The 57,457-nt window shown below is 64.5% G+C and carries 45 protein-coding genes and 1 pseudogene (2 of these 46 cut by a window edge); 24 read left to right on the top strand and 22 right to left on the bottom strand.

The genetic code is table 11. From position 1 onward, the window contains the following. A protein-coding gene (locus AC1RCO_RS06195) for a LysR family transcriptional regulator (RefSeq protein WP_492617518.1) crosses the window boundary here: on the bottom strand, positions 1 to 317 show its beginning. Its footprint begins 592 nt before the window's first position; 317 of the gene's 909 nt are visible here — the first part of the coding sequence; it begins with the start codon at positions 315 to 317; its stop codon lies beyond the left edge, outside the window. 128 nt (positions 318 to 445) lie between these two features. Between AC1RCO_RS06195 and AC1RCO_RS06190 the strand changes: the two genes are divergently transcribed. Then, the gene (locus tag AC1RCO_RS06190; RefSeq protein WP_492617517.1) at positions 446 to 1,984 is read left to right on the top strand and encodes an MFS transporter; all 1,539 of its coding nucleotides are present in this window, start codon (positions 446 to 448) and stop codon (positions 1,982 to 1,984) included. Here the strand turns inward: AC1RCO_RS06190 and AC1RCO_RS06185 are convergent, their stop codons facing one another. The 7 genes from AC1RCO_RS06185 to AC1RCO_RS06155 form a co-directional block, all read right to left on the bottom strand. Continuing rightward, complete coding sequence (locus tag AC1RCO_RS06185) at positions 1,985 to 3,238, bottom strand: ferredoxin reductase family protein (RefSeq protein ID WP_492617516.1); 1,254 nt, start codon at positions 3,236 to 3,238, stop codon at positions 1,985 to 1,987. Positions 3,239 to 3,724: 486 nt separating this feature from the next. After that, positions 3,725 to 4,807 (bottom strand): LLM class flavin-dependent oxidoreductase, encoded by a 1,083-nt coding sequence (locus AC1RCO_RS06180; RefSeq protein ID WP_492617515.1) that lies wholly within the window; start codon positions 4,805 to 4,807, stop codon positions 3,725 to 3,727. A gap of 36 nt (positions 4,808 to 4,843) precedes the next feature. After that, positions 4,844 to 7,423, bottom strand: a complete 2,580-nt coding sequence (locus tag AC1RCO_RS06175; protein ID WP_065364007.1) for a TonB-dependent receptor plug domain-containing protein — start codon at positions 7,421 to 7,423, stop codon at positions 4,844 to 4,846. A gap of 133 nt (positions 7,424 to 7,556) precedes the next feature. Beyond that, on the bottom strand, positions 7,557 to 9,140 hold the full coding sequence (locus AC1RCO_RS06170; protein ID WP_053151563.1) for an ABC transporter substrate-binding protein: 1,584 nt from the start codon (positions 9,138 to 9,140) through the stop codon (positions 7,557 to 7,559). Positions 9,141 to 9,144: 4 nt separating this feature from the next. After that, the gene (locus AC1RCO_RS06165; RefSeq protein ID WP_152686201.1) at positions 9,145 to 10,353 is read right to left on the bottom strand and encodes an LLM class flavin-dependent oxidoreductase; all 1,209 of its coding nucleotides are present in this window, start codon (positions 10,351 to 10,353) and stop codon (positions 9,145 to 9,147) included. A gap of 15 nt (positions 10,354 to 10,368) precedes the next feature. Then, positions 10,369 to 11,592, bottom strand: coding sequence for a lipase family protein (locus tag AC1RCO_RS06160; RefSeq protein ID WP_404672726.1), 1,224 nt, complete (start codon positions 11,590 to 11,592; stop codon positions 10,369 to 10,371). 22 nt (positions 11,593 to 11,614) lie between these two features. Then, positions 11,615 to 12,688: an ABC transporter substrate-binding protein gene (locus AC1RCO_RS06155; protein WP_123397391.1), complete on the bottom strand. Its 1,074-nt coding sequence runs from the start codon at positions 12,686 to 12,688 to the stop codon at positions 11,615 to 11,617. Between the two features lie 448 nt (positions 12,689 to 13,136). Between AC1RCO_RS06155 and AC1RCO_RS06150 the strand changes: the two genes are divergently transcribed. The 4 genes from AC1RCO_RS06150 to AC1RCO_RS06135 all read left to right on the top strand — a co-directional run bounded on the left by AC1RCO_RS06150 (position 13,137) and on the right by AC1RCO_RS06135 (position 17,515). Next, complete coding sequence (locus AC1RCO_RS06150) at positions 13,137 to 14,213, top strand: sigma-54 interaction domain-containing protein (RefSeq protein ID WP_011061215.1); 1,077 nt, start codon at positions 13,137 to 13,139, stop codon at positions 14,211 to 14,213. 152 nt (positions 14,214 to 14,365) lie between these two features. Beyond that, complete coding sequence (locus AC1RCO_RS06145; RefSeq protein ID WP_011061216.1) at positions 14,366 to 14,947, top strand: TetR/AcrR family transcriptional regulator; 582 nt, start codon at positions 14,366 to 14,368, stop codon at positions 14,945 to 14,947. Between the two features lie 148 nt (positions 14,948 to 15,095). Next, complete coding sequence (locus tag AC1RCO_RS06140) at positions 15,096 to 15,956, top strand: NAD(P)-dependent oxidoreductase (protein ID WP_342402098.1); 861 nt, start codon at positions 15,096 to 15,098, stop codon at positions 15,954 to 15,956. Between the two features lie 356 nt (positions 15,957 to 16,312). Then, entirely contained in the window at positions 16,313 to 17,515 is a 1,203-nt protein-coding gene (locus tag AC1RCO_RS06135) for an MFS transporter (RefSeq protein ID WP_065364012.1), read from the top strand. Here the strand turns inward: AC1RCO_RS06135 and AC1RCO_RS06130 are convergent. The 4 genes and pseudogenes from AC1RCO_RS06130 to AC1RCO_RS06115 form a co-directional block, all read right to left on the bottom strand. Next, a pseudogene (locus tag AC1RCO_RS06130) lies at positions 17,491 to 18,265 on the bottom strand (type 1 glutamine amidotransferase domain-containing protein). The gene AC1RCO_RS06135 and the pseudogene AC1RCO_RS06130 sit on opposite strands and share 25 nt — an antisense overlap. 92 nt (positions 18,266 to 18,357) lie before the next feature. Beyond that, positions 18,358 to 19,197 (bottom strand): metal-dependent hydrolase, encoded by an 840-nt coding sequence (locus AC1RCO_RS06125; protein WP_169891661.1) that lies wholly within the window; start codon positions 19,195 to 19,197, stop codon positions 18,358 to 18,360. A 39-nt stretch (positions 19,198 to 19,236) separates the two neighbouring features. Continuing rightward, positions 19,237 to 20,136: an SDR family NAD(P)-dependent oxidoreductase gene (locus AC1RCO_RS06120; RefSeq protein ID WP_011061221.1), complete on the bottom strand. Its 900-nt coding sequence runs from the start codon at positions 20,134 to 20,136 to the stop codon at positions 19,237 to 19,239. Next, positions 20,123 to 21,691: a flavin-containing monooxygenase gene (locus tag AC1RCO_RS06115; RefSeq protein ID WP_492617514.1), complete on the bottom strand. Its 1,569-nt coding sequence runs from the start codon at positions 21,689 to 21,691 to the stop codon at positions 20,123 to 20,125. Before AC1RCO_RS06115 ends, AC1RCO_RS06120 begins: the two co-directional genes overlap by 14 nt. Before the next feature lie 269 nt (positions 21,692 to 21,960). Between AC1RCO_RS06115 and AC1RCO_RS06110 the strand changes: the two genes are divergently transcribed. The 10 genes from AC1RCO_RS06110 (at position 21,961) to AC1RCO_RS06065 (ending at position 35,513) form a co-directional block, all read left to right on the top strand. Beyond that, a complete protein-coding gene (locus tag AC1RCO_RS06110) occupies positions 21,961 to 22,956 on the top strand; it encodes an alpha/beta fold hydrolase (protein WP_492617513.1) in 996 nt (331 codons plus the stop codon). 295 nt (positions 22,957 to 23,251) lie between these two features. After that, entirely contained in the window at positions 23,252 to 24,544 is a 1,293-nt protein-coding gene (locus tag AC1RCO_RS06105) for an alkane 1-monooxygenase (RefSeq protein ID WP_011061224.1), read from the top strand. 141 nt (positions 24,545 to 24,685) lie between these two features. After that, entirely contained in the window at positions 24,686 to 25,177 is a 492-nt protein-coding gene (gene praA / locus AC1RCO_RS06100) for an alkane oxidation protein activator PraA (protein ID WP_015635562.1), read from the top strand. Positions 25,178 to 25,309: 132 nt separating this feature from the next. After that, positions 25,310 to 25,816 carry an alkane oxidation protein activator PraB gene (gene praB / locus AC1RCO_RS06095; protein ID WP_011061226.1) on the top strand — a complete coding sequence of 169 codons (507 nt, stop codon included), beginning with the start codon at positions 25,310 to 25,312 and terminating at the stop codon, positions 25,814 to 25,816. A gap of 122 nt (positions 25,817 to 25,938) precedes the next feature. Then, positions 25,939 to 27,387 carry an outer membrane protein transport protein gene (locus tag AC1RCO_RS06090; protein ID WP_011061227.1) on the top strand — a complete coding sequence of 483 codons (1,449 nt, stop codon included), beginning with the start codon at positions 25,939 to 25,941 and terminating at the stop codon, positions 27,385 to 27,387. A 278-nt stretch (positions 27,388 to 27,665) separates the two neighbouring features. Further along, complete coding sequence (locus AC1RCO_RS06085) at positions 27,666 to 30,215, top strand: acyl-CoA dehydrogenase (protein WP_492617512.1); 2,550 nt, start codon at positions 27,666 to 27,668, stop codon at positions 30,213 to 30,215. A 30-nt stretch (positions 30,216 to 30,245) separates the two neighbouring features. After that, positions 30,246 to 31,598 carry a 3-oxoacyl-ACP reductase gene (locus AC1RCO_RS06080; RefSeq protein WP_103290234.1) on the top strand — a complete coding sequence of 451 codons (1,353 nt, stop codon included), beginning with the start codon at positions 30,246 to 30,248 and terminating at the stop codon, positions 31,596 to 31,598. A gap of 3 nt (positions 31,599 to 31,601) precedes the next feature. After that, positions 31,602 to 32,492, top strand: coding sequence for a MaoC family dehydratase (locus AC1RCO_RS06075; RefSeq protein ID WP_492617511.1), 891 nt, complete (start codon positions 31,602 to 31,604; stop codon positions 32,490 to 32,492). Further along, on the top strand, positions 32,492 to 33,790 hold the full coding sequence (locus AC1RCO_RS06070; protein ID WP_011061231.1) for an acetyl-CoA C-acetyltransferase: 1,299 nt from the start codon (positions 32,492 to 32,494) through the stop codon (positions 33,788 to 33,790). Before AC1RCO_RS06075 ends, AC1RCO_RS06070 begins: the two co-directional genes overlap by 1 nt. Positions 33,791 to 33,809: 19 nt before the next feature. Then, complete coding sequence (locus AC1RCO_RS06065; protein ID WP_015635569.1) at positions 33,810 to 35,513, top strand: long-chain-fatty-acid--CoA ligase; 1,704 nt, start codon at positions 33,810 to 33,812, stop codon at positions 35,511 to 35,513. Positions 35,514 to 35,594: 81 nt separating this feature from the next. On the opposite strand, the gene AC1RCO_RS06060 is transcribed toward AC1RCO_RS06065, so the two are convergent. The 4 genes from AC1RCO_RS06060 to AC1RCO_RS06045 are packed head-to-tail and all read right to left on the bottom strand — an operon-like array spanning position 35,595 to position 40,263. Further along, the gene (locus AC1RCO_RS06060) at positions 35,595 to 36,890 is read right to left on the bottom strand and encodes an efflux RND transporter periplasmic adaptor subunit (protein ID WP_065364018.1); all 1,296 of its coding nucleotides are present in this window, start codon (positions 36,888 to 36,890) and stop codon (positions 35,595 to 35,597) included. After that, on the bottom strand, positions 36,880 to 38,370 hold the full coding sequence (locus tag AC1RCO_RS06055) for a TolC family protein (RefSeq protein ID WP_011061234.1): 1,491 nt from the start codon (positions 38,368 to 38,370) through the stop codon (positions 36,880 to 36,882). Before AC1RCO_RS06055 ends, AC1RCO_RS06060 begins: the two co-directional genes overlap by 11 nt. Beyond that, the gene (locus AC1RCO_RS06050; RefSeq protein WP_053151586.1) at positions 38,363 to 39,562 is read right to left on the bottom strand and encodes an ABC transporter permease; all 1,200 of its coding nucleotides are present in this window, start codon (positions 39,560 to 39,562) and stop codon (positions 38,363 to 38,365) included. The genes AC1RCO_RS06055 and AC1RCO_RS06050 overlap by 8 nt, the downstream gene beginning before the upstream one ends. Further along, the gene (locus AC1RCO_RS06045) at positions 39,559 to 40,263 is read right to left on the bottom strand and encodes an ABC transporter ATP-binding protein (RefSeq protein ID WP_011061236.1); all 705 of its coding nucleotides are present in this window, start codon (positions 40,261 to 40,263) and stop codon (positions 39,559 to 39,561) included. The genes AC1RCO_RS06050 and AC1RCO_RS06045 overlap by 4 nt, the downstream gene beginning before the upstream one ends. 355 nt (positions 40,264 to 40,618) lie before the next feature. Between AC1RCO_RS06045 and AC1RCO_RS06040 the strand changes: the two genes are divergently transcribed. Further along, on the top strand, positions 40,619 to 41,362 hold the full coding sequence (locus tag AC1RCO_RS06040) for a TetR/AcrR family transcriptional regulator (RefSeq protein ID WP_011061237.1): 744 nt from the start codon (positions 40,619 to 40,621) through the stop codon (positions 41,360 to 41,362). A gap of 122 nt (positions 41,363 to 41,484) precedes the next feature. Further along, positions 41,485 to 42,432, top strand: coding sequence for an alpha/beta fold hydrolase (locus AC1RCO_RS06035; protein ID WP_065364020.1), 948 nt, complete (start codon positions 41,485 to 41,487; stop codon positions 42,430 to 42,432). A 118-nt stretch (positions 42,433 to 42,550) separates the two neighbouring features. Here AC1RCO_RS06035 and AC1RCO_RS06030 read toward each other — a convergent pair whose 3' ends face one another. The 3 genes from AC1RCO_RS06030 to AC1RCO_RS06020 are packed head-to-tail and all read right to left on the bottom strand — an operon-like array spanning position 42,551 to position 46,355. Then, complete coding sequence (locus AC1RCO_RS06030) at positions 42,551 to 43,864, bottom strand: NAD(P)/FAD-dependent oxidoreductase (protein WP_492617510.1); 1,314 nt, start codon at positions 43,862 to 43,864, stop codon at positions 42,551 to 42,553. Further along, the gene (locus tag AC1RCO_RS06025) at positions 43,861 to 44,949 is read right to left on the bottom strand and encodes a polyamine ABC transporter substrate-binding protein (protein WP_011061240.1); all 1,089 of its coding nucleotides are present in this window, start codon (positions 44,947 to 44,949) and stop codon (positions 43,861 to 43,863) included. Before AC1RCO_RS06025 ends, AC1RCO_RS06030 begins: the two co-directional genes overlap by 4 nt. A gap of 47 nt (positions 44,950 to 44,996) precedes the next feature. Beyond that, positions 44,997 to 46,355 (bottom strand): glutamine synthetase family protein, encoded by a 1,359-nt coding sequence (locus AC1RCO_RS06020; protein WP_011061241.1) that lies wholly within the window; start codon positions 46,353 to 46,355, stop codon positions 44,997 to 44,999. A 163-nt stretch (positions 46,356 to 46,518) separates the two neighbouring features. Here AC1RCO_RS06020 and AC1RCO_RS06015 point away from each other — a divergent pair, with 163 nt between their 5' ends. Next, positions 46,519 to 47,433 (top strand): helix-turn-helix domain-containing protein, encoded by a 915-nt coding sequence (locus AC1RCO_RS06015; protein WP_011061242.1) that lies wholly within the window; start codon positions 46,519 to 46,521, stop codon positions 47,431 to 47,433. Positions 47,434 to 47,463: 30 nt separating this feature from the next. On the opposite strand, the gene AC1RCO_RS06010 is transcribed toward AC1RCO_RS06015, so the two are convergent. Together AC1RCO_RS06010 and AC1RCO_RS06005 are read right to left on the bottom strand one after the other, a co-directional pair. Beyond that, positions 47,464 to 50,670 (bottom strand): ATP-binding protein, encoded by a 3,207-nt coding sequence (locus AC1RCO_RS06010; protein ID WP_401332754.1) that lies wholly within the window; start codon positions 50,668 to 50,670, stop codon positions 47,464 to 47,466. A gap of 10 nt (positions 50,671 to 50,680) precedes the next feature. Then, positions 50,681 to 51,307 (bottom strand): response regulator transcription factor, encoded by a 627-nt coding sequence (locus tag AC1RCO_RS06005; RefSeq protein WP_011061244.1) that lies wholly within the window; start codon positions 51,305 to 51,307, stop codon positions 50,681 to 50,683. A 435-nt stretch (positions 51,308 to 51,742) separates the two neighbouring features. Here AC1RCO_RS06005 and AC1RCO_RS06000 point away from each other — a divergent pair, with 435 nt between their 5' ends. The 3 genes from AC1RCO_RS06000 (at position 51,743) to AC1RCO_RS05990 (ending at position 54,039) form a co-directional block, all read left to right on the top strand. After that, a complete protein-coding gene (locus AC1RCO_RS06000) occupies positions 51,743 to 52,168 on the top strand; it encodes a response regulator transcription factor (protein ID WP_220224367.1) in 426 nt (141 codons plus the stop codon). A 222-nt stretch (positions 52,169 to 52,390) separates the two neighbouring features. After that, positions 52,391 to 53,125 (top strand): response regulator transcription factor, encoded by a 735-nt coding sequence (locus AC1RCO_RS05995; RefSeq protein WP_077934099.1) that lies wholly within the window; start codon positions 52,391 to 52,393, stop codon positions 53,123 to 53,125. A 164-nt stretch (positions 53,126 to 53,289) separates the two neighbouring features. After that, a complete protein-coding gene (locus AC1RCO_RS05990; RefSeq protein ID WP_065364023.1) occupies positions 53,290 to 54,039 on the top strand; it encodes an SDR family NAD(P)-dependent oxidoreductase in 750 nt (249 codons plus the stop codon). A 3-nt stretch (positions 54,040 to 54,042) separates the two neighbouring features. Here the strand turns inward: AC1RCO_RS05990 and AC1RCO_RS05985 are convergent, their stop codons facing one another. Then, positions 54,043 to 54,960: an AraC family transcriptional regulator gene (locus AC1RCO_RS05985; protein ID WP_492617509.1), complete on the bottom strand. Its 918-nt coding sequence runs from the start codon at positions 54,958 to 54,960 to the stop codon at positions 54,043 to 54,045. A 130-nt stretch (positions 54,961 to 55,090) separates the two neighbouring features. Between AC1RCO_RS05985 and AC1RCO_RS05980 the strand changes: the two genes are divergently transcribed. The 3 genes from AC1RCO_RS05980 to AC1RCO_RS05970 form a co-directional block, all read left to right on the top strand. Continuing rightward, positions 55,091 to 56,563, top strand: a complete 1,473-nt coding sequence (locus tag AC1RCO_RS05980) for an aldehyde dehydrogenase family protein (RefSeq protein WP_492617508.1) — start codon at positions 55,091 to 55,093, stop codon at positions 56,561 to 56,563. Between the two features lie 243 nt (positions 56,564 to 56,806). Continuing rightward, the gene (locus tag AC1RCO_RS05975) at positions 56,807 to 57,376 is read left to right on the top strand and encodes a fimbrial protein (RefSeq protein ID WP_370508237.1); all 570 of its coding nucleotides are present in this window, start codon (positions 56,807 to 56,809) and stop codon (positions 57,374 to 57,376) included. A gap of 22 nt (positions 57,377 to 57,398) precedes the next feature. Further along, on the top strand, positions 57,399 to 57,457 hold the 5' end (the start) of the coding sequence (locus AC1RCO_RS05970) for a fimbrial biogenesis chaperone (protein WP_309295698.1). Its footprint extends 691 nt past the window's final position; only the first 59 of its 750 coding nucleotides appear in the window; it begins with the start codon at positions 57,399 to 57,401; the stop codon falls past the right edge of the window.

Raw genomic sequence — 57,457 nt, 5'->3', positions numbered from 1 at the left:
AGCATCCGATAGCCGATGGCCGGCAGGCTGACCCGCAGCCGGCCTCGGGGCTTGTCGCTGATCCGCGCCAGTTCGGCCTCGGCCTCCTGGACTTCGGCGACGATGCGCTGGCCGCGCTCATAGAACAGCGCGCCTTCATCGGTCAGGCTGATGCGCCGGGTGCTGCGGTTCAGCAGGCGCACGCCAAGGCGCTGCTCCAGGCGCGCCAGGGCCTTGCCCACCGCCGAGGCAGACAGCCCCAGGCGCTCGCCGGCGCCCACCAGGCTGCCGCTCTGGACCACGCTGACAAACACCTGCAAGCCGTTTAGGTTGTCCATCGTTCACCTCGATTGCAGCGTTTTTGTCCGTAAAGAGCGGAAGAATGCCCTGTTTTTCAGTGATTGCGGCATACCTACCATGGATTTTTCTTAGCCCACCCCTGGTTGCCAGGGCTTGAGAGGTCCGTGTGAATCCCGAACTCGAATTACCCCTGGGGCAGGCCGCCCAAAGTCGCCGGCAGTCCGCCCATGGCGTGCTGGCCGCGGTGTGCCTGGCGGCCCTGATGCTGCCCCTGACCTTTGTCGGGGTAGCGGTGGCGACCCCGGCCATCGGCCATGAACTGGGGGGCAGCCCGCTGGCCCTGAGCTGGACAACCAATGCCTTCATGCTGACTTTTGGCAGCGTGCTGATGGCCGCCGGCACCCTGGCCGACGAATTTGGCCGCAAGCGCCTGTTCAGCCTCGGCGTGGCGCTGTTCGGCCTGAGCTCCCTGGCCCTGGTGTTCGTGCCTTCGCTGCTGTGGCTGAACCTCTTGCGCGGGGTCCAGGGGCTGGCCGGTGCCGCCGCCCTGGCCGGTGGTTCGGCGGCCCTGGCCCAGGCCTTCGACGGCCCGGCGCGAACCCGTGCCTTCAGCCTGCTGGGCACCACCTTTGGTGTCGGCCTGGCGTTTGGCCCGATCCTCGCCGGGGTCCTGGTGGAACAGGCCGGCTGGCGCGGGATCTTTGTCTCCGGGGCGCTGATCGGCGGCCTGTCCCTGGCCTTTGGCGTGCCGCGCATGCAAGAGTCCCGCGACCCCGACGCCCAGGGCGTGGACTGGCCCGGCACCCTGAGTTTCACCCTGGCGCTGGTGCTGCTGACCTGGGGCATCCTGCAGGCCCCGCAAAACGGCTGGAGCAGCCCTTGGGTTCTGCTGTTGCTGGCGGGGGTGCTGCTGGCACTGTGGCTGTTCATCGTCGTCGAGCGGCGTGCAGCGCGGCCGATGCTGGATCTGTCGCTGTTTCGCTATCCGCGTTTTGTCGGGGTGCAGGTGCTGCCCATCGCCACCTGCTATTGCTACGTGGTGCTGCTGATCCTGTTGCCGATCCGCTTTATCGGCGTCGAAGGCTACAGCGCCATCGATGCCGGGCTGCTGATGCTTGCCCTGTCGGCGCCGATGCTGGTGGTGCCGTTCGCCGCGGGCTGGCTCAGCCGCTGGTGCAGCGCCGGCAACCTGTCGAGCCTGGGCCTGTTGCTGGCTGCCGCCGGGCTGTGGTGGCTGAGCCGGATCGCTGCGGGCCAGGCGCCGGCCGATCGGATCTGGCCGCTGCTGCTGATCGGCCTCGGCAGCGGGCTGCCCTGGGGGCTGATGGACGGCTTGTCGGTGAGCGTGGTGCCCAAGGAGCGCGCGGGCATGGCCAGCGGCATCTTCAGCACCACCCGGGTGGCCGGCGAGGGCATTGCCCTGGCCCTGGTGGTGGCGCTGCTGGCGGGGCTGCTGCAGCACGCCCTGGCGGATCAGGCGCTGCCCGCCGAGACGTTGATGGGGGCTGCCCGGCAACTGGCCGGGGGTGACCTGCCCGGTACTCTGGCGGCCTTGCCGGCGCTGGGCCGGGAGGGGTTGCTGGCCCTGTACGGGCAGGCTTTCAGCCAGTTGTTGCAGGTGCTGACCCTGATGACCCTGCTGGCGGCGCTGGTGGTCTGGGTGACGCTGCGCGAGCCGCGCCAGCCAGGGCCGCCAGCGGCTTGATCAGCGGAACTCGAAGAATTCGTAGTGCAGGTTGCCTTGGGGAATCCGGCACTCGCTCATCAGTTCCCGAACCTGGCCCAGCAAGCCCTTGGGCCCGCAGAAGCTGACCTGGATCTGCTGCGGATCGGTTTCGGCCGCGGTGCGCTTGAGGGTCTGGGCCAGGGGCTCGGTGCCGCCGCAGTTGGCCACGAAGTTCACTCCACGGGCCTGGGCCATGCCCTGCAGGGTGTCGACACTGGGGAAGGCCCGGGACGGGTTGTAGCAGTACACCAGGGTGGCCTTGTCGAACTGCCCGGCAGCTTCATCCTGCAGCCAGGAAATAAATGGCGAGATGCCCACGCCACCGCCGATCCAGATTTCCCGGGCAGCCGCCTGCGGCCGCTTGAAACGCCCATAGGGCGCGTAGATGTCCGCTCGCATGCCGACCTTGACCTGGCGGCGCAGGCGTTGGGTGTAGTCCCCCAGGGCGCGGATCACGAATTCGATGCGCCCGTCATGGGCCTGGGCGCTGGCGATGGTGAACGGATGGGGTTCGCGCAGGCCTTTTTCCTGCATCGAGAGGAAGGCGAACTGCCCGGCCTTGAAAGGAAAGCCCCGGCCCTGGGGAATCAGCTCCAGGTGCAGGGAGTTCTTCTCCACCCGGACCGCCGTCACCTGGTACTCGCCGGCCTTGGCCACCAGGGGGTAGAGCAGCAGCTTGTACAGGGCGCCGAGCACGCCGAGGACGCAGAGCAGAGCCAGCCAGATACCCGAGGGCGAATCCAGGGTGATGGGCGATTTGAAGCTCAGCCAGTGCAGGATGACGATCAGGAACAGCGGGCCGGAGAGCTTGTGCCACCAGCGCCACTGGCTGTAGGGAATGTTGCGGTTCAGTGCCAGCAGCACGATCAGGCCCAGGGCCACGTAGCTCAGCTGGCGGACCAGGCGCGTCCAGTATTTGGACAGTTCGAGGATCGGCACGCTGTTCCATTCATCCAGGTTGGCCTTGAACACCAGGTGGTAGCTGGCGAATGCCAGGGCCCAGATGCCCAGCCATTTGTGCGCCTCGTAGACCCGGTCAAGGCCGCCGAACAGCCGTTCGACCCAGCCCCAGCGGCTGGCCAGCAGGCAGGACATCGCCATGTAGGCCAGGGCTGCGGTGCCCAGGACCATGCTCAGGGTGGCCGAGGTCAGCCAGGTGGCGGAAGGGATCTCCAGCAGCAGGGTGACCGTGGTGATCAGCAGGATGCCGACAAGTGTGTGCCAGGTTTTCAAAGTGCATGACTCCGGTGAGGAAATGCCGTCATGGCGCAGCAAAGGGCGCGATGCATAAAGTGGATATGACAGGTTCAAAGCCAAAGGCTGGGTGGAATGTTAACGCTTTGGCGAGTATTCGTGGTGATCTGGGTCATCGGCCTGGCGCCGATAAAGTGTTGAAAATGATCGACTATCACTCGCATTCCGATTCCCCGGCCACCGCTTGCGCAGGCGCTGGCAGGCGGCCAAGGGCCCCTGAACCGGGCAGTGCTCTTGCGGGCGCCTTCGCTGGCAAGCCAGCTCCTACAGGGTTGTGGGAAAGGTCAACGCGCTTGTAGGAACCGGCTTGCCGGCGAAAGGGCCCCTGAGCCGGGCGTCAGCCTCTTAACCGCCTTCGCTGGCAAGCCAGCTCCTACAGGGTTGTGGGAAAGGTCAACGCACTTGTAGGAGCCGGCTTGCCGGCGAAAGGGCCTCCAAGCCGGATGCCAGCCTCGTAAACGCCTTCTACAGGTGTTGCTTGCGGCGAGTGGCGGCTTCGCGGACGGCGGGGATGATCCAGCGCCCATAGTCGACGGTGTCGTAATAAGGGTCGTAGCCACGGTTGAGGAAGGTGGTCACGCCCAGGTCGACGTAGTCCAGCAGGGCCTGGGCCACGGTCTCCGGCGTGCCCACCAGGGCCGTGGTGTCGCCGTAGGCGCCAACGGCGCTGGCGGTGGGCATCCACAGGGCGCGGTCATGGCGGTCGCCGCGGGCTGCGGCCGCCAGCAGGCGTTCGGAGCCGGTGCCCTTGAGGCGCTTCTGCCAGGGGCTGCCGGCGGCGAACTGCGGGTTGGCGCGGATCTGCGCCAGGATCTGTTCGGCCCGTTGCCAGGCCAATTCCTCGGTGGCCCCCAGGATCAGCCGCACCGAGAGGCTGACCCGGGGCGCGGCCACCCCCGCGGCGCTGGCCGCGGCCTTGAGTTTGCCGATCTGTTCGGCTACCCCCTCCAGGGGCTCGCCCCACAGGGCGTAGAGGTCGGCGTGCTTGACCGCGATCTGGTAGGCGATGTCCGAGGAGCCGCCAAAAGAGATGGGGATGTGCGGCTGCTGCAGCGGCTTGACCGGGGAAAACGCGCCCTTGAGGTTGAAGTAGCGGCCTTCGAAGTCGAAGGGTTCTTCGGCGGTCCAGGTGCGGCGCACGATCTCCAGGTACTCGTCGGTGCGTCGATAGCGCTCGGTCTTGTCCAGCAGGGTGTCGCCTTCCTGGGGCTCGGCGGTGATGCCGGTAATGGCATGCAGGCGGATGCGCCCGCCGCCGGTGGTGTGGTCCAGGGTGGCGAAGGCCCGGGCCGCCACGGTGGGGGCGCTGAGGGCCGGGCGGTGGGCAATCATGAAGCCCAGGCGCTCGGTGTGGGCCGCGGCGTAGGCGGCAATCTGCAGGCTGTCGGCGCTGCCCGGGCCGCTGGCGATCAGCACTCGGTCAAAGCCCGCGTGTTCGTGGGCGCGCGCGTGCTCGCGGATGAATGCCAGGTCGAAGTCCGGGCTGCGCACGCCGCGGGTTTCGGACCATTGGCGGGGAAAGATCATGCCGACGAATTCAATGCTCATGGGGAGTGTCCTGAGGTCGCAGAAGAAGGAAAGTGCCTAGAAGCGGTAGTCCACCTGGGCCAGCACGGTGCGTCCGGGCATGGGCTGCAGGAAGGTATTGGTGGAGCCGGCCAGGCCGCTGACGAAGTTCAACTCGTTGGTCAGGTTGAGCACCCGCAGGGTGGTGCTCCACTGGGGCTGGCGGTAGTACAGGGCCAGGTCGAGGTTGTATTCGTCGGGGACCTTCACCGTTTTGCTCAGGTTCAGGTACCAGCTGCTGGTCCACCAGCCGGAGAGCTCGGCGCCAAAGCCCGAGTCGAAGCGGTAGTCGAGGTAGCCGCTGGCGGTGTACTCGGGGATCTGCACCGCGTCGAAGCGCCCGGAGGGCCGCTGGTTGAGGCTGTTGTTGTCGCCGAACACGGTGCCGTTGTCGGGGATGAACCCGGCGGAGGCGAAGCCGGCCTGGGAGGTGAATTCGTTGTAGGCGCTGAGCCGGGACAGGTTGAGGCCGCTGCGCAGGTGCGGGTCTGGCTGGTAGCGCAGGGTCGCCTCGGTGCCCTTGATGATCAGCCGGGCGATGTTGTTGTTGCTGTCCGGGGACTGGTCCCGGGCCTGCTTGAAGGTGGCCAGGGTCATGAACAGCTGGTCGGGGATGGCTTCGACCTTCAGCCCCAGTTCATGCAGCACGCTCAGGCTCTGGAACGCCAGGGGGTTGAGCTGGTTGGCGCCACTGCCGCTGCCCCAGCCCAGGCCGTTGGAGAAGAACCCGGTGTTGACCGCCAGGGAGCGGTCGAAGGTGTAGTACAGGGTGCTGTTCTCGGTGGGTTTGACGTAGGGGCTGACCTGGAACGCGAACAGCCGGTAATTGTGGCTGTCGCGCCGGTCGCTGCCACCTGCAAGGACGAAGGGGTTGTCGATCCGGGCGTCGATCCAGCTGCGGCTGGCACCGATGTTCAGGCCCACCCGCTCGCCCAGGCGCAGGTTGTGCTGGCTGAACAGGGTCTTGGTGGTCCAGGTGCTTTCGGCGGTGTAGGGCGCCAGGGATTCGGCGTACAGGCCGTGGCCGGCGGGGTACATGGCCGCCAGGTTGAGCCAGCCGTAGTAGTTGGAGTATTGCGGCACCCCGGGTTGGCCGATCCAGGCGCCGTTGCCGCCGGCCGGGTTGCTGCCGGTGAGCCCCAGCAGGTCGCCGGGGTTCTTGCCCGAAGGGTCCAGGGTCAGGTCGTAGGCGTTGATGGTGGAGCCGAAATGATTGTTGGCGGCGATCGACTGGTTGAACTCGCGGCGGTAGATCAGCCCGCTATTGCTGTCGTCCCGCAGGGCCAGGCCGCCGATCCGGGTTTCATTGCCCGAGCGCAGCTCGAAGCGGTTGTCCAGCAGGTTGTCCCGGGATTGCACCTGGAACGCCCCGACTGCGTCGGTGAGGTCCCGGGAGCGCTGGTAGAAGGTGCTGTTGGCCAGGGTCACGCTGGGGGACAGGTCGCCCTCGATGCGCAGTTGGGTGGTAAAGCGCCGTGAACTGCTCTGGTCTTCGCCGCGCTGGCCGGCCTGTGGCGACAGGGAAGTCAAGCCGTTGCCCGCCAGGCTCGGGTCGTAGACCCAGCCGCGCAGGGTGCCGGGGCTGGCCTGGGTGTTGGGCGAGGCCGCCTGGAAGCTGCCATCCACCACGCTGTACTGGCCCTGGGCGTTGCGCTGGCGCTGCACCCAGCCCAGGGTCGGGGCATTGGCGGCACCGGAGGCCAGCACCGGCGACCACAGGGTATTGCCGTTCTGGATGATCGGCGTGGCGCGGCCGGCATAGTACTGGCCGCTGTCCACCAGTTGCTGGGTGGCGCGGTTCCAGCCGTGGGTGATGTTGTAGTCGTAGTAGTTGTCGTAGCTGGCGTTCCAGTCCACCCGTAGGTTGTCGTTGCGCCAGGCCAGGGCCCCGTAGAAGGCATCGAAATTGTTGTCGACGTTGTCGTAGTAGTCCTGCTGGCGCTGCTGGGTGATGCTCACCCGGTAGGCCAACTGGTCGCTCAGGGGGCCGGTGTTGTCGAGGCTGAATTTGCGCGAGTCGCGGGACTGGCCGTCCGGCACCCAGGCACCGAGCTCGCCGCTCAGACGGGTCTTGAACCCGCTGAAATCGGGTTTCTTGCTCAGGTAGTTGACGTAGCCGCCGCTGCCGGACACCGAACCGTAGGTCACCGAAGAAGGCCCGGCGACGATGTCCGCGCCCTCGTAGGCGTTGAAGTTGGCCGGATGGCGCACGCCATAGGCGCGTTGGCCGTCCTGGAACACTTCCGAGCCCTGGGCACGGAACTGCGGGGCGATACCGGCGTTCTGTCCGCCACCGCGGGTGATGCCCGGGGCGTACTTGACCAGGTCGTCGGCGCTGCGGATCGGGTCGTTGGCCAGTTGTTCGGCGTTGACCTGGGTGACCGAGCGCGGGGTGTCCAGGACCTTGGTTTCGGTGCCGCCATACACCGAGGTCGGTGGCCGGGTGGGCAGGGCATCGTCATCGGCCTGGCTGCTGGCCTGGACGGTGACGGTTTGCAACTGGGTATCGGCGGCGAAGAGCGGCGGCGCCAGGGAAGAAAACACCGTTACGGCCAGGGCCGGGCCGAATGCGGGGCGAGCGAAGGCGTTGGAGGGCATGGCACATGAGCCTCATATTGAATCGCATGAATGTTCTGTAGGAGCCGGCTTGCCGGCGAAGAGGGCCTGGAGGCTCGCGGTGCTCTTGTGGGCGCTTTCGCTGGCAAGCCAGCTCCTACGGTCGGGCGGTGGGTCAGGCGCTGTTGTTGAGCCACAACCTTTCGAAACGCCAGGTGCTGAACAGCGACTGTTCTTCCCGGGCGCCGCCCACACGGGTGGAGACGCTGTCCAGCAGATCGGCGTAGCCCCAGATCAGCATGCCGCCCCGTTCGTACTGGATCTGCTGGGCCTGGTGCACCAGGGCCGTGCGTCGTTGCAGGTCGGGTTGGGCCATGGCCGCGAGAAACACCTCGCTGAACTGCGGGTCGTTGAAGTGGGTCTTGTTGGACACGGCAAAGGGCGCGTCGGTGTGGATGGCGCTGGCCAGGAACGGCGCGCCGATGCTGCCGCCGGTGCTCAGGGTCCAGTCGTTGCGTTGCGGGCCCTGGAATGTCGCCAGGTCCACCTGGCGGACCTTGAGGGTCACGCCAATGCGCTTGGCCTGTTCGGCCAGCACCAGGGCCGAGGTCAGGGCCGGCCCCGGGGTGGTCACCAGCTCCAGCTCGAGGTTTTCCTGGCCGGCCTCCTTGAGCAGTTGCGCCGCACGCTGCGGGTCGTGGGGGCGGGGCCCCAGGCTGTGGTTGAAGGTCGGGTCGCTGGGGGCATAGAGGTCGTTGGCCACCCGGCCCTGGCCGTTCAGGGCGCGGCGCACCAGCTCCTCGCGATCCGCCAGCAGGCGGAAAGCCTGGCGCACCCTGGGGTCGTTGAACGGCGGCTTGTCCAGGTTCATGTCGAAGGACAGCCAGTTGCCGGTCACCGATTTCAGCAGCCGCACCCGCGGGTCGCGCTGCAGGACTTGCAACTGTTCGGTGGGCATCACATTGGCCATGTCGATCTGCCCGGAACGCAGGGCCGCCAGGCGCGCCACCTGATCCTTGAAGTCGATGATCTCCAGTTCGTCGGCGTAGGGCTGGCCGTCCTTGTAGTAGTTGTCGAAGCGGGTGAACAGCGAGCGCTGGCCGGGGGTGAAGCTTTTCAGCTTGTAGGGGCCGGCACCCACCGGGTTGGTCACCGGGTGATAGTCCACCGGGACGATGCCACCGAAGTTGACCCAGGTTTCCGCCAGGGGCATGTAGCTGCGGCCCTCGCGAAAGCTCAGGCGCACAGTGCGCTCATCGAGCTTTTGCAGGTTGTCGCGATCGACCCAGTGCAGCAGCGCCGCGTAGGGCGAGGCCAGCTGCGGGTCGGTGAGGCGGCGGATGGAGAAGATCAGGTCATCGGCGTCGATGCTCTTGCCGTGGTGGAATTCCAGGCCCTGGCGCAGGCGCAGGGTCCAGCTGCTGGCATCGGCATTGGGTTCGGCGAACTCCGCCAGGGCCAGGCGTGGCTGCATCTGCTCGTCCCATTCCCAGAGTTTGCTGTACAGCGCGAAGCCTCGGACGATGCCGCTGCCGATGGGTTTGTGGGCGTCCAGGTTGCCGCTCTGGTTGCCGTCGAGAATCCCCAGGCGCAGGCGCCCGCCGTAGCGCGGCTGGTCGCTGGCGACCGTGCCCGGGGCGCTGGAATTGTCCGCGTCGCAGCCGGCCAGCAGGCTGCTGCCCAGCAGCAGGCCGCCGCCGAACAGCGCGCTGTGGCCGAGAAAACGACGGCGGCTCAAGCCCGAGTAGTCCTGGCTCATGGCGTCAGGCTCCTGCCGGGCCGTTGGCGCTGCGCAGCTCCAGCGGCGCTTGCGGCTGACGGCTCAGGGCCGCGCGCTCGCCGCGAAAGTGCGGCAGGATGTGCTCGCCCAGGCGGTAGGCTTCCTCCAGGTGCGGGTAGCCGGCGAGGAAGAACAGGTCGATACCGATGGCGTGGTACTCGCGGATCCGCGCCACCACGTTTTCGTAGCTGCCCACCAGGGCGCAGCCCGGCGGTATGCCGATGTAGCCGAAACCGGTCCAGACATTGGGGTGGATGAAGAAATCCTCGAAGCCCTGGGTCTCGTTCTTCTGTGCGAAGCCGTTCTCGTAGCTGAGCTTGCGCGCGGTGCGCAGCCCGGCATGGGCGGCCACGGCCTTGACCGCGCCCTTGGCGATGCCCTCGTCGAAGAAGCGCTTGGCCTCGGTGCGCGCCAGTTCCTCGGTTTCCCGGGTGATGACGTCGATCGACAGGCCGAAGCGGATATCGCTGCGGCCGTACTGCAAGGCGCGCTCACGAATATCGGCGATCAACGCGGCGATCTCGTCCGGGTGCTCGGCGCGCATCAGGTAGAAATCGGCATGCTTGGCGGCGAATTCCCGAGCGGCGATGGACGATCCCGCGGTGCAGATCAGCGGCAGATCGGCCTTCTTCAAGGGGCCGCGCAGGCCGCCGCCTTCGGCGCGGTAGAACTGGCCCTGGTAGTGGAAGTTCTCGTTGTGCCAGTAGCCCTTGACCACGTCCATGAACTCGGTGGCGCGGGCATAGCGCTCATCGTGGTCGCTGAAGTCGCCGACCTGGCGCTGAATGGCGTCCGAGCCGCCGTTGATGATGTTCCACACCAGGCGATTGCCGGTGGCGCGCTGGTAGGTGGCGGCCTGCTGCACCGCAACCCAGGGCGTGTAGTGATAGGGCTGGAAGGCGGTGACGAACTTCAGGGTGCGGGTTTCCCGGGCCAGCAGCGAGCACACGGTCCAGGGCTCTTCGCCGGAGGGCGCGTTGACCATCAGCGCGCCGCCGAAGCCGTTGATTTCCGCGGCCCGGGCGATCTGCCCCAGGTAGTCGATGTAGGTGAAGTGGTCGCCGACGCTGAAGCCTGAGACGGCACCGGTGCTGGGCCCGCCCCGGTGCCAGTCGCCGCGGTTGCGCGGGTCGCCGGGGAGGAACTGGGTTTCGCCGTGCAGGGGCAGGCGGGTGAAGAATTCGATGCTCATGGCTGGGCCTCCTGGCTATTGCACGCTGGGGTTGCAGACGGGGGTAATGGCTTGGCCGTTGATCACCTTGTGGGCGAACGGCACCGAGTCCTTGAGGGAGGCATTGACCGTTTCACTGTGGCCCAGGCTCTTGTACAAGTGGCCCTCGACCACCGAGCCGGCCTTGCAGGCGTCCTGCATCAGGGCCACCTGGGTGGCGGCGGCCGGGGTCTTGTCCTCGGCGCCGGTGCCGATGAACACCGGCTGGGCGGTTTTCAGGGTCGGGTAGGACACTTGTTTCTGCCAGGCCGCCAGTTGGCTGCCCTGATAGTCCTTCTTGGCGTTGGCCGGGGTCAGGCCGACCCCCACCACGTCGCTGACCAGGGACGCCAGGCAACTGGTACGGGCCTGTTCGAACAGCGGCAGGGCCTTGTCGGTGTAGAAGTCACGGGGGTTGATGCTGGGGTCGTACTGCTGGGCGGCCAGCAAGGTGTAGAAACCGTAGGCCAGGGAGGCATCGACCTTGTTCGGGTCCTGCTCGCCGACATTCTTCGCGCCGATGGTGTAGATCACCCCGGTGCCGATGCTGCCCTTGACCCCCAGGTCCGGTGCGTAGGTGGAAGCGTAGGCGGCCGAGGCGAAGGCGCCGGCACCGCCCTGGGACTGGCCGACGATCAGTACCTTGTTGGCCAGCCCGGGCACCCCGGCGACCACGGCTTTGGCGGCGTCGAGAATGCCGTAGGCGGCCATGCGGTTGTTCAGCAGCGGATGGCCGCCGGGCACGCCCAGGCCCTGGTAGTCGGTGGCGACAATGGCAAAGCCTTCGTCCAGCCAGCGGCTCAGGTACTGCACGTCACGGTAGGAACGGCCCTGCCAGGACGGCGCGCAGACATCCGCCACGCCCACCGTGCCATGGCCCCAGGAGGCCACCGGCCAGCCGCCGGCCGGGGCCTTGCCCTTGGGCAGGAACAAGGTGCCGGAGACCACCACCGGGGTCTTGCCGTCGATGCCGTCGGTGGAGCTATAGAGAATCCGTTGCGCGCTGGCAGCGTTGGGCAGGCTCAGGGTGGCTTCCAGGGGTTCGCTGCGCAGCAGCTTGCCCGGGGTCGGGGGGATCGCGTCCTGCCAGGTGTAGAAGGCCGAGACCCGGCCGTCGCCCTGCAACGGGTCGGGCTTGGGCGCGTAGGTCGGGCCGGCCAGGGCCGACAGGGAGAGCGCCAGGAGGCTCAGGCCAAAGGTGAATTTTGCGGACAGTTTCATCAAGAAGACTCGTGCTCAGGGTTCAGGGATGGGTGGCGACCTGGCCGCGCAGGGCGGGCCAGTAATCACTCAGGTGCAGATCGATCAGCGCCTGGTTGGTGAAACCGGTGGCCAGGGCCGGGGTGATGTCGTAGGGCGTGCGGATCAGCTGGTTGGCCAGGGCGTAGTCGCTCAGTGCCTGATAGTGGGCCTTGAGCTGCTGGTCGCTCTTGGGCGCCCAGCGCTCCTTCCAGGCCACCGGGTCGCCCTGGTCGTCGCGGCGCAGCACGCTCTCGGTGGTGCCGGCGCGGGAGGACAGTTGGTAGTAGGCGTCCTGGTTCTGCTCCTGGGAAATCCACCAGGCGGCCTTGACCCAGGCGGTGGCCAGCAGTTGGGTAACCTCCGGGTGCTGCTCGATGAAACTGTCGGTGCCCCAGAGGTCGGAGACCAGGCGCCAGTCATTGGCCCCTTGCTTGGTGGACCAGATGATCCGGCCCACGCCCTTGTCTTCCAGGGCATAGGCCTCGCTGAGCAGCACCGCGGCGTCGACCTTGCCGGCGGACACCGCCGCCGCACCGACCTGGGGGTTGAGGTTGGCGATCTTGAAGTCGTCGAGCTTCAGGCCCTTGCTGGCCAGGAAGTTGCTGAAGGCGAACTCCCAGGGCCGGCCGCGATGCAGGGCCAGGCGCTGGCCCTTGAGGTCCTCGATGCTCTTGGCCGTGGACTGGGTGGGCACCACCAGGTAGATATTGTTGCCGCTGCCGCCGGGCACGATCAGCTTGCCCGGCACGCCGCCGGCGCCGGCGATCACCGACGGCAGGTCGCCACGCACGGCGAAGTCGATGCTGTTGTTGCTGAAGCCCTCGTTGATCTGCGGCCCGGCGCCGGCGTGGGGCAGGGCGATCCACTGCAGCTTGATCCCGCGCTGGCTCAGTTGCTGTTCCAGCCAGCCATCCTCGATCACCCGCCCGGCGATGCCGCCGAACACCGGCTTGCCGCCCTGGGTGAAGGCGACGATGGCAATCTTCACCGACTCGGGGGCCGGGTTGGCCAGGGCCGTGACACTGATCAGCAGCCCGGCCATAACGGCCAGGGTATTGCGCCATAAACCTTGCATTGCACTCTCCCTCAAAAAATAAGCCCTCAGCCCCGCCAGCCCTGCGCCGGATATCGCGGTGTTTCCTGTAGGAGCCGGCTTGCCGGCGAAGGGGCCCTTGAACCTTGCCTCGCCCTTGCGGACGCCTTCGCTGGCAAGCCAGCTCCTACGAGGGGCGGTGGTGGGTACTGGTGTCGGAAGGGATAGAGCAGATTGCATGCCAGGGCCGCTACAAAGCGCTGCAGGCCTTGCCCGGCAAGGGCTTCAGGCAGATCGACAGGCCCTGGCCCAAGCCGCCGCTGCTGATCTGCGAACAGGCAGGTGCTGGCCGATTGCTGCTCCAGCAGCAGGTGGGGAGCACCCTTCAGATATATTCATAAAAGGAATATCTAAAGATTAATTAATAATTATTTAGTCTAAATATCTTCGTGCACTATTGAGCCCGCGCTTTTACTGCCAGGAATGCACCATGTCGCTGATCACTCATCCAAACGCCCGTGAATTGACCAAGTCGGTACGGGCCACCGTTCTGGTGTTCAAGGACCCGCGCTCCCAGGAATTGCTCAGTCGCATCGAGCGCCTGGCCCCCAGTGAGGCCAATACCCTGATCATTGGCGAGACCGGCACCGGCAAGGAACTGGTGGCGCGCCACATCCATCACCTGAGCCGCCGCGGGCGCGAGCCCTTTGTCGCGGTGAACTGCGGGGCCTTTGCCGAAACCCTGGTGGAAAGCGAACTCTTCGGCCATGAAAAAGGCGCCTTTACCGGCGCCACCACCCACAAGGCCGGCTGGTTCGAAGCGGCCAACGGCGGCACGCTGTTTCTCGACGAGATCGGCGACTTGCCGCTGAACATGCAGGTCAAGCTGCTGCGGGTGCTGCAGGAGCGAGAAGTGGTGCGCCTGGGTTCGCGCACGCCGATCCCGATCAATGTGCGGCTGGTGGCGGCCACCAACGTCAACCTCGCCGATGCGGTGGTGGCCGGGCATTTTCGTGAAGACCTGTTCTACCGCCTGCACGTGGCCACCATCCGCCTGCCGCCGCTGCGCGAGCGCCCGGGGGACATCCTGCCCCTGGCCGAATTCTTCCTTGAGGAACACTGCCAGCGCCTGGGCTACAACCGTGCATCGCTGACCGAAGAGGCTGAACGCAAGCTGCTGGAGCACAGCTGGCCGGGCAACATTCGCGAACTGGAAAACGCCATTCACCACGCCTTGCTGGTGTGCCGTCAGCAGCGGGTGGCACCGGGGGATCTGCACCTGGTGGACATGCGCTCCTCCGGCATCCGCCAGGAACAGGCGCCCCTGGCCGTCCCCGGGCCTCAGGCGCCGGCAGACCTGGGCCGGGCCTTGCAGGCGCTGTTCGAGCAGAACATTCCCGACCTGTACGAGCACATCGAGGAAACGATCTTTCGCGAGGCCTATCGCTACTGCCATGGCAACCAGTTGCAGACCGGGCGCCTGCTCAACATCAGCCGCAACATCGTGCGCGCCCGGCTGGAAAAGATCGGCGAGTTGAACAAGCCCCTGGCGACTTCCGCTTCCTAGATCCGCTTCCTGGGCCCGCTTCCTGGGCCCGCTTCCTGGACCCGCTTCCTGGACCCGAGAACCGGCCCGGGGCTTTTTTTTGCCCGGGCCGGTTGACGCCTGCCGGCTTGATCTTTAGTCTTTGGAACGATCATTCCAGAAAGGTAATAGCCGTGCGTCCCAAGGAGTTCGACCCCGAGCAGATTGCCGATGCGGCCATGCAGGTGTTCTGGCAGCGCGGTTACGCCGCCACGTCCATTCAGGACCTGGTGGAAGGCACCGGCCTGAGCCGCAGCAGCCTGTACAACGCCTTCGACAGCAAGCACGGCCTGTACACCTGTGCCCTCAAGCGCTACCAGCAGATGACCAGCGCCAATATCGAGCTGCTGGGCGCCGACGCACCCGCCAGGGAACTGGTCCGGCGATTGCTGATGCGCATCGTCGACAACGAGCTGGAAGACACCCGGCGCCTGGGCTGCCTGGCGGCCAATGCCTCCCTGGAAATGGCCGGGCAGGACGCGGCGGTGGCTCAACTCGTGGCGCAGAATTTCCAGCGTATCGAGGCGGCCCTGGAGCAGGTGCTGCGTCGCGGCCAGGAGCAGGGGGAGATCGACCCGCAGAAGAATCCCCGGGCCCTGGCCAGCTTTGTGGTGTGCACCGTGCAGGGCTTGCGGGTGCTGGCCAAGGGCAGCCTGGCGGAGCAACGACGCCAGCGCCTGCTGGATGTGGTCGAGGTGGTCCTGGCCAGCCTGTAGCAGCCGGCGTGCCGGCGAAGGGCCCCTCACAATCTGCATCAGGTTCCAGGGCGTCTTCGCTGGCAAGCCAGCGCCTATAGGGCTGGGCTTTTTTTGCTTTTTATTGGAATGATCATTCCATAATTAATTCAACACGGGAGAGACACAGATGGCCAAGCAACCAGGATCCATTGCGGTATTAGGCATCGGCATCATGGGCGCCGCAGTGGCGCGCAATCTGCGGCGCAAGGGCTTTGCGGTACGGGCCTGGAACCGCACCCTGCAACGGGCCCAGGCGCTGATCGCGGACGATATCCAGGTATTTGCCGAGCCCGCCGAGGCGGTACGCGGGGCGCAGGTGATCATCACCCTGGGCAAGGACGGTGCCGCCGTGCTGCAAGCCATGCAGCAGGCACGGGACGGTTTCGAGCCTGGGGCGCTCTGGCTGCAGATGGCCACCGTGGGGATCGAGGCCAACGACGAACTGCAAGGCTATGCCCGGGATGGCGGGCTGGTCTTCTACGATGCCCCGGTGCTGGGCACGCGCCAGCCTGCGGAGCAGGGCCAGTTGGTGGTATTGGGCGCGGGCCCCGAGGCTCATCGGCCGGCGTTGCAGCCGCTGCTGGAGGCCATCGCCAAGCGTGTGCTCTGGGTTGCCGAACAGCCGGGAGCCGGCAGCCGCCTGAAGCTGGCCCTCAACAGCTGGGTGCTGGCCCTGACCCACGGCGCCGCGGAAAGCCTGGCCCTGGCCAAGGGGCTGGGGCTGGACCCGGCGCTGGTGGTGGAGCTGGTCAGCGGTGGGCCCCTGGACAGCGGCTATTTCCAGGCCAAGACCCGGGCCATGCTCAGTGGCGACTACAGCCCGAGCTTTACCCTGGCCAATGCCCTGAAAGACGCCGAATTGATGGTAGCGGCGGCCGCCAGAGCCGGGGTCCGGCTGGATCTGGCCGAGGCCGGAATCCAGCGTTTCCAGCGCGCCCTGGAGCAGGGCCATGGCGACAAGGACATGGCGGCCTCCTACCTCGGCTGAGCGGTTTCTTCTAGCGCTGATGCAGGCGCTGGCTTGCCAGCGAAGGCGCCCGTGAGTCGGGCGCAGGGTCTGAGGCCCATTCGCCGGCAAGCCGGTTCCTACGGGAGCCTGCGCGGTGTGTCTGCCTGTTGTAGGAACTGGCTTGCCAGCGAAGGCGCCCGTGGGTCGGGCGCAGGGGCTGAGGGCCTTTTCGCCGGCAAGCCGGCTCCTACGGGAGCCTGCGCGGTGTATCTGCCTGCTGTATGAGCTGGCTTGCCAGCGAAGGTGCCCGTGAGTCGGGCGCAGGGTCTGAGGCCCATTCGCCGGCAAGCCGGTTCCTGCGGTGATTTCTGGTTTTCTTGTGTGAGCATTCTTTCATGAACATTTGCGTACCTTTGCCGACCGCCTCCAGCAGGTTGCCGGTCTGGCGCCTGCTGGCCTTTACCCTGGCCGGTTTCATCGCCATCGTCACTGAGACGCTGCCTGCCGGGCTGTTGCCGCAGATCAGCCAGGGCCTGGGCATCAGCGAGGCCATGGCCGGGCAGTTGATCAGCCTGTATGCCCTGGGCTCGGTGGCGGCGGCGATTCCGCTGATCGCCGCCACTCGCAGTTGGCGCCGTAGGCCCTTGCTGTTGCTGGCCATCGGCGGCCTGTTGCTGTTCAACAGCCTGACCGCGTTGTCGACCCACTATCTGCTGACCCTGGCCGCGCGCTTTGCCGCGGGCATGGCGGCGGGGCTGGTCTGGGGCCTGCTGGCCGGCTATGCCCGGCGTCTGGTGGTGCCCGAGTTGCAGGGCCGGGCCCTGGCGGTGGTGGGCGTGGGCCAGCCGATCGCGCTGTGCCTGGGGGTGCCCCTGGGGGCCTGGCTGGGCACCCGAATGGATTGGCCGCAGATCTTCTGGGGGCTGTCGCTACTGGCTCTGCTGCTGTGGTTCTGGGTGCGCCTGGCAGTGCCGGACTACCCCGGCCAGCCGGCCCACCAGCGCCAGCCGATCGCGCGGATCTTTCTCACCCGGGGCCTGCCCCAGGCGCTGCTGGTGATCTTCGTGTGGATCCTGGCCCACAACATTCTCTACACCTATATCGCGCCGTTCCTCGCGTCCCTGGGCCTGGCGGCCTCTCTCGACCGGGCGCTGCTGGTGTTCGGCCTGGCCTCCCTGGTGGGGATCTGGTTCACCGGGCTCGGGGTCGACCGCTGGCTGCGCGGGCTGACCCTGTGCAGCCTCGCCGGTTTCGCCCTGGCGTGCCTGCTGCTGGGGATCGCTGCCAGCCAGCCCTGGCTGGCCTGGCTCGGCATTGGCGCCTGGGGCCTGACCTTCGGTGGCGCCCCGACCTTGCTCCAGACCGCCGTGGCGGATGTGGCCGGGGAGGGGGCGGATGTCGCGCAATCGATGCTGGTGACCATCTTCAACCTGGGCATTGCCTGCGGGGGTATGGTCGGCGGCCTGCTCTTGCAACGCTATGGCGCGGCGTCTTTTCCCTGGGCCATGGCCGCCCTGGCGCTGGTGGGCCTGATGCTGGTCTGGGGCGCGCGCAGCCATGCCTTCAAGCCGGGTCAGCGCTCTGCCTGCTGCGCCTGAGGTTGGGCGTCGCGAGCCTGTTGCAGCAGGCTCGCCCATTCATTGGCGAAGCGGTGGCAGTCCCCGGGCCAGCGTGCGGTCAGCAGATTGCGGTCGCGGACCACAAAACCGCGCTCGGGGTGCTCTGCCGAATCCCGCCGGGGCAGCCAGGGCCCGGGCAGAAAATCCGCCGGGCTGGCCAGGGCCGCCTTGATCTCTTGCTCGACGCTGTGGTCGTAGGTGCGGTAATAGCGCCCCAGCCACGGCGCGGTGACCAGCCAGGCCGCGAGTTCCATGGAGGGCGGTGACCTTGCGCCCATGGAGCACCGAGCGCCCGCTGGCTGGATCGATGCAGCGTGCCAGGGCCAGGGGGCCGTGGCACACCGCGGCCACGGGTTTGTCGGCCTGGAAGAAGGCCAGGATGATCCGCCGCACCTCCTCGGATTCCAACAGGCTGCGCATGCCCCGGGCGTGACCGCCGGGAATCAGCAAGCCCTCGTAGGCCGCCGGGTCGACCCCGGCATAGGGCAGAGGGCTGCAAAAGGCCGGGTCGCGGGTCATGGCGTGGTAGCGCGCCAGGTCGGCCGCCGGGGTCATCAACAACGGGTTGAGCGGGCCGAACCCCAGGCTCACCAGGCGCGAATCGGCGTAGGCCGGCATCCCCAGGGGGGTGGCGAACTGCGCGGCAAAACCGGCGTCCCGGGCAGCCTGCCAGGGCAGGCTGCTTTCGCTGGGGTCGTAGTCGGCGTGGGGCAGCAGAATCAGGATCATCGCGCGGGCTCGCAGCACCTAAGGGTGCGTTGCAGGTTAGCAGCCCCGCCAGGGGATGCCGGCACGCCGCTGTTGCGCCGTGCCGGCATTTGTCACTTGGCCGCGGCGGCGCGGGTGCGTTCGATGTCCTGCACCAGGCCGTCGATGCGTTGCAGTTGCTCGCGGTTGTCGTGGTCCCAGGGGTGAAAGCCCGGCTTGAAGAACTGCAGCCAGGGCAGGGCGATCCGCGGGAACACCCCCTTGGGGCCGTAGAGGTACTTGACCACCTGCCACAACCCGCGCCAGTGGCCGCCGCGACGGCGGTCGGCGATCAGCATGCGCACATGGAAGTCGAACACCACCAGCCAGAAGCCCAGGGTGGTGAACAGCATGCTCGCGGTGCGGATCAGGTAACGCTTGGGCCCGGGCTTGATCACGCTGTTCCAGACGTCGTAGGACACGGCCTTGTGCTCGGTTTCCTCCAGGGCGTGCCACAGCCACATCTGCCGGTAGCCCGCCACCGAATTGCCGAAGCGGCTGGGGTCGCGCAGCAGCAGGTCGGCGAGGATTGCCGTGTAGTGTTCCAGGGCTACGGTGATCGCGAGGTTGAAGGCCGGCGGGAAGTGCTTCTTCTGGAAATCGAGGAAGAAGCGCAACCGCCGGTCCAGCAGATGGGCCGGCAGCCCGGCGTCCTGCAGCAGGTCGTTGTAGCGCAGGTGCTCGCGGCTGTGCATGGCTTCCTGGCCGATGAAACCCTGGATCTGGCGCTTGAGCTCGGGGTCGTGAATCTGTTCGCGGTAGTGGCGCACGCTGTCCATGAAGAACAGCTCGCCGGAAGGAAACAGCAGGGACAACGCATTGAAGAAGTGGGTCACGTGGCTGCCTTGCTCGTGCCAGTCGCAGGCGCGTTCGGCAGGCAGTTCGACCTTGATGTCGCGGCGGATGGGCAGCATGGCTGTCGCTCCTCTAGACATGAAAAAGGGTGGGCGGCACTACAGGCCGCGTTCGTCCTGGGGCTCGTAGACCGCCGGCCGCGTCTTGCCCGGCTTGGGCGCCATGCGCCGGCTGGCCCATACCACCAGGGCCTGGTAGGCACTGGGCAGCAAGCGGATGAACAGGTCGAGCAAGTGCGCGTCGCGGCCGATCAGCACCCGGCGCTTGTTCTTGCGCACCCCCAGCAGGATCACCTTGGCGGCGGTTTCGGCGGAGGTGATGAAGAGTTTTTCGAAGTCGTCCCGGGCCTGCTGTTCGTTGTCGATCAGGAAACCCTTGACGTTGTCGCTGATGCGGCTGGTGCGGGCGATATCCGTGCGGATGCCCCCCGGGTGCACGCAGGTGGCGGAGACCCCGTGGCCTTGCAGGTCCAGCTCCTGGCGCAGGGATTCGGTAAAGCCGCGCACGGCGAACTTGGTGGCGTTGTAGCCGCTCATGCCGGGCTGGGAGAACAGCCCGAAGACGCTGGAGGTGTTGATGATGTGACCGTCGCCGGATTGCCTGAGGTAGGGCAGGAAGGCCTGGGTGCCGTGGACCACGCCCCAGAAGTTGACGTCCACTATCCACTCCAGGTCCGCCAGGCTCGAACCTTCCACGGTGCTCGACAGCGCCACCCCGGCGTTGTTGAAGATCAGGTTGATCTGGCCGTGTTCGGCGGCGCTGGCGGCGGCCCAGGCGAACATCGCCTCGCGGTCGCCGACGTCCAGTTCCTGGCTGCTGATGCGCAGCGGCAACAGGGTCGCGGCCCGGGCCTGGGCCACGGTCTGTGCCAGGCCCTGGGGGTTCTTGTCGGCCAGGGCCAGGTGACAGCCCTCACGGGCCAGGGCGACGGCCAGGGCGCGGCCCATGCCGGAGGCGGCACCGGTGATGGCGGCGACTTTACCGTTAAAGTTTTTCATTGAGAGCGGCCTCTTCAAGGTGCAGGGGGCGCGCGGCGGCCGGTGCGGCGGCGGGCTGGGTGTGGGGCAGGTGGCTGGCCTGGTAGTCCTGCAGCTCGAAGTGCTGCAAGGTCTTCTTGAAGCTCCAGGTGGAGCCCGGCCAGAGGGTGGTGTTCTGCCCGCTGCGCGGGTCCAGGTACCAGCTGCGGCAGCCGCCAGTGGACCAGATGGCCCCGGCCAGGCGCTGCTGCAGGCGCTGGTTGTACAGGCTTTCGACCTGGGGCCGGACTTCGATGCTGGCGATACGTTCGCGCTGCATCTGGCCCAGGGCCTTGAGGATGTAGTCCACCTGGGCCTCGATCATCAGGATCATCGAGTTGTGCCCCAGGCCGGTGTTGGGGCCGACGATCATGAAGAAATTCGGGAAGCCCGGCAGGCAGGTGCCCAGGTAGGCGTGGGCGCCCCGGGCCCAGCTGTCCATCAGGTCCTGGCCATGGCGGCCGAACAGCAGGCCCCGGGGGATCGGGTCGGTGGCCTGGAAACCGGTGCCGAAGATGATGCAGTCCACGGGGTGGCGGCTGCCGTCTGCAGTGATCACCGCGTCGCCGTCGATGCGCTGGATGTCATCAGTGATCAGCCGCACGTTGCCCCGGGTCAGGGCCGGGTAGTAGTCGTTGGAGATCAGGATGCGCTTGCAGCCGATGGTGTAGTCCGGGGTCAGGCGCTGGCGCAGCACCGGGTCGGGCACCTGTTTGCGCAGATGGCGCAGGGCCACGCGCTGCACCACCTTCATCAGTCTGGGCCGGCGGGCGAAGGCGATTACCCGGCTTTCCAGGGCCCAGTACAGCGCCGAGCGCACCAGCCGCTGGGTGAAGGGCAGGTGCTTGAAGGCCCAGCGTTCCACCGCGCTGAGCTCGCGGTCGGGCTTGGGCATGATCCACGGCGGGGTGCGCTGGAACAGCTTGAGCTGAGCCACCCGCGGGGCGATTTTCGGCACGAACTGGATGGCGCTGGCGCCGGTGCCGATCACCGCCACCCGCTTGCCTTGCAGGGCGTAGCGGTGATCCCACTGCTGGGAGTGAAACCGCTTGCCGGTGAAGGTGTCGAGCCCGGGGATGTCCGGGATCGCCGGGCGCGACAGGCCACCCATGCCGGAGATCAGTACCCGCGCACTGACTTCCCGACCATTGCTGAAGCGCAGGTGCCAGCGCTCCCGGGCTTCATCGAAGACCGCCTGTTGCAGGCCCATGTTGAAGTGCAGGTAGGGCGCCAGGGCGAAATCCCGGGCGCAGTTTTCCAGGTATTCGCGGATTTCCGGCTGGGGCGCGAACTGCCGGGTCCAGTTCGGGTTGGGCGCAAAAGAGAAGGAATAAACGTGGGATTGCACGTCGCAGGCGCAGCCGGGGTAGTGATTGTCGCGCCAGGTGCCCCCCAGGGACGCGGCGTGTTCGGCGACGAAGAAATCCTCTATCCCCCCTTGCTTGAGCTTGATCGCCATGCACAGCCCGGCGAAGCCGGCGCCGATGATGGCGATGTCAACGACCTCGGGGTCGTTGGGTGGCGAGTACGCATTCATGGTGTGTACCTCGATTGTAATGATGCTGCTGGGTGACTTTCGTCAGTGGGTGAAAACTCAGGATTGCACAATTTAAAATAATGTTTTAAAAATTAATTTAAATAAATTACCTGAAAATGTCACCTGCGCTGGTCGCCTGTGGATTTTGCGGGGCTCATCCAGGCCATGGGTGAGGCGTCACAGGCGGCACCAGGCCAGGGCGACACGCCACACCGCCAGGTCATTCCGATCACGGGCGAACGGCGCAGGGAAGCTGAGGGGGGCGGGTTATGGAGTGGCTGGTAGCGGCAGCGGTATTCCTGGCGGTCAGTGCGGTGCTCTGGGTGGTGAGTTTTCGTATCAACCGCCGGATTGAAAGCCAGGTTCCGATCAACGGACGCTTTCTCGAGGTCGGTGGCGAGCGCATTCACTACACCGATGAGGGCAGGGGCCCGGCGCTATTGATGATCCATGGCCTGACCGGCTGCGGGCGCAACCTGACCCACTCCCTGGCCCCGCAACTGCGCGAACGCTTCCGGGTGATCACCATCGATCGTCCTGGTTCGGGCTATTCCACCCGGGCCCGGGGCGCCGCGGCAGACCTACCGGCCCAGGCCGGCCTGGTGGCCAGGTTCATTCGTACCCTGGACCTGGGCCAGCCGCTGGTGCTGGGGCATTCCCTGGGCGGTGCGGTGGCGCTGTCCCTGGCCCTGGACCATCGGCAATCGGTGTCCGGACTGATCCTGGTGGCCCCCTTGACCCATCCGCAGCGCATGTTGCCGCTGGTGTTCCTGTCCCTGGCAGTGCGCCCGGCTTTCCTGCGGCGCTGGATGTCCCTGACCCTGGCGGCGCCCATGGCCATGCTCGGGCGCCGTGGCCTGGTCAAGTCGGTGTTCGCCCCGGACCCGGTGCCCGAAGATTTCGCCGAGCGTGGCGGCGGGTTGCTGGGGATGCGTTCGGACAGCTTCTACAACGCCTCCAGCGAAATCGCCGTGGTCAACCGTTCGCTGCCGGGCATGGTCAAGCATTACCCCAGCCTGAAGCTGCCGGTAGGGCTGATCTATGGCTCGGCGGACCCGGTGCTCAGTTACCGCCGGCACGGTGAGTCAATGGTCGGCAAGGTGCCGGGGCTGTCCCTGGAGATCGTCCAGGGCCGGGGCCACATGTTGCCCATCAGCGCAGTCGAGCGGGTGGTGGCCATGGTCCAGCACGTCGCTTCCCAGGCTGCGCCACAACGCAGCGCAACCATCCTGCACCCGCCGTTCGCGGCTTCAAGAGCAAGTTGAGGGCGTGGTGGGGGGCGGTTTCGAGCGCCCCTGCCGCGGCGTCGACAGCAGCTGTAAATGCTTCACGGGCGACATTCGAAACAAGCCGAAAAAATAGTTGACGAGCTAACGAACCCGAGCTATTTTTTTAAAAAAATGTTTTGAATGTTTTTTTTGAAAGTGCAATTGAGCGATTAAAAATAATGAAAATAACGCCATTTCACGCTTTTGTTTTTTCATCCCTTCACGCTCGGCACAGCGCAGCCGCGCTGTCCTTTATAGCACCTGTTTCGACTGCCATCCTGCGGAGGCTGCCATGACTGTTTCCGTGGCGGCACCCGGCGTCTGGACCGATAGCAAGCGTCACCTGTGGTGGCTGGGCACCTTGCCCATGATCACCCCTCTGCTGTCGGGGATCTTTGCCCTCACCACCGGGGTGCAAGTGTTCTGGTGGAGCGGGGTCCTGGTGATCTTCGGCCTGATCCCGCTGATTGACGGCCTGATGGGGGAAGATGCCAGCAACCCGCCTGAATCCGCCGTTCCCGATCTGGAAAAACAACCCTACTACCGCTTTATCGTCTACAGCTGTGCCGTGCTCTCGGTACTGTCTTTGGTGGTGACCGCCTGGATGGCCATCAGCGGGGTGGACTGGATCATCGCCGGCGGCCTGCTGCAACTGAGTGAACAACTGCACCTGCAAGGCAGCCTGGCGAGCTTCGCCGCCTTCCTCACCGAGCGTGCGCAACTGCACGGCAGTATCGGCTGGTTCACCTACCTGGGCATGGCGATGTCCACCGGCGCGGCCACCGGCATTGCCATCAACATCGCTCATGAGCTGGGGCACAAGAACCGCGGGATGGCCAAGTTCCTGGCCAAGCTGGCCCTGGCTTCGACCTTCTATGGGCACTTCTTCGTCGAGCACAACCGCGGCCACCATGTGCGGGTGGCCACCCCGGAGGACCCGGCCAGTTCGCGCCTGGGCGAATCCTTCTGGAGTTTCCTGCCGCGCACCGTGTGGTTCAGCCTGAGTTCGGCCTGGCATCTGGAAAGCCAGCGCCTGGAAAAACTCGGCCTGCCGACCCTGCACTGGAAGAACGGCGTGCTCAGCGCCTGGTTGTACAGCGTGGTGCTGTGGGGCGTGCTGATCGCCTGGCTGGGGGCGGCGGTGATTCCCTTCCTGGTGATCCAGGGGATCTACGGCTTCTCTCTGCTGGAGGTGGTCAACTACGTCGAGCACTACGGTCTGCTGCGCCAGAAACAGCCCAACGGCCGCTATGAACGCTGCTCGCCGCGCCACTCCTGGAACAGCAACCGGATCGTCACCAACATCTTCCTGTTCCAGTTGCAGCGCCACTCCGACCACCACGCCAACCCGACCCGTGCGTATCAGGCCTTGCGTCACTTCGACGAGTCGCCACAGCTGCCCTATGGCTACGCCACCATGATCGTCTGGGCCTATGTGCCGGCCCTCTGGCGGCGCCTGATGGACCACCGGGTGCTGGCGCACTACTCGGGTGATGTACGCCTGGCCAACATGCACCCGGCCAAGCGTGACGAGCTGCTCAAGCGCTACGGCTTCAGCAACACCGATTCAGACACCGCTCTTTAGTTGTACCGCTCACCCCTTCAAGTGCTGGTGAACCGGTCGTGTTCGCCTGTGATGTGCCCGCTTGAAGGGTGAGCAACGCAGTAGGCAGTCCTTAAGCAAGTTGACCGACAACAACAATAAGCAACTGTAAGGAAGTCACGGATGTCCATTTCACCGCTATTCACTGCCCAGTTGTTCGTGGTCCTGGTGGGGATCTCCCTGATGGGCGCCGCCGAAGCTGCGCGCATTGAACCGGCCAATACCGAGTTCACCGCCAAGGGCCCCATCAGCTTTGCCAAGAGCATCATCAATGCCGACTGCACCATCCAGGTCAGCGGCAAGGTCAGCCCCGACGGCAGCTTCGCCAGCGTCGAGAAAGTCGACTTCAGCGGCGGCCTCAAGTGCGGCCAGGTGGAAGCCACGCACCTGCCCTGGAAGCTGATCGCCAAGGACGAAACCAGCGGCGCCATGTCGGGTATCCAGGTCACCGTGCACGCGCCCCTGGTGGGCGGCGACTGCGGGCCGTCCACCGCCGAAGGCAGTTGGAACAACAGCACCGGAAAACTCGAAGCGGCCCAGGTCAGCCTCGACGGTGGCTGCACCATCAAGACCGTATCGATCCAGATGCCACCCACGTTCCGGGTTGCACCCTGACGCGCACGTCACACCTTTATCGAATTGAAGATTTGGCTGGAAAGGGAAGCTCGGTCGCTGTTCTCCGTGTCGTCTCGCTCAAGGCCATTACCCCGGCGAAATGAATCGCCATACATGTGAGGAAAAACAACAATGAAAGGCATCAAAACTCTCGTGTCCGCCACCGCCATCGTTGCCTGCTTGGGAGCTGCTTCCATGGCCAGCGCTGCATCCATCGCCATTGATGGTGCGAACCCGGATGGTCCGTTCACTACCCCTGGCGGCACCATCACCGTGCGCTCGCCGTCCTCGTTCAACCAGCCCGTGACCTGCAACATCAACTTCAGCGGCAACATCGCCGGCGGCGTGGCCAGCATCACCGGCGCCACCGTCAGCGGCAGCAACGCGCTGTGCAACCTGCCGAAGATCACTGGCTTGCCATGGACCCTGAGTGCCTCCAGCACCACCGCAGGTACCGTGACCAACGTGGGTTACACCATTTCCTTCTTCCCTGCCACCAACTGCGGTCCGACCACCATCAACGTGGCCTGGAGCAACGTGACTCACTCGCTGAGCCTGAGCACGCCTCAGACCCTGAGCGGTGGCTGCTCCGTGGATGTGCTGAACGCCAAGCCGTCGCCACAGGTCAGCGTGATTTAAGCGTTATCTGGAACCAAGGGCTGATCACCCGCTGAAGGACACCGCCTCGCAAGAGGCGGTGATCTGCAGATCAGGAGGGCCCTGTAGTGTCGGTTGCTATCGATAATAATAAGGAGTGGGGCATGAATAATAAGAAACAACAGTTGCAGATCGCGGTGGCACTCGCCCTGTTGGGGGGCTTTGGTGCGATCGGCACTGTTCAGGCAGGCGGCTTCACCACGCCTACCTACGGCGCTCCCGGATGGGGCCGGGCCTTCGGTGGTGGTTCGTTGTTCAAGAACGACCCCAGTGCGGCTTACAACAACCCGGCGGCCATGGCGTTTATCGATCAGAACGTGGCACAGATGACGGTCGACTACGCCCGCATCAAGATGAAATACAAAGGCGATGCCTACGATTATCAAGGGAACCCGGCCACCACCTTGCCGGTGGATGCATCCGGCGTCCCCACCAGCGGTCCGGTGCCCCTGGAGGGCAATGGTGGCCAGGGCGGCTTCACCGCCTGGTTGCCGACCGGCTTCATGGTAATGCCGATCAACGATCAGTTTGCCTTCGGCCTGAGCCAGGTCGTGCCCATGGGCATGCGCAGCACCTGGGATAACGACAATTCAAAGATCCGCGACTTTTCGGTGGATACCAAGATCGAGACCGTGGGCCTGACCGGCTCGCTGTCGTTCAAGGTCAATGACGACTTCTCCCTGGGTGCCGGGGTCATCGTCCAGCACAGCAAGGGCTTCGTCAGCCAGAACCTCAACCTGACCGGTGCCGCGGCGGTATCTCCCGGCCTGGGCGGGATCCCGCTGCCATCCGGCGTCGGGGCGAACCTGATGCGGGTCAAGGTGGACAATACCTCGGTAGGCTGGTTCACCGGCGTGGTCTGGAAACCCACCGACCGCGACACCCTGGGCCTGAACTACCACGCCAAGATCAAGAACAAGATGGACGGCAAGTACAACGTGCGTGCCGACGCGGTAGGCCGCCAGTACATGACCCAACCGGCCGGGCCCAATGGTGAAAGCCTGGTGGAACTGGCCTATCCCGGCCTGAAGCTGAACCCGGATGGCGCCAACGCCAGTGCCCAGCTGGACATTCCAGCCTCCGCCGGGCTGGACTGGGTGCACGTGTTCGATGACCGCTTCACCCTGGGTGCCAGCATGCTGTGGACCCAATGGTCGTCGTTCAAGGACCTGACCCTGAAGTCCGATGGCAATACCCTGGTCTCCATCCCGTACAAGTACAAAGACACCATGATGTATTCCCTGGGTGGCGACTACCGCTTCACCGACCAGCTGACCCTGCGGGCCGGTGTGGCGTACGACCAGACACCAACCCGTAACAGCACACGTGACCCGCGGATTCCCGACAACGATCGCTGGTTCACTTCCCTGGGCTTCGGCTATGACATCAGGGCGATCCCCGGCCTGACCATCGACGGCGCCTATTCCCGGCAATTCGTCAAGGAAGCCAAGATCAAGACCCAGAACGTGGACCGTCTCGGTGCCTCGCGCCTGGATGGCAAGGTCGACGCCAAGGGCGAGGTGGTGAGTCTCTCCGCGACCTATCACTTCTGAAGGTAAAGGCTTTACCCACGCCTCGAGATAACGGCAGTACAAAGGGATTGTGCTACTGCCGTCGGCGGGACGGGTCACCTCAGGACCCGTCTTGACCTGCCATTTCCCCAAGCCCTGGCTGACATCGTTCGGCCGTTGTGCGTTGGTGAAATCACTCAAAACAATATTTAAAAATAAAATTTGAAACGCGGCAATTTCCTTTGTAGGGTGATCTTCGAGGGGCCGGCACAACGCCCAGGCTCCAAGTGGTCGTCTGCATAGAACAAGAGAGGTATTCCATGATTGTCTGGTTATTGGTGGGACTCGCCGCTGCGTTCGCACTGGCCTATCGGCAGGCCCCGGCATCCTGGTGGCTGGGCTCGGCCCTGGTCTGGCTGGGGGCAGGGCACTGGTTGGGCCTGGTGGGCTCGCTGGGCATCAGCCTCGCGGCGCTGCTGGTGGTGCTGCCGGCTGCGCTGCTGAGCGTCAAGCCGCTGCGTCGGGCCTTGCTCACCCGTCGTGCCCTGGTCATGTTCCGCAAGATCATGCCGGCCATGTCCGACACCGAGCGCGCGGCCATCGAATCCGGCACGGTCTGGTGGGATGCCGAGCTGTTCAGCGGCAAGCCCGACTGGTCGCGCCTGATAGGCGCCGCGCCGGCCAGCCTGAGCGCCGAAGAGCAGGCGTTCATGGACAACGAAGTGGAAACCCTGTGCGACATGGCCAACGACTGGGAAACCACCCAGGTCTGGCAGGACCTCTCGCCCAAGGCCTGGCAATACACCAAGGACGCCGGCTTCCTGGGGATGATCATTCCCAAGCAGTACGGCGGCAAAGGCTTCTCCCATTACGCTCACTCCCAAGTGGTGATGAAGCTCTCCACCCGCTGCTCGGCGGCGGCGATCTCGGTGATGGTGCCCAACTCGCTGGGCCCGGCCGAACTGCTGCTGCACTACGGCACCGAGGCCCAGCGCCAGCACTACCTGCCGCGCCTGGCCCGGGGCGAAGACATTCCCTGCTTCGCCCTGACCAGCCCGTACGCCGGCTCCGACGCCGGGGCCATTCCCGATACCGGCGTGGTCTGCAAGGGTCAGTTCGAGGGCCAGGAAGTGCTGGGCTTCCGGGTTACCTGGGACAAGCGCTACATCACCCTGGGCCCGATCGCCACGGTGCTCGGCCTGGCGTTTCGCGCCGAGGACCCGGACGGCCTGCTGGGCAGCAAGGGCAGCCTGGGAATTACCTGCGCGCTGATTCCCACCACCCATCCAGGGGTCAATACCGGGCGTCGCCACTGGCCGCTGAACGCGGTGTTCCAGAATGGCCCCACCACCGGCAAGGATGTGTTCATCCCCCTGGAATGGGTGATCGGCGGTGGTGACCAGGTGGGCAACGGCTGGCGCATGCTGATGGAATGCCTGGCCGCCGGGCGCGCCATTTCCTTGCCGTCGGCCAACGTCGGCCTGGGCAAGGTGGCGGTGCGCGGCACCACCGCCTACGCGGCGATGCGCAAGCAGTTCGGCCTGCCCATCGGCAAGTTCGAAGGGGTGCAGGCGCCCCTGGCCCGCATGGCCGGGCACCTGTATGCCTGCGACGCGGTGCGCAAGGTCTCGGTGGCGTCCCTGGATGCCGGCGAGAAGCCCTCGGTGATCTCGGCCATCGCCAAGTACCACGTCACCGAGCGCGCCCGGGCCATGGTCAATGACGGCATGGACATCGTTGCCGGCAAGGGCATCTGCATGGGGCCCAACAACTTCCTGGCCCGGGCCTACCAGCAAAGCCCGATCGCCATCACCGTGGAAGGCGCGAACATCATGACCCGCTGCCTGATCATCTACGGCCAGGGGCTGATCCGTTGCCACCCCTATGTCTTTCGCGAGATGGAAGCGGCCCGGGATACCGGGCGCAAGGGCCTGGAAGCGTTCGACAGCGCGATGTTCGGCCATATCAGCTTCGTCTTCGCCAACACCGTGCGCGCTGCGGTGCACGCGGTCACTGGCGGGCGCCTGATCAAGGCCCCGGGCAACACCGACAAGGCCCTGGCCGCCTATTACCGGCAGATCCAGCGTCTGTCGGTGGTGCTGGCCCTGGCCTCGGACATTTCCATGGGCGTGCTGGGCGGTGCCCTCAAGCGCAAGGAAAGCATCACCGGGCGCCTGGGGGACATTCTGTCCCAGCTGTACATCCTGTCCTGCGTGTTGAAGCGCTTCGAGGACGATGGCCGGCCGCAGGCCGACCTGCCGCTGGTGCACTGGGCCGCCCAGGACTGCCTGCTGCGGGCCCATGAAGCCCTGGCCGAAGTGCTGGACAACTATCCTTCCAAGGCTGCCGCGCGGATCATCCGTGGCCTGAGCTTTCCCCTGGGCATTCCCCAGCGCAAGCCGTCGGACCGCCTGCTGGCGCAAGTCGCCGAACTGGTGCAGACCCCGGGCCCGACCCGCGACCGCCTGCTGGCCGACTCCTACATCCCGCAGCCGGACATCGACAAGCTGGCCTATGGCGAACTGGCATTCCGCCTGCAGCCACAGGTGGACCTGATAGAGGCGCGGCTCAAACCGGCGATCAAGCAGGGCAGCCTGGCGCCGTTGCCGATCTCCCGCGAGGCCTTCGTGATCTGGCGGGTCAAGGCCCTGGAGCTGCAGCTGATCAGCCCGGACGAGGACGAGCTGCTGGGGCGCTATGTGGAATACGGCGACCACGCGATCCAGGTCGACGATTTCCCCCAGGACTTCGGTCTGCTCGAAGCCCTGCAACAGCGTCAGGCGCACTTCGAGCAAAGCGCCAAGCCGGCCTCGCGCAAACGCGCGGCCAGCAGCGAAGACGCGGTGGCCGCCAGCGATTCGGCCTATTGACCCTCTACAGGATTGGATCGGGATCTCTTTATGTCTGACGGTTATCTTTCGTTCGTCAATTCCGGCTGGGGCCGCTGGCTGGCTCAGCGCACCGGCCTGCCGCAACCGGTGCCGCTGCAACGGCACCGCGAGGGGCAGGGCGGCAACCTGCTCAACCCGGTGGTCCTCGCCGCAGCGCCCGAGGGGCGCCTGCTGGGCGAGCTGCAACGGATCTTCGCCGCCACCGACACCGTGGCGGCCCAGGCCGCAAGCATCACCGCGCCTTCCACGGTGAAGGTCCAGGGCCTGGTGTTCGATGCCAGTGGGGTGGCCGACATCGCCCAGCTGGACGAGCTGTACCGCTTCTTCCACGCCAATGTGCGGCGCCTGACTGCCCACGGCCGGGTGCTGGTGCTGGGTACGCCGCCGGAGCACTGCAAGGAACTGGCCCAGGCGGTGGCGCAACGGGCCCTGGAAGGCTTCGTGCGTTCCCTGGGCAAGGAGCTGCGTCGGGCCATCACGGTGCAGTTGCTGTACGTCGAGCCCGGCGCCGAAGCCGAGCTGGACAGCAGCCTGCGGTTCTTCCTGTCGCGCCGCTCGGCCTATGTATCGGGGCAGGTGGTGCGCATCGGCGAGCCGGTGGAAGTGCCCCGGCACATCGATTGGCAACAGCCCCTGGGCGGGCGCCGGGCACTGGTCACCGGGGCCTGCCGCGGCATCGGCCTGGCCATTGCCAAGGTCCTGGCCCGGGAGGGCGCCCAGGTGGTGTGCCTGGACATTCCCCAGAGCGAGGCCGAGCTGCAGCAGGCGGCTGCCGGGATCAAGGGCAGCGCCCTGGCCCTGGACATCACCGCGGCCAACGCCGGGCAACGTCTGCTGGAGTTCGTCGGCGAGCACGGCGCCTTCGATATCGTGGTGCACAACGCCGGCATCACCCAGGACAAGACCCTGGCGAAGATGACCGAGGCAGCGTGGCGCAAGGTCATGGCGGTCAACCTGGAAGCGCCGCTGCTGCTCAGCCAGGCGCTGCTGGAAGGCCAGGGCCTGAATCCCGGCGGGCGCATCGTCTGCGTCTCGTCGATTTCCGGGATCGCCGGCAACCTCGGGCAGAGCAACTACGCCACCTCCAAGGCCGGGGTCATCGGCCTGGTGCAGAACCTCGCCCCTTTGGCGGCGCGCCAGCAGATCACCGTCAATGGCGTGGCCCCGGGTTTTATCGAAACCCAGATGACCGCGAAGATCCCGCTGATGATCCGCGAGGCCGGGCGGCGCATGAACTCCATGAACCAGGGCGGGCAGGCCGTGGATGTGGCGCAAACCATCGCCTGGCTGGCCCATCCGGCCTCCGGCGGCATCAATGGACAGGTGGTCCGCGTCTGCGGGCAAAGCCTGCTGGGGGCCTGAGCCATGAATGCTGATACCGCAATTCGCATCATCGAGCCGCCGCCCTCCCGGGGGCAGCTGCTTTACGACGGCATCCGCAGCCTGCGCAAGCCCAAGCCGGAAGCGGCGCCCCAACTGCCGACGGAGCGCCTGGTGCGCCCGGCGGTAGAGCTCAAGGCCGACGAAATAGCCCGCTACGCCCAGGCCTGCGGCTTTCGCCGGGAACACGGCGTCCCGCTGGCGTTTCCCCACACCCTGGCGTTCCCGCTGCACCTGTTGCTGCTGACCCGCCCGACGTTTCCCTATCCGGCCAGCGGCATGGTCCACCTGGCTAACCGTATCCGTCAGTACCAGAAACTGGAGGAGGGCCAGGCCCTGCGCCTGGAAGTGTTCGCCGAGCGCTGGCTGGCCCATCCCAAGGGCCAGGCCCTGTCGATTGCCACCCGTGCCCACAGCGGTGGCAGCCTGGTCTGGGAAAGCGACAGCCTGTACCTGCGCCGCGGTGTAGCCGGGCCCATCGGCGAGCCCTGGGAGGGCATGTTGCAATGGGATGAGCAGGCCCTGGTGCGCACTCAGCGCTGGAGCCTGGGGGGCGATCTGGGCCGCCGCTTTGCCCAGGTCAGCGGCGACTTCAACCCGATCCATACCTCATGGCTGGGCGCCCGGCTGTTCGGCTTCCGCCGGCCCATTGCCCACGGCATGTGGACCCTGGGCCGGGCCCTGGCGGCCCAGCAACCGCCCCATCCTCTGGCGGCAGCCCAGCTGGACTGCGAGTTCAAGCTGCCGATCTTCCTGCCGGCGGCGGTGACCCTGTGGAATCGCCTGCCGGACGGCCCGCGCCATGAGTTCGAAGTGCGCAACAACGCGGGGGACAAGCCCCACATGCGCGGTCTATTTATCTGGGGAGCTCGTTGATGGCTGAGTACAGTTTCAATCCGGCGCCGGTCCGCCGGGTGGCGATCCTGGGCGGTAACCGGATTCCGTTCGCCCGTTCCAACACGGTATATGCCAATGACAGCAACCAGGACCTGCTGGTGGCGGCGTTGCAGGGCCTGGTGGATCGCTACGGCCTGTCGGGCCAGCGCCTGGGGGAGTTCGCCGCGGGGGCGGTGATCAAGCATTCGCGGGATTTCAACCTGGCCCGGGAAAGTCTCTTGTCCACCACCCTGTCGCCGCAGACCCCGGCCTATGACCTGCAGCAGGCCTGCGGCACCGGGCTTGAGGCGGCGCTGCTGGTGGCCAACAAGATCGCCCTGGGGCAGATCGAAGTGGGCATCGCCGGGGGCGCCGACACCACCTCCGACGCGCCCATCGGCATTAACGAAGGCCTGCGCCGCACCTTGCTCCAGGCCAATCGCGCCAAGGGCACCGGCAACAAGCTGCGCAGCCTGCTCAAGGTGCGCCCGGGGATGTTCTTCAAGCCGTTGCTGCCACGCAACGGCGAGCCGCGCACCGGGCTGTCCATGGGCGAGCACTGCGAAGAAATGGCCAAGCGCTGGCAGATCAAGCGCCTGGCCCAGGATGAACTGGCCCTCACCAGCCACCACCAGTTGAATGCGGCCTACCAGCGCGGCTTCTTCGATGACCTGATCACCCCGTACCGCGGCCTGAAACGCGATAACAACCTGCGGGCCGACGCCAGCCTGGAGAAGCTCGCCGGCCTGGGCCCGGCCTACGACCGCCACAACGGCACCCTGACTGCCGGCAACTCGACCCCGCTCACCGATGGCGCCTCGGTGGTGCTGCTGGCCAGCGAAGACTGGGCGGCGGCCAACAACCTGCCGGTGCTGGCCTACCTGCGTACCGGGGAAACCGCCGCGGTGAACTTTGTCGACGGCAGTGAAGGGCTGCTGATGGCCCCGGCCTATGCCGTGCCGCGCATGCTCGCCCGGGAGGGCCTGAGCCTGGAGGATTTCGACTTCTACGAGATCCACGAAGCCTTTGCCGCCCAGGTGCTGTGCACCCTCAAGGCCTGGGAGGACGCTGATTACTGCCGGGACAAGCTCGGCCTCGACGGACCTCTGGGCAGCATCGAGCGCAGCAAGCTCAACGTCAACGGCGGCTCCCTGGGCTGCGGGCATCCGTTCGCCGCCACCGGTGGGCGGCAACTGGCGACCCTGGCCAAGGCGATCCATGAGCGCGGCGGCGGCCGCGGGCTGATTTCCATCTGTGCAGCAGGCGGGCTGGGCGTAACCGCCATCGTCGAAAAATAAAATAACAAGGAGACTGCCAATGAGTGTCGTGAGCCTGCAACCCGTCGAGCGTATCTGGCTGAACGCTTACCTGCCGGGAGTGCCCAGCGATATCGAAGCCGAGATCGACCGTTACCCGTCGCTGCGGGAAGTGTTCCTCGAACACGTGGACAAGTATCGCCAACGGGTGGCCTATGTGAGCATCGGCACCGAGATGGGCTACGACCTGTGGGAGAAGCGGGTATTCGCTTTCGCCGCCTGGTTGCAGTCCAAGGGGGTGAAGAAGGGCGACCGGGTGGCGTTGATGATGCCCAACTGCCTGCAGTACCCGATCTGCCTGTTCGGCACCCTGCTGGTGGGGGCCGTGGTGGTCAACGTCAACCCGCTGTACACGGCTCACGAACTGCGGCACCTGCTCAAGGACAGCGGCGCCGAGACCGTGGTGATCTTCGAGAATTTCGCCCACACCCTGGAACAGGCGATGCCGGGCAGCCAATTGAAGAACATCGTGGTGGCCGCCATCGGTGACCTGCTGGGCACCTTCAAGGGCGCAGCCCTGAACTTCGCCTTGCGCCATGTGCAAAAGCAGGTGCCGAAATTCAACCTGCCCGGGGCCATCCGCTTTCCGGCGATGATGAAGCTGGCCAGCGTGCTGGAGCACCGCCCGGTGGAACTCAAGCAGGATGACATCGCCTTCCTGCAATACACCGGCGGCACCACCGGCGATGCCAAGGGCGCCATGCTCACGCACCGCAACATCCTCGCCAACCTGATGCAGGCCAAGGCCTGGGTCGGTGACCAGCTGGACGAGAACCAGCAGGAAACCAACGTCACCCTGTTGCCGCTGTACCACGTGCTGTCGCTGACGGTGAACTGCCTGATGTTCATGTGCCTGGGCGGGCGCAACATCCTGATCGCCAATCCGCGGGACGTGAAGCGGGTGCAGATGATCCTGCGCAAGGAAAAGTTCAGCGGCATCGTCGGGGTCAACACCCTGTTCAACGGCCTGCTGGAAAACGAAGAGTTTCGCGGTCGGGATTTCTCCGACCTGAAGCTGGCGATTGCGGGCGGCATGGCCACCCACACCTCGGTGGCCCGGCGCTGGAAGGAAGTCACCGGGGTGCCGATCATCGAAGGCTACGGCCTGACCGAGTGCTCGCCGGTGGTGAGCATCAGCCCGATCGACATTGCGCGCATGCGCGAAGGCGATTTCACCGGGACCATCGGCGTACCGCTGCCTTCGACCTGGGTGCGCTTCGTGCGCGAGGACGGCCAACTGGCCGAGCTGGGCGAGGAGGGCGAGCTGCAGGTACGCGGGCCGCAGGTGATGAAGGGCTACTGGCAGCGCCCGGAGGAAACCGCCAAGGTTCTGGATCGTCACGGCTGGCTGTCCACCGGGGATGTCGGGGTGATGAACGAGCAGGGCTTCATTCGCCTGGTGGACCGCAAGAAGGACATGATCCTGGTCTCCGGTTTCAACGTGTACCCCAACGAGATCGAGGATGTGGTGGCCCTGCACCCGGGGGTGGCGGAAGTGGCGGCGATTGGCGTCGAGGATGATGTGACCGGCGAGAAAGTGAAGATCTTCGTCGTGCGCAAGGACCCGGCGCTGACCCAGGACCAGTTGCTGGCCCACTGCCGGGAATACCTCACCGGCTACAAAGTGCCGCGCTATGTAGAGTTCCGTACCCAAGAGCTGCCCAAGACCACCGTGGGCAAAGTCCTGCGCCGCGCCCTGCGCTGACCTGCAGGAACCGGCTTGCCGGCGAAGAGACCCCTGGGCCTTGCGCCGTTCCCGAGGGCGCCTTCGCTGGCAGGCCAGCGCCTACAAGGTGTTGGGCAGGCGAACCTGGCCCGGTTGCAGGCCGAACACTTCCACGCCCTCCGGGGTCGATTGGCCCACGGTCACCGGCACCCGCTGGCCTGGTTGATCGGCCGTTGCCCGGTATTCCACGCTCATGCCGTCGGCGTCGCGCTGGATCGCCGCAGGCGGCAGCACGATGGCCTGGTCGTTGCGGTAGGTGACGATGGTCAGCCGCGCGCTCATGCCCAGGCGCACCCGTTGCAGTTGTTCGCGGCTGAGCTTGGGCACCGACAGGGTCACCGGGAATTGCGCTCCGGCACCTGCGGTTTCGTTGGGCAGGGCCAGGCTGCTGACGATATCCACCACGCCTTCCAGGCGTTCACCATCAAAGCCATCACCGAGAATTTCCACGCGCTGCCCCTGGTGCAGTTGGTTGATGTCCAGCTCCGACACCTTGCTGACGATCTTCAACTGTTCGATGTTGGCCAGGCCGAACAGCACTTGCCCCGGGCTCAGGCGTGAACCGGTCTGCACCGGACCGTTGGCGGCACCGGCGGTGTTCGGGCCCGCGCCGCCATTGGGTGGCGGCACCACGATGCCGGCAAAGGGGGCGACCACGTTCTTGTGCTCCAGCAGTTTGCGCAGGGCGTCGTACTTGACCGTGGCGTTGGTCAACTCCATTTCGGCAATCTGCCGGTATTCCCCCGTGCCCTGGTTCAGCGCCTGCTGCAATTCACTCTGGGCGGCGGCCAGGTCCAGGCGCTGCATCTGTGCCTGTTGCTCCTGGTCGTTGAGCTCGTTGCGCGGAATGATTCCGCGCTGGAACAGGTTCTGGCTTTCCCGCAGCTTGCGTTCGGTATTGGCCAGGGACATCTGCGAGTTGCGCAGGGTACGGCGGGCCCGGGTGACCACGGCGCCGTTGTTCCAGTCCTGCAGCTCCTGGACGGTGCGGCGGGCCTTGAGCAAGGTGGAAAGGGCTTCGCGCGACTGGATTTCCACCAGCCCCGGGTCCATCTGCAAAAGGACCTGGCCGGCCTCTACGCGCTGGCCCTGTTCCACCAGGCTGGCCTGCACATTGCCTTCGAACGGGGCGGTGAGGACCACGGTCTTTTGGGGTTCGATCTTGCCCACCAGGCCGATCTGGTGAGTCAGTACCGTGCCTTGCACGCTGACCCAGCGGGCCTCGCTGGCCGGAGTGCTGGCGGGGGACTGGAGGGTGACCAGGGCAGCGGCGCCCACGGCGAGGGCGACGGCCAGGGCCAGCGCTTGCAGGGTATGGCGACGGCGCTTGCTCGCCTGCGGCTTGTCAGAAGTCATTGAGCGCAATGTCCCAGCTCTCCAAAGTCATGCCCAGGGTCAGGTCCAGTTGCGTCTGGGCGTTCAGGTAGGCGATCAGCGCATTGAGCCGGGCATTCTCGGCGTTGCGCAGGTCACCCTCGAAACTCAGCACCTGGAAGTTGCTGGAACGGCCGGCACTGAGCTTTTCCCGTTCGATGTCCAGCTTGCGCTTGGACAGTTCGCTGGCGCGCTGGGCAATCTCGTACTGGCGCCAGCGGGTGCCCAGGTCGCGCACCACGTTGTTGACGTCACGCTCCAGCACCTGGCGGGCATCGGCCAGGAGGATTTCCTGGTTCTCCACATTGACCCGGGCGTGGACCTCGGCCTGGCGGGTACTCAGGTCGCCAATGGGAATCTGCACCTGGACCCCGGCGTAGCTGTCCCAGCGCCGGTCCGAACCGTTGCTGGTGTCATTGTCATAGCGGCTGCGGGTCTGGTTGGCCCCGGCCACCAGGGATACGTCCCAGCGCGACTGGTCCTTGGCGATCACCAGGTTCAGATCGGCCTGCTGGCTGCCCAGCAGGGTAGCCAGGTATTCGGGCTGCTGGATCTGCGCAAGGCGCAGGGCCTCGCGCTGGTCGATGCTGATCTTGGCCGCCTGCAGGGCCTCGCTGGCGTGGATCCGGCTGGACATGTCCAGGGCCAGCAGACGCAGCAGCGACAGGCGGTTGACGTCCACCTGGTTGCGCGCTTCCTCCACCCCCAGCTCCTGGCTGGCGATGTCGGCTTCGGTCTGCACGATCTCGAACTCGGCCATGCGCCCGGCGCTGATCAGCGCGCGGTTGACTTCCAGCAGGGCATTGGCGCGCTTGAGGGCTTCCTGGGCGATGGTCAGCTGTTCCTGGGAACGCAGCAGCTCGCGGTAGGTGGTAATGATCGCGGTGATGGTCTGGGCGACCCCGGCCTTGAGGTTGAGGCGGTTGCTTTGTTCGGTGATGCGCGCCAGGCGCAACGGCGCGGTGGTCACGTCCCAGCCGGCGCCGCGCAGCAATGGCTGGATGATCGCCAGGTCCAGGCCGTCGCTGCGCTGGCGGCCGGCCCGATCGGCTTTGTTCAGGTCCTGGATCCAGGCCATGCTCAGGCGTGTGCCGTACTCGCTCAACAGGCTGGTGGCCGGGGCCATGTTGAGGTTCTGCGTGGTGTCGCTGCTGCCCCGGGTGGTGCGGTAGTTGCCGGTGATCAGCAGCTTGGGGTTGAACACATCCTCGGCCACCCGCAGGTCGAACTTCTGCGCCACCCGCTGCAGGTACGAACTGCGGATGCTGCGGTTGTTGCGCAAGCCCAGGTAGACCGCGTCCCCCAGGGTCAGGTCGGTGACCTGCTGGCTGAGCAGGGCGCTGCGCGAGTAGTCGCTGCGCATGGTGGGAGCGGAAGGGCGATCCACCCGCTCATCGGCGCTGAGCGCCGGCAAGTACAAAAGGCACAGGCAGGCGAGTGTTCGCAGGCGCCAGTCATTCATCGCGCAACGCCTCCACCGGTTGCAGTCTGGATGCCGAAATGGCCGGGTACAGGCCGAAAAACAGGCCCACCAGCAGGGTGCTACCGATCCCCAGCGGCAGTGCGGCTCCCGCGAGGGAGAAGTGCCAGCCGGACATCCGGGCGTAGATAAAGGCCGAGGCGACCCCCAGTATCGCCCCCGACAGGGCACCGACTGCGGTCAGGCTGACCGCCTCCAGCAGGAACAGGTTGCGGATGTCCTTTTGCCGGGCGCCCAGGGCCATGCGGATGCCGATCTCGCGGCGGCGCTCCGAGACATTCATCAGCATCACGTTCATCACCCCCACGCCACCCCCCACCAGGGAAATACCGCCCAGGGCCATCAGCAGGTAGCCAAAGGTGCGGCTCTGCCGGGTCATGCCGTCGATGATCTGCTGCGGTACCTGCACTTCCACCTCACGTCCGCGCAGGATCTTTTTCAAGGCCTGGGTCATGGCCGCGGCGACCTGCTCCATGTTCTGGCCACCGGCGACCCGGGTCACCACGTTGTCGATCTGTGGCGAAGGGAAAATCCGCCGCATGCTGCCCTGGGGCAGGAACACCGAGTCATTGGCCTGGATTGGCACCAGCACCGCGCTGGGCTGGTTCTGCAGGATACCGATGACCAGGAACAGGTAGTCGTTGATCCGCACCCGGTCCCCCAGTTGCAGCGGGGCCCCGGCGGCGCCCAGGGTCTGAGCCACCTGATGGCCGACCACCGCATAGATTTCGTTCTGATCGAAGTCCGAGAGAAAGCGTCCCTCACGCAACTGCAGGCGCATGGCCGGCGCCAGCTCGGCGGTCGCGCCCACCACGCTGGCGTTGGCGGAGCGGCCATTGCGAATCAGCGTGGCGCTGAGCAACACCGTCGGGGCAATGTTGATCAGGCTAGGCACCGCCTGGCTCAGCGCCCGGGTGTCCAGGGCCGCGGGCAGCGGCGTGCGGCTGTCGGCGCTGGCGGGAAAGCGGGCCACCAGGGTGTCGGTGCCCATGTTCTGGAAGATTGCCGCGGCGTCCTCGGCGGCGTTGTGGCCGATGTTGATCAGTGCCACCACCGAGGAACTGCCGATGACGATGCCCAGCAGGGCCAGGATCGAACGCTTGCCCAGGGTGCGCAGGCTGACGAAGGCTTCGTGCAGCAGCTGGCTGGCGCTTTGCTCGACCTTGAGGCTCATGCCGGGCAGACCTCCTGCACCACGCCATTGGTGACACGGATCTGCCGTTCCAGGCGCTGGGCGATATTGGGGTCGTGGGTGACGATGATCAGGGTCACCCGGCGCTCGCGGTTCAGCGCCAGCAGCAGGTCCATGATGTCCTGGGCGGTGTGGCTGTCGAGGTTGCCGGTGGGTTCGTCGGCGAGGATCACCGAGGGTTCACCCACCAGTGCCCGGGCGATCGCCACCCGCTGGCGCTGGCCGCCGGAAAGGTCCGCCGGGCGGTGGTCGGCGCGTTGCCCGAGGCCTACCTGGTCGAGCATGTGCATGGCCCGCTCCAGGGAATCACGCCGGGCCACGCCGCGGTAGCTCAGGGGCAGGGCGACGTTGTCCAGGGCGCTGAGACGCGGCAGCAGGTTGAAGCTCTGGAACACGAAGCCGATCTGCTGGTTGCGGATCGCCGCCAACTGGTCGGGGCTGGCGCGGAAGATATCGTGGCCGGCAAAGTGATAGTCGCCGCTGTCGGGCAGATCCAGCAGGCCGAGAATGTTCAGCAGGGTGCTCTTGCCGGAGCCGGAGGCACCCAGGATGGCGCAGCTTTCACCGGCGTCGATGCAAAGGGAGACGTTCTTGAGAATGTGGAGCGGTTGCTCCGCCAGCCGATAGCTCTTGCCTATGCCCTGCAGGGAGATAAAACCTTGCTCGATTATCGTCTCTGTCATCGCTTACCGCGCCGGCTGGCTCGACTGGCTGCTTGAACAACCACGGGGCGCAGGGATCACGCAACAGGGGTATTCAGGGGCAGGGCCAAGCTCTGGTTTTATTTATTATTTTAAAAACATTGTTTGAATAGTAACTGCGTTCATCCTGCCACGCCAGCCGTCTGAACCGGGTAATTGAGGGCTTTTTCCAGGTTTTTTTGCGGAGAAACCCGTGGGTCACAAAAAGGCCGGTGGCCACCGTGACGGTCCCTAGGGCGCTTGCTTTTAGGGCTTCTCGCAGGTATAAAAAATCAAATTTTTTTTTAAAACACTGTTCGAACGGTCAGTTTTTCATCCCAGCAAAGGTTAGTCCTCCATGGTCGCCAAGAAACTCAGTGCCCCCAATGTCACCAAGACCCGACTGCTGGAAGCGACCGAGGCATTATTTATCAAGTACGGCTACGACGCGGTGCTGCTGCGCCAGATCACCGAGCGGGCCAAGGTCAACCTGGCGGCGGTGAACTACCACTTCGGCGACAAGGATTCGCTGATGAAGGCCCTGTTGATGCAGCGCCTGGGGCCACTCAATGATCAGCGCCTGGAACTGCTGGCCAAGTGCGAGGAACAGGCCGAGGGCCCGCTGGACTGCGAAACCCTGCTGGGGGTGCTGTTCGCCCCGGCCATGGGCCTTGAGCGCAGCGACGAGAGTGGCGGCGTGGAAGGGCGCTCGTTCATCCGCTTCCTTGGCCGGGTCTACAGCGATACTTCGCCCTTTATCCAGGAATACCTCAAGGAGCATTACCAGCCGGTGTTCGAGCGCTTCTTCAAGGCCTTTGCCCTGGCTTTGCCGGACCTGCCGCGCAACGAGCTGGGGGTGCGCCTGCAATTTGCCCTCAAGGCTATTTCCGGCGTCATGGCCGGCACCGAGCTGCGCCTGCTGATGCAGGCCATGAGCCTTGGACGCCCGGCCACCGATGCTGAAGTCATGGCCAAGCTCATCAGCCTGGTGTCGGCGGCGATTCGCGCCCCCATGCAGGACCCCGATTCCGAGCAGGCCCTGGAGAAAGTCCTCGATACCCAGCGCCTGATCCGTCAGCAATCCCATTCCCTGGCCGGCTGATTCCCGGCTGAGCCGCCCGGCCCCGACAGCGCAGCAGGATCATTCGGAGCGTCAATGATTCTCGGGGCAGGTGCCCACATCTGCTAGGTTCTGCTTCTTGCATCTGCCTTGGAGCATTCGCCATGAGTTCCTCCCAACAGCATGTTCTGGCCGTCAACGGCATCGAACTCAGTGTGCGGGTCAGCGGCCCGGAACACGGGCAGCCGGTATGGCTGCTGCACGGTTTTCCCGAGTGCTGGCATTCCTGGCGCCATCAAGTGCCGGCCCTGGTGGCAGCGGGATTCCGGGTGTTCGTCCCGGAAATGCGTGGCTATGGCCGCAGCTCGGCTCCCGAGGCGGTGCAGGCCTACGACCTGCTGACCCTGTGCGCCGATATCCAGCAGGCCATGCACGCCTTCGGCCAGCAGCGGGTGTGCATCGTCGGCCACGACTGGGGCGCCCCCGTGGCCTGGCACCTGGCGCTGCTGGAGCCGCAGCGGGTGGCGGCGCTGGTGACCCTGTCGGTGCCCTTTGCCGGGCGGCCGAAACGCCCGGCCAGCGAGATCATGCGCCAGGTGCACGGCGAGCATTTCAACTACATCCTCTACTTCCAGCAGCCGGGAGTGGCCGAGGTGGAACTGGACGCCGATATAGACGCCAGCCTGCGCCTGTTCATGGGCAATGTCGGTGCATTGCTGCAACCCAAGCCGGCCGATGCCCGGTTGTTCGACGGGGTGACGGTGCCCGCAGGGTTGCCGCAGTGGTGCAGCGAGGAGGATTTCCAGGCCTATCGCCAGACCTTCGCCGGGCGCGGCTTTCGCGGTGCCCTGAACTGGTACCGCAATTTCGAGCGGACCTGGAAGCGCACCGAGTTCCTGGCCGATGCCCAGGTCCAGCAACCGACCTTGTTCCTGCTGGGCGACCAGGACCCGGTGGGTGTACTGGAAGCCCATACCCTCAAGCGCATGCCGGGCAAGGTGGCGGACCTTGAGCAGCACCTGCTGGCGGACTGCGGGCACTGGATCCAGAACGAACGGCCGCAGCAGGTCAATGCCCTGTTGCTGGATTTCCTGCAGCGCCGGTTCACCTAGGGAGCCCGCCGCCCCGCAGGAGCTGGCGTGCCAGCGAACGCGCCAGCAGGTGCGGCGCAAGGTGTTCGCCGGCAAGCCGGCTGCTACGAGGCCGGGTGGTGCCAGCGAAGGGGGCCGATCAACCGAGCATTTCCCGCATCCGGTGCCAGAGCATGCCCAGGGCCAGCAGTGGTGCTCGCAGGGCCGGGCCGCCGGGGAAGGTCATGTGCGGCACGCCGCTGAACACGTCCAGGCCGTGACTGTGGCCGGCATGGATGGCTTCGGCCAGTAGCCGGGCAGTCCAGTGGGTGACGTTCAGGCCATGCCCGGAATAGCCCTGGGCGTAGTACACATTGGGGTACTGCGACAGGCGCCCGACCTGGGGGAAGCGATTGGCGGTGATGCCGATCTTGCCGCCCCACAGGAAGTCGATCGCCACATCCTGCAACTGCGGGAAGACCTTGAGCATCTTGGGTCGCATGTAGCCGGCGATATCCGCCGGATCACGCCCCGAATAGTGGCAGGCACCGCCGAACAGCAAGCGCCGGTCCGCGGTCAGTCGATAGTAGTCCAGGCCGACTTTCTGGTCGCACAGCGCCAGGTTGTCCGGGATCAGTTGCCTGGCCCGGGCCTCGGCCAGCGGCTCGGTGGTGATGATGTAGCTGCCCGCCGGCAGCACCTTGCCACTGAGCCGCGGCTCGAGGTCTTCCAGGTGGGCATTGCAGGCCAGCACCAGGTGCCCGGCAGTGACGGTGCCGGTTGCGCAGCGCACCTTCACACTGTCGCCGTGGGTCAGTTCCAGCACCGGGCTCTGCTCGAAGATCCTTACCCCCAGGGACGCTGCCAGCCGCGCTTCGCCCAGCACCAGCTTGAGCGGGTGCAAGTGCCCAGAGCCCATGTCCACCAGCCCCCCGGCATACGCCGAGGAGGCCACCACCTGCTGCATGTCCTGGGGCGCCACCAGCCGAGTGGGGTGGCGGTAGCCCAGCCTGACCAGGCTGTCCTGCTCGGCCTGGAAGGCGGCGAACTGGGCCGGGGTGTTGGCCAGCTCACAGAAGCCCCAGCGCAGGTCGCAGTCGATGGCATGTTCGCTGATGCGCTGGCGTACCACCTCCACCGAGTCGATGCCGGCCTGCTCGAGGTATTTCACCCCTTCCTGGCCGACGTAGCGGGCAAAGCCTGTGACCTCGTGGCCAATGCCGCGGATCAGTTGGCCGCCGTTGCGCCCGCTGGCGCCCCAGCCGATGCGCCGGGCTTCCAGGAGGATCACCGAGAGCCCGCGCCGGGCCAGCTCGATGGCGGTGTTGACCCCGGTGAAACCGCCGCCGATCACGCAGACGTCGGCGCTCGGTTGGCCCTCCAGCGATGGGTAGCCGGGCAGGCTGCCGGCCGAGGCGGCGTAGTAGGAGCGGGCATGCCCGTTGGCGCTGCCCGAAAGGTTTGGCTGAATCATTTGTTGGACTTCACTTTGCTCCAGGAGCGGGTCATCAAGCGCATGATGGCCGGCGACTGGGTGGTGGAGATGTACAGCTTGTCGAGCACGGCCTGAGGTGGATAGACCTCGGGGTTGTTCACCAGGTCGGCCTCCATGTACTGCTGGGAAGCCGGGTTGGGGTTGGCGTAGCCGACATAGGCGCTGACCTTGGCGATCACTTGCGGGTCCAGCAGGTAGTTGATGAAGGCGTGGGCTTCCTTGACGTTGCCGGCATCGGCGGGAATCGCCAGCAGGTCGAACCACAGGTTGCTGCCTTCCTTGGGAATCGAATAGGCGATGTTCACCCCGTTCTTGGCTTCCCTGGCCCGGTTGGCGGCCTGGAACACGTCGCCGGAGTAACCGAAGGCGATGCAGATATCACCGTTGGCCAGGTCCGAAACGTACTTGGAGGAGTGGAAGTAGGTGATGTAGGGGCGCAGGGTCAGCAGCTTGGCCTCGGCCTTCTTGTAGTCCTCGGGGTTCTCGCTGCGCGGGTCCAGGCCCAGGTAGTTGAGCACCGCCGGGAACACTTCATCCGGCGAGTCCATCATCGACACCCCGCACTGCTGGAGCTTCTTGAGGTTCGCAGGCTCCAGCAGCACCGCCCAGGAGTCGATGTGGTCGATGCCCAGTACCTGCTTGACCTTGTCGACGTTGTAGCCGATGCCGTTGGTGCCCCAGAGGTAGGGCACCGAGTACTGGTTGCCGGGGTCGTTCTGCTCCAGCAGGGCCAGCAGCTTGGGGTCCAGGTTCTTCCAGTTGGGCAACTGCGAGCGGTCGAGCTTGAGGAACGCGCCGGCCTTCACCTGGCGCGCCAGGAAGTGGTTGGAGGGCACTACCACGTCGTAGCCGGTGCGCCCGGCCAGCAGTTTGCCCTCCAGGGTTTCGTTGGAGTCGAAGACGTCGTAGATCACCTTGACCCCGGTCTTGCCCTGGAAGTCGGCGAGGGTGGTCTGGCCGATGTAGTCGGTCCAGTTGTACACGCTGACACTGGGTTGTGCCTGGACGGCGGTGCTGCACAAGACCGCCAATGCTGCCGGGACCACTGCTTTCAAAAGACGCATATCGACACCTCTTCGGGTTGTTTTTGTTGATTGCAGAATGCGGGTTGTCAGACGCTGAGCAGCAGGAACTCGCGTTCCCAGGAGCTGATCACGCGCTTGAAGTTCTCGTGTTCGGCACGCTTGACCGCCACATAGCCGCGCACGAACTTGCGCCCCAGGTACTGCTCGATGGTCGGGCAGTCCTCCATGTGTGCCAGGGCGTCCTCGATGGTGATCGGCAGGCGCAGGTTGCGCCGCTCGTAGGCCCGGCCTTCCACCGCGGCGCTGGGCTCGATGCCCTCGACCATGCCCAGGTAGCCGCACAGCAGGCTGGCGGCAATGGCCAGGTAGGGGTTGGCGTCGGCGCCGGGCAGGCGGTTTTCCACGCGCATGGCGTCGGGGCTTGCGGTCGGAACCCGCAGGCCCACGGTGCGGTTTTCCTCACCCCATTCGACGTTCACCGGGGCCGAGGTGTCCGGCAGGAAGCGGCGGAACGAGTTGACGTTGGGGGCGAACATCGGCAGCAATTTGGGGATGTACTTCTGCAGGCCGCCGATGTGGTGCAGGAACAGCTTGCTTTTCTCACCGTTGGCATCGACGAAGATCGGCTTGCCGGTGTCGATGTCCACCACGCTCTGGTGCAGGTGCATGGCGCTGCCGGGCTCGTCGGCCACCGGCTTGGCCATGAAGGTGGCGGTGACGTTGTGCTTGAGTGCCGCCTCGCGCAGGGTGCGCTTGAACACGGTGATCTGGTCCGCCAGGTCCAGGGCGTCGCCGTGGCGGAAGTTGATTTCCATCTGCGCCGGGCCGTCTTCGTGGATCAGCGTGTCCAGGTCCAGGCCCTGGGCTTCGCACCAGTCGTAGACATCTTCGAACAGCGGGTCGAATTCGTTGGCGGCATCGATGGAGAACGACTGGCGACCGCTTTCCGCTCGGCCGGAGCGGCCCAGGGGAGCCTTGAGCGGCAGGTCCGGGTCTTCGCAGCGCTGGGTCAGGTAGAACTCCATTTCCGGGGCGACGATCGGCTTCCAGCCCTTGTCGGTGTACAGCTGCAGCACTTTCTTCAACACGTTGCGCGGCGACAGTTCGATGGGGTTGCCGAATTTGTCGAAGGTGTCGTGGATGACGATGGCGGTGGGTTCGATGGCCCAGGGCACCAGGTAGATCGATGACGAGTCGGGGCGGCAGACCATGTCGATATCGGCCGGGTCCAGCAGTTCGTAGTACAGGTCGTCGTCGACAAAATCCCCGGTTACCGTTTGCAGCAGGACACTTTCCGGCAGGCGCATGCCTCGCTCATGCAGGAACTTGTTGGTGGGTGCGATCTTGCCGCGGGCAATGCCGGTCAGGTCGCTGACCACGCACTCTACTTCGGTAATCTTGTGATCTTTCAGCCAGGAGGAAAGCTGATCGAAAGGGGCGTTCATAAAGACCTCGATGATTGGTTTTATCTGCTCCGAGGTGAGCGGGAGTATCCCGGCAAGGCTTCCCCTGCGGCGCATTGGCGACTATCTTGGGCGAGCCTTGTTGTTCCATCTATCCACTTTAAGCAGAACCAAAACGCACCAAACGAGTGCGTAAGGTCCCCCGATGACAGCGTCCAATCCGCTTCAGGTCCAAGCGTTCAACACCTTCGATGTCGCCGATCAGATCCGTGCTACCCCGGGTTGGGTCCAGCATTACCAGCAGATGTCCCCTGGCCATTTCAACGGCCTGGTGCGCTACCTGGATCTGCAGGGCGTGGAGATCTACGAGGAATGCATGAACACCCGGGTCGAGCAGAATTTCAGTGCCCCCCAAGGCGCCCTGGCGTTCTGTTTCGACCGCAGCGACAACGCGCTGTACGTGCTCAATGGCGAGAGCCGCAATATCTGGATCACCCCGGAGAACTACCAGGAAGTGGCGGTGGTGTTCGGCCCCGAGTTCGTCCGCGGCCACGGCCTGGGTGTGGAGCGCCTCGACGGGCTGTTCATGGCGCCCCTCAACAGCCAGCAGAACGCCTTGTTCTGCCGCTGGCTGAGTTCGACCCTGACCCGCCTGTCCCAGACCCTCGACCCGCCCAGCCGCGAAGCCCTGACCCAGCAACTCCTGGAGGACTGCCTGTACATCCTCGACAACGCCTGCGTGCGCCTGGACCGCGGCGGCCTGCAACGGCGCAGCGAGGAGCGGGGGATCATGCAACGGGTAGCGCAGTGGGCCGCCGACGTGCCCGAGGAAACCCTCAACCTGCTGGAGCTGTCCCAGGTAGCCGGAGTGTCCCTGCGCCAGTTGCAGAGTGCGTTCAAGGCCTTTACCGGGATGGCCCCCAGCCAATGGCTGCGCCTGCGCCGGCTCAACAGCGCGCACCGCGAACTGCTCAGCCGAGGGCCGACTGAGACCACGGTGGCCGAGGTGGCGATGCACTGGTCGTTCTGGCACCTGGGGCGGTTTTCCAGCAGTTACCGGGCGCTGTTCAAGGAGCTGCCGAGCCAGACCTTGAAACGCAGTGCCGTGGCGCGTCGCTAGGGCGAGCGCCCGGGCCTTGCGGGCAAGCCCTCAGTACACTTGCAATGACTGGTTGAGGTCGCGCAGGGCCTGATCCAGCCGGGCCACGGCGGTGGACAATTGCTGTTCCTGGGCCGCCTCGGCCACCAGCTCTTCCAGGCTGACGCACAGCTCCAGCAAACCTTGGGCATTGAGCAGGTAGGCCGTGCCCTTGAGCTTGTGGGCGATGGCTTTCAGGGCCTGGCGATTGCCACTGGCCAGGGCCTTGCTCAAGGCCTGCAGTTCCTCGTTGTTGCTGTTGATCACGTGCTCGGCCAGAGCGGCGTGGATGTCGCCGTTCAATGACGGCACCGCGCTCTGCGCCTGGGGGGGCGTCAGGCTCAGCTTGGGGATCAGGCGGTTCAGCCCGGCAAGGCTGATCGGCTTGGCCAGGGCACTGTCCATGCCCGAAGCCAGGCAGCGCTCCAGTTCCTCAAGCTGGGCGCTGGCGGTCAGGCCGATGATGGTGCAGGGGCGCACCCCCATCTGGCCCTCCATGCGCCGGATCGCCTGGCTCATCTCATGGCCGCTCATCTGCGGCATGTTGCAGTCGGTGATGATGATATCCACGTCATGCTCCTGCCACATGGCCAGGCCTTCCAGGCCGTTGTAGGCGATCAGGGCCTCGTGTCCCAGGTAGTTGATCTGCTGGTTGAGCAGGTACTGGCTGGGCAGGTGGTCCTCGACGATCAACACGCACAGGGGCTGGTCGGTGCTGTTGAGCACCGTTTGTTCCGCGCTGTCGGTGGTGCTGCTGCGCTCGTCGGCAACACGCTGAAAACAGGCCTTGAAGGTCATGCGGGTACCTACGCCAAGTTCGCTCTGGACTTGCAGGCTGCCGTTCATCAACTGGGTCAGCGAATGACTGATGGACAGGCCCAGCCCCGACCCGGCGTTGGGGTTGCTGACCACGCTGTCGACCTCGAAGAACGGGGTGAAGATCTTCTGGATCTGCGAAGCCGGAATGCCCGGGCCGGTGTCGATCACTTCGACATGGAAGTCGAGAAAGTGTTCATCTTTCACCTGGCCCAGGCAACGGATATGGATCTCGCCCTGTTCGGTGAACTTGATCGCGTTACTCAGCAGGTTGGAGATGATCTGCTTGAACTTCAGGCCATCGATCCACACTTGCGCGGTGGCCCAGGCATCGAACTGCAGGTGGATGTCCAGGTGCTTCTGGCGGGCCAGGCCATCGAAGACATTGGCCACCGATTCGATCAGGTCCTTGAGGCTGGCGGCTTCCGGGCGCAGGGTCAGGCGCCCGGATTCGATCCGCGAGATATCCAGGATATGGCCGATCAGCGCCAGCAGGTTCTGCGCCGACTCGTAGGCGATATGCACGGAGCGGGTATTGAGTTCGCGGTCGTTGTCACGGGTCAGTACCAGCTCCAGCATGCCGACGATGGCGCTCAGGGGGGTACGGATCTCATGGCTCATGGTGGTCAGGAACACGGTCTTGCTGCGGCTGGCATGCTCGGCGGCTTCTTTGGCATCGCGCAACTGGTCGAGGATCAACTGGCGCTGCAGCAGGTCCAGGCGCTTGCGAATGATCCGTCGTCGCTGGCTCAGAATCCACCAGGCCGCCAGCATCAGCATCAGGCCCAGGCTGCCCAGGATTTTCCAGGTGAAGGCCGTCACACCTTTCCAGTAGCTGTCGTCGGTGCTGCCGCTGGCGCGCCAGCGACCCAGGATCTGCAGGTATTCCTGAGGGCTGATCTCGGCCATGGCCTGGTCGATGATGGCGATCAGTTGCTGCTGGCTTTGCGGTGCGGCGAAGGCGATCCGGGCTTCCAGGCCTTGCATCATGCCGTGAATCTTCAGGCTGTTCTGGAGCCTGAAGGACAGGTAGTAGTTGGCCAGGTTGGCCGGTGCCAGGGTGAAGTCCGCCTTGCCTTGGCGCACCCGGTTGAGGGCCTCGGCAACGGTGGACGTCTGCTGGACCCATAGCCGTGGATAGCGCTCGCGCAGGTCCTCGCTCTGCAGGTAGCCGGAGGCGAGCGCCACGGAGCCGATGGAGTCGCGGTTCAGCGGTGCCAGGGGCGGGGCGTCGGTCTTGCGCACAATCACATAGGGCGTGGTGACGATCGGCCGGGTGTACAGGTAGGACGCACGCCTGGGGTTGGCGCGGGCCAGTATGCTGAGGTCCGCACGGCCTTCGCGCAGGCGGGTGTCGACCTGCTTGAGCGAGCCGACCCGGGAGACCTCGAAGCGCAGCCCGCTCTTGCGCCGGATGAGGTCCAGAAGGTCCGAAGCGATGCCGTTGAACAGCCCGCGGCTGTTGAAAAACGCATAGGGCGCCAGGTCGTCGCTGATCACCAGCCGCACCGGCGGTGCATGCTCCAGCCAGAGCCGCTGATCGGCGTCCAGGCGTTCGCGAAAGCTGTTGGAGTCGCAGTTACCCGTACCGCCCCACATCTGCAGCGCCGATATCACCTGGCAGCGCTTGATGCCGCCCAGGGCTCGCTCGAGCAACTGTTGCAGGTGTGTATTGTCACGGGCCACGGCAAACCCGACCTGGATTTCCGGCAACCGTGCACTGTGGCTGATCACCAACTGGTCGCTGAACAACTGGCTGGATAGATAGCCGGTAGACAGCGAGTCCCCCAGGTAGATGTCTGCGTCGCCATCGAGTACCGAGCCCATGGCGGCGCGGGGGGAGTCATACAGCTGGATCAGGCCCCGTCCACCGGTGCGCAGATAGAGCTCCAGGGCCATGCCGCGGGTGGCGGCGATCCGTGTCCTGGAGATGTTCGCGCGGTAGTCCCGCAGGTCACCGCTCTCGGCATACAGGGCCAGTTCGGTGACCGCGTAGCTCGGGCTCAGCCGGACCTGGTAATCCTCGGCTTCCACCTGGGTAGCGCTGTCTACCAGGTCGACCTCACCACTGCGCAAGGCGTGATAGGCGGCATCCGTATTTGGGTAGGTGCGGACTTCCACGGGGATCGCCAGCTCGCGCTGCAAGGCCCCCAGGTAGTCGGCCCCTATGCCTTCGAGTTCATGGCGCTGATTGATTTCCCGGTAGGGGGGCAGGTCGCCACTGACGATGCCGACCAACAGGGCCTCTTTGTTACGCAGCCAGGTCTGTTCATCGATGCTGGGGCGAATATCGAGGAAGTCCAGCGGCTGGCGGGCACGGATCTTCACCCTGTCCTGCGCGAATACCGGCAGGGCCAACCACAATATCAGTACGAAAAACAGCGGGCGCGGCAGTAACCTCACATCAGGTTACTCAGACCAGTTCGTTCTGCCTGGCGATGTTCACCAGATCCACCACCGAAGTGACCCCAAGCTTGCTCAAGATATTGATCTTGTGGCCGCTGACGGTCTTGTTGCTCAGGTGCAGTTTCTCGGCGATCTCAAGATTGGTCAGACCTTCAGCGAGCAGCTTGAGGACTTCCAGTTCGCGATTGGTCAACGCCGCCAGGACGTCGCTGCTGTGTTTGCCGCGGCCGCCATCGCTGAACGGCATCGACTTCTTTGGGAAGAACACATAGCCCTCGACGATGGTGTCCACTGCCTTGAGCAGTTTGGTCAGGGGTTCGTTCTTGCTCACGAAACCACTGGCTCCGGCCTGCAGGCAGCGCATGGCATAGGTGTCGACGGATTGGGCGGTGAACACCAGCACCCGCACATCCAGGTTCGCCTGGGCGATGCGCTTGAGCACCGTGAGGCCGTCCATTTTTTCCAGGCTGACGTCCAGGATCACGATGTCCGGCCTCAGCGACAGGATCATGTTCAGGGCGCTGATACCGTCGGCAGTTTCGCCAACAATGGTGTAGCCCTGGGACTCCAGGGTTTTGCGAATCGCCTCACAGACTACCGGGTGATCATCGACGATCAGTACACTTTTACTCATGCCAGGTTATCCAGAATCAAAATATCTAGGTAATTAAGTGAGCCAACAACGGTCAGCGCCTTGATGAAATCTGAGGCTGGTTGAGATTTTTCTCTGACCCAGGGTGGATTTGCGGAAAGCTCAAATAAGAAAATGATGCCGAATAAGCCCCCCAGGGTCATCAGAATGTCACTGGCAGGCTAGCAGGAAGCAACCTGAGTACTGCCAAGAAAATTCCTGTTTTTGAATCCATTGCTTCGGGTTGACGGGCTCTTGGCGGCGATCTCGACTAGATGAATGCAATTCAAGACTATTCCTAAAGCCCATCCCCAACGCAGAGCCTATCTTGCCCTGTCATTCAGGCAGGCACAGGGCGAGCCTGAGTGGCGGGCAGCATTCTAGTGCACTGTGCCAGCAGTGTGACGGCCCACTATTTTCCTGAGGTCGAACCAAGCGATGTTGAAGTTAAGGGTAGGGGTACTGGAGCAACATAATATTGTCCGCCACGGTCTGTACAAGCATCTGTCCAGGCAGTCGGTTCTGTGCCTGAGCGAGTTCTTCAATTTCGCCGACATGTTGGAGGCCCTGGAACAAGAGCAGCTGGACGTGCTGATTATCGGCCACCTGATGGATCGCGACCCGGTTCATCTGGTACGAAACTTGATCACCCGCTACCCCGGTCTGAAAATACTCGTGCTGCTGAACCGTCCCGATCCTGTAATTGCCTCGCAGCTGCAGGCCGTGGGCGCACATGGGGTGATGTCCAAGACGCAGTCTTTGCCGGACTACGCTGATGCGCTGCGAAGCCTGGCTCGCGGCGAACGCTATGCCATGCTCAGCGATGGCCGGGCAAGCATGGAAAAGCCACTCTACGACGCCTAGCCGAACAGGCCGCGTCGCCCTCGATTCAAGATTTTCTTTGGAAAACTTCAAGACGTTTCTTGTTATGGCGAGGCGGCCGGCGCTCTAGAGTACCCGGCACTGGTGACCTGAAAGACTGTCGCAAGGCCGTGACGGTCGGTGGGCCAGGACCACTTGGACGAGAGGCTTGAGAGGATGGAATATCCAGTTCTGAAGACCACCATCGAACGTTCTGGAGGCGCTATGTCACTTGTCGTTAACAAGCCCTTGCGCATCGCAGTGCTGGACGATCACGCATTGATTCGCATGGCAATGCAGCTACAGCTGCAGAGCGTGGCGGATTTCCAGCTGGTGGGTTTGTATGCCAGCAGCGGCGAGCTGATCTCGGCCCTGCGTGATACCGAACTGGACCTGCTGGTGCTCGATTACCAGCTGCAGGAATGCGACCTGGATGGCCTGCGCCTGATCCGCCTGTTGCGCAACAAATACCCGCATTTACTGATCCTGGTGTCCTCGGCCACCGAAACGCCGTTTTTCGTCAAGCAGATCATCGATATCGGAGCCAATGGCTTTCTCGGCAAATCACAATCCCTGGACGACCTGATTCCGGCCATCCGCACGGTAGCCAGCAAGCGGCTCTATCTGTCGCCGTTGCTGGCTTTCGCCGTGCAGCACCCGCCAATCGGCCCCGCCGCCGAGCCGGGCAGCCCGCCATTGACCAGCCTTGAGACCCTGTCCCCCAAGGAGAACGAAGTCTTGCGCTGCTTTCTGGATGGCCTGCGGATCTCGCAGATCGCCAGCAAGTTTTCCCGCAGCATCAAGACCATCAGCGGGCAGAAGCAGGCCGCGTTCAGAAAGCTGGGGATCCGCACAGACGCCGAGCTGTTCAAGGTGCAGCGCAAGCTGGACCTGCATATTGCTTCCCGCGAGCCGGCAGACGAGCGTGCCCAGGACGACGCGACCCAACTGCCCCCTTAATTGGCCCGGAGCACCGTCCAGATCGCCGATGAACGCTCTGGACGCTGACGCAAGTTTCCTGGCTTCTCAGCCATTAACAGCCTCGTACCCCATGCTTAAGCTGAACCTCTCGTCCAGTGCCCCCGGGCAATTGGGTCATTGAACCCCGAAGGGAAAGTTCAAGCATGAAAAAATTGGAAAAGAAAGTTGCCCTGGTGACAGGGGCTTCCAAGGGTATTGGCGCGGACATCGCCAAGCAGTTGGCTCGCAACGGCGCGACGGTGATCGTCAACTACGCTCGCAGCAAGGCCGACGCCGACGCTGTGGTGGCGCAGATCTTGGAGCAGGGCGGTAGGGCCTATGCGATCCAGGCCGATGTGGCCAGGAGCCTTGAGGTCAAGACCCTGTTCAAGACCATAGAGCATCTGTACGGCCGCCTCGATATCCTGGTCAATAACGCCGGGGTCTATTCCACCGGCTCACTGGCGCAGGTCACTGAAGATGAGTTCCACCGGCATTTCGACCTGAACGTATTGGGTCTGATTCTGTGTTGCCAGGCGGCGTTGGACTGCTTCAACCCACAAGGGGCGAGCATCATCAATGTCAGTTCCAGCGTCACCTCCTTCACCCCTGCCAATTCGGCGATCTACACCGCTTCCAAGGGCGCGGTGGATGCGATAACTCGCACCCTGGCCAATGAGCTGGGCCCCAGGAACATCCGGGTCAATTCGGTCAACCCGGGGCTTGTGATGACTGAGGGGGTGCTCTCCAGCGGCTTCTTCGCAGATGAGTTCCGCACCAAGATCGAGACACTCACGCCCCTGGGGCGCATTGGCGTACCTCGGGACATTTCGCCGGCGGTGGCCTTCCTGGCCTCGGACGATGCCAGTTGGATCACTGGCGAAACCCTGGTCATCGGCGGTGGTTTGCGCTGAGCGCTACAGGCTCTGCTGGCCGCGCTGATAATGGCGCGGGGCTTCGCTCATCACGCGCTTGAAGGCGGTACTGAAGGCGCTTTCGGACTCATAACCCAGGGAGAAGGCGATGCTGGAGATACTGTCGTCGGAATTGCGCAAGCGGTCGCTGGCCAGCAGCATTCGCCAGCGGGTCAGGTATTCCATGGGAGCAACCCCGACTACGGTCTTGAACCGCTGGGCAAAGGCCGAGCGCGACATGTTGGCCAGGCGTGCCAGTTCTTCCACGCTCCAGCGCCGCGCTGGCTCACCATGCAGTGCACTGATGGCGGCACTCAGGTGTCGGTCGGCCAGGCCGGCGAACCAGCCGGTGCCATCGCTGCCCAGGGTTCCCAGGTGAGCACGCAGCACCTCCACCAGCATGATGTGGGCCAGGTGTTCGGTCATCAATGAACGTCCCGGCTTGTGCTGGTGCAGTTCCGAAGTAAAGCGCTCCAGGGCCCAGCGCAGAATCGAGGCCTGGGCCGAGACACCGGTCAGGTGCACCAGGGACGGTAGGGTGCTGAGCAGGACTTGGGCCGGGACCCCGGTGAACTCGAAGCGTCCACCCACCAATTGGGTATCGGCGCCGCAGTAGTCAAGGGTGATTTCGTCTTCAGCGATCCGTTGGAAGTAGGAGGCGGAATCCATCGGGATCTGGTTCATATCGCTGTAAAGGGCAAAGGGCACGCCCCGGGTCATGAGGAAACAGTCACCTTGTTGCAAGCGTTGCGGTTGTTGTTCGCCTGCAACTAATAGCCAGCAGCCACCTTGAACTACGGTAGTGAACTTGATTCCGGCATTCTCGGGAAAACTGAACGCCCAATCACCCGCCATTCTTAATGTTGCGGAGTGATAGTTGCGAATTCGCAATAAAGAAAGAACGCCTGAAAGCGGATCCATTGGTTGCCCTTTGGGGATTTTGAAAATGGGAGGTGAATGTTAACACCGTGATTATCCCGATGGATATATAAAGTCGCGCATCGACTTGCCCGAAATCGTTATGAAAGTTGTAACTTGAAAAGGAATAAACATGAATATCCAATTAGACGAAGTCTATGGTCCGTTGATTAACGGTGTATTTGAGAGTCGTGACAAACAGGCATTGCCCGCCCTGGATCCGGCCACCGGAAAGTGCCTGGCGACTATTCATTACTGTGACGCTCAAGATGTCGATCGAGCGGTGAATGCGGCGCAGGCGGCCTTTGCCGGATGGAATGCTTTGGGTCAGCAGGAACGGGGTCGATTGCTCAATGCCCTGGCCGACGCGGTGGAGGCGGACAGTGAACGCTTGGCGTGGATCGATGCCCATGACGTGGGGCGTTGCATCAGCGAGGTACGCAAGGATTACCTGACTGCGGTACGTCACTACCGCTACTTTGCCTCGGTGATCATGGCCCATGAAGACCATGGCCGAGAGATCCCCGGTGGCTACGCCCTGGGCAAGCGCGAGCCCCTGGGGGTGTGCGGGCAGATCATCCCCTGGAATGCGCCGGCGATCATGGCATCGTTCAAGCTGGCGCCAGCCCTGGCGGCTGGCAACACCGTGGTGCTCAAGCCGGATGAAAATGCTTCGCTGTCGACCCTGGAACTGGGCAAGCACATCACGCGGATTTTCCCGGCTGGGGTGGTCAATATCGTCACCGGCCTGGGGGAAGTCGTAGGTGCAGCCCTGAGCCAGCACCCCAAGGTGCGCAAGCTGTCCTTTACCGGCAGCACCGAAGTGGGGCGCATCGTTGCGCGAGTAGCGGCCGACCGGCTGGTGCCGGCGACCCTGGAACTGGGTGGCAAGAGCGCCAACATCGTGTTCCCGGATATCGATGACCTGGATGCCGTGGTAGACAACGCCACCTTCGCAGCGATCCACAATAACGGGCAGTCATGCCTGGCCGGCACTCGGCTGTTCGTCCATGACGCTATCTTCGAGACGTTCAAGCAAAAGCTGATCGAGTCATTCCAGCGGGTCAGCGTGGGTTCGCCGCTGGATGAAAATGCGCGGGTCAGTTGCCTGGTATCGGCCAGGCAGGGTGAAAAAGTCCTGGAGTACATTGCCCTCGGAGTGCAGGAGGGGGCTGAGCTGCTGGTGGGCGGAGCCCGGGTCGAGGTGCCGGATTGCCCGGCGGGCTACTTTATCCAGCCCACGGTTTTCGAGGTCCGCAATGACATGCGCATCTGCCGGGAAGAGATCTTCGGCCCCGTACTGTCACTGATCCGCTGGAGCGATTACGAGCAGATGATCGCCCAGGCCAATGACTCCGAATACGGTCTGGCCGCCGGTATCTACACCAGCAACCTGAAGCACGCCATGGATACCGCCAATCGCCTGGAGGCCGGTTCAGTGTGGATCAATCGCTACTCCAACATCAGCGACGGCACGGCGTTCGGTGGCTACAAGAACAGCGGTATTGGCCGCGAGTTCAGCCGCGAAACCCTGAATGCCTACACCCAGATCAAGACCATCACGGTCCAGGCTGAGGTGCCGGCGCCCTGGTTTGCACCGCGCTGAATCGCGAGTGTCATTAAACCGCCTGTTCCCTCCGGGAACAGGCGGTTTTTCTTTTGTAATCAATTAAACAAGCTATAGGTTTGTAGGATTAGTCCTACATATTTAGATGATTTATCTTTAGATGTAGGGCGATTCCTACGATTGTTGCACTTTCTATCCTGGGTAAGAATTTGCTCGCTTCCTTTAAGGAGCAATTAAAGCCATCAACTTACACAGACCAAGGAAATGACAGTGTTCAATCCCATGAGAGCTATTCTGGCAATTACTGCCTCTGGCCTTGTTGCCAGTTCCGCAATGGCGGCTGACGGGACAATCAACTTCACGGGTGAAATCAGCGGCGTATCGTGCAGCATTACAGCCGGCGGAGGCACAGTCGGAGGTGGTGCTCAAACCATTACCGTGCCTTTGGGGAAAGTCAGTATTGATTCAATAAAAACCCCCGCAGAGGGTACTATCGCCTCAACTGTCCGAATCAATCTAAATCTGGACTGCGGCTCAACCGGAACGGGTCTTAGCACAGTTGATATGAAGTTTGACCCTGCTGCCGGTTCTGGCATTGATCTCAAGGACCCCAGACTCTTGAAAACTCAGGGGGCGGGCAAAGGTGTAGGTATCGCGATCTATAATGAAAATAATCAAATAGTAAATATGTCCGCGAACGAAATCATCAGTGGAACATTGACTCTGTCACCTCCAAGTACTGGCACTTATAAGAGTAGCATCAGCTTGCGTGCCGGTTATGTTGCCAATACTGAAGATTTTGTCGCAGGCCAGGCTAATGGCACCCTGCCGTTTAGCTTGACTTACAGGTAATAGTAAAAAAGAGAGGCTGAACATGCCTCTCTTGCTCACGAGTGGTGCCTATTCAATGAACGCAATTTCCAGATACTTGCT

Source organism: Pseudomonas sp. GW823-FHT03E05, from assembly GCF_058796855.1.
The sequence above is the reverse complement of the archived record's forward strand: the minus strand, read 5'-3'. Positions and strand labels throughout refer to the sequence as shown.

Coding starts and splice junctions, on each gene's coding strand:
- AC1RCO_RS06070 (WP_011061231.1), top strand. CDS start 32,492: ATGGCTGAGTACAGTTTCAATCCGGCGCCGGTCCGCCGGGTGGCGATC.
- AC1RCO_RS06115 (WP_492617514.1), bottom strand. CDS start 21,691: ATGAATGCGTACTCGCCACCCAACGACCCCGAGGTCGTTGACATCGCC.
- AC1RCO_RS06035 (WP_065364020.1), top strand. CDS start 41,485: ATGAGTTCCTCCCAACAGCATGTTCTGGCCGTCAACGGCATCGAACTC.
- AC1RCO_RS06085 (WP_492617512.1), top strand. CDS start 27,666: ATGATTGTCTGGTTATTGGTGGGACTCGCCGCTGCGTTCGCACTGGCC.
- AC1RCO_RS06000 (WP_220224367.1), top strand. CDS start 51,743: ATGTTGAAGTTAAGGGTAGGGGTACTGGAGCAACATAATATTGTCCGC.
- AC1RCO_RS06135 (WP_065364012.1), top strand. CDS start 16,313: ATGAACATTTGCGTACCTTTGCCGACCGCCTCCAGCAGGTTGCCGGTC.
- AC1RCO_RS06015 (WP_011061242.1), top strand. CDS start 46,519: ATGACAGCGTCCAATCCGCTTCAGGTCCAAGCGTTCAACACCTTCGAT.
- AC1RCO_RS06025 (WP_011061240.1), bottom strand. CDS start 44,949: ATGCGTCTTTTGAAAGCAGTGGTCCCGGCAGCATTGGCGGTCTTGTGC.
- AC1RCO_RS06040 (WP_011061237.1), top strand. CDS start 40,619: ATGGTCGCCAAGAAACTCAGTGCCCCCAATGTCACCAAGACCCGACTG.
- AC1RCO_RS06140 (WP_342402098.1), top strand. CDS start 15,096: ATGGCCAAGCAACCAGGATCCATTGCGGTATTAGGCATCGGCATCATG.
- AC1RCO_RS06105 (WP_011061224.1), top strand. CDS start 23,252: ATGACTGTTTCCGTGGCGGCACCCGGCGTCTGGACCGATAGCAAGCGT.
- AC1RCO_RS06065 (WP_015635569.1), top strand. CDS start 33,810: ATGAGTGTCGTGAGCCTGCAACCCGTCGAGCGTATCTGGCTGAACGCT.
- AC1RCO_RS06180 (WP_492617515.1), bottom strand. CDS start 4,807: ATGAGCATTGAATTCGTCGGCATGATCTTTCCCCGCCAATGGTCCGAA.
- AC1RCO_RS06075 (WP_492617511.1), top strand. CDS start 31,602: ATGAATGCTGATACCGCAATTCGCATCATCGAGCCGCCGCCCTCCCGG.
- praB (WP_011061226.1), top strand. CDS start 25,310: ATGAAAGGCATCAAAACTCTCGTGTCCGCCACCGCCATCGTTGCCTGC.
- AC1RCO_RS05995 (WP_077934099.1), top strand. CDS start 52,391: ATGTCACTTGTCGTTAACAAGCCCTTGCGCATCGCAGTGCTGGACGAT.
- AC1RCO_RS06120 (WP_011061221.1), bottom strand. CDS start 20,136: ATGAAAAACTTTAACGGTAAAGTCGCCGCCATCACCGGTGCCGCCTCC.
- AC1RCO_RS06110 (WP_492617513.1), top strand. CDS start 21,961: ATGGAGTGGCTGGTAGCGGCAGCGGTATTCCTGGCGGTCAGTGCGGTG.
- AC1RCO_RS05980 (WP_492617508.1), top strand. CDS start 55,091: ATGAATATCCAATTAGACGAAGTCTATGGTCCGTTGATTAACGGTGTA.
- praA (WP_015635562.1), top strand. CDS start 24,686: ATGTCCATTTCACCGCTATTCACTGCCCAGTTGTTCGTGGTCCTGGTG.
- AC1RCO_RS06020 (WP_011061241.1), bottom strand. CDS start 46,355: ATGAACGCCCCTTTCGATCAGCTTTCCTCCTGGCTGAAAGATCACAAG.
- AC1RCO_RS06030 (WP_492617510.1), bottom strand. CDS start 43,864: ATGATTCAGCCAAACCTTTCGGGCAGCGCCAACGGGCATGCCCGCTCC.
- AC1RCO_RS05975 (WP_370508237.1), top strand. CDS start 56,807: ATGAGAGCTATTCTGGCAATTACTGCCTCTGGCCTTGTTGCCAGTTCC.
- AC1RCO_RS06155 (WP_123397391.1), bottom strand. CDS start 12,688: ATGCAAGGTTTATGGCGCAATACCCTGGCCGTTATGGCCGGGCTGCTG.
- AC1RCO_RS06160 (WP_404672726.1), bottom strand. CDS start 11,592: ATGAAACTGTCCGCAAAATTCACCTTTGGCCTGAGCCTCCTGGCGCTC.
- AC1RCO_RS06080 (WP_103290234.1), top strand. CDS start 30,246: ATGTCTGACGGTTATCTTTCGTTCGTCAATTCCGGCTGGGGCCGCTGG.
- AC1RCO_RS05990 (WP_065364023.1), top strand. CDS start 53,290: ATGAAAAAATTGGAAAAGAAAGTTGCCCTGGTGACAGGGGCTTCCAAG.
- AC1RCO_RS06165 (WP_152686201.1), bottom strand. CDS start 10,353: ATGAGCATCGAATTCTTCACCCGCCTGCCCCTGCACGGCGAAACCCAG.
- AC1RCO_RS06090 (WP_011061227.1), top strand. CDS start 25,939: ATGAATAATAAGAAACAACAGTTGCAGATCGCGGTGGCACTCGCCCTG.
- AC1RCO_RS06060 (WP_065364018.1), bottom strand. CDS start 36,890: ATGACTTCTGACAAGCCGCAGGCGAGCAAGCGCCGTCGCCATACCCTG.
- AC1RCO_RS06170 (WP_053151563.1), bottom strand. CDS start 9,140: ATGAGCCAGGACTACTCGGGCTTGAGCCGCCGTCGTTTTCTCGGCCAC.
- AC1RCO_RS06050 (WP_053151586.1), bottom strand. CDS start 39,562: ATGAGCCTCAAGGTCGAGCAAAGCGCCAGCCAGCTGCTGCACGAAGCC.
- AC1RCO_RS06045 (WP_011061236.1), bottom strand. CDS start 40,263: ATGACAGAGACGATAATCGAGCAAGGTTTTATCTCCCTGCAGGGCATA.
- AC1RCO_RS06005 (WP_011061244.1), bottom strand. CDS start 51,307: ATGAGTAAAAGTGTACTGATCGTCGATGATCACCCGGTAGTCTGTGAG.
- AC1RCO_RS05985 (WP_492617509.1), bottom strand. CDS start 54,960: ATGGATCCGCTTTCAGGCGTTCTTTCTTTATTGCGAATTCGCAACTAT.
- AC1RCO_RS06125 (WP_169891661.1), bottom strand. CDS start 19,197: ATGCTGCCCATCCGCCGCGACATCAAGGTCGAACTGCCTGCCGAACGC.
- AC1RCO_RS06055 (WP_011061234.1), bottom strand. CDS start 38,370: ATGAATGACTGGCGCCTGCGAACACTCGCCTGCCTGTGCCTTTTGTAC.
- AC1RCO_RS06150 (WP_011061215.1), top strand. CDS start 13,137: ATGTCGCTGATCACTCATCCAAACGCCCGTGAATTGACCAAGTCGGTA.
- AC1RCO_RS06175 (WP_065364007.1), bottom strand. CDS start 7,423: ATGCCCTCCAACGCCTTCGCTCGCCCCGCATTCGGCCCGGCCCTGGCC.